The following is a 48,524-nucleotide window of genomic DNA, read 5'->3' on the forward strand; positions in this document are numbered from 1 at the left end:
TGTCAGTTAGGCAGTGTTAGCCTGTGAACAGAGTGCTGCCGACAGTTCTGGATGAAGCAGGAAGAAAGCATCAAAGTGTACAACTATTTATAGTGTTGAGTAGCTTTGAGTAGGTCTTTTGTAACGGTATTCCATAGACTGTCAACCTGATAGACGTGTGGCAAAAAGCTCCTGCCTGTTGAAAACCAACCACAGCTCGGTTTCTACCACTGAAGGATTACATCGAGTGCATCCTAATTCCGATCATAGCTGGGCTGAAAAGCTTAAAGGGGAGCTGGGGAGCTGGGGGGCAGAGAAAAAGCTTATCCTCTACACCCCACACCCCATTTCCCACACCACTGATCCTAAAAAAAGAAGCCCTCCCAGATAACTCGGAGGGCTTTAACGTTCTTCACTGCAAGGAATCTTATACTATTAGCTAGAATAACGAGGGGTTGTGACGGTGATTCATCAAAGCGATGACAATAGTGCGATCGCACTCCTAAACTAGCAACTTGGGTTACTTAACATTACCAAATGGATAGTCACTCAACAGAGGAAACTTGGCAGTGCTGGATGGTTAATACCCTAACCGGGGAAGAAAAACTCATCGCCCACGGGTATGAGTCAGAGCCGGAATGCCAGCTAGAAAGCAGTTACATCTTTGCCCAATGGCAGATTAATCCGTATCCCATCAGCGAGGGATGGACTGTAATCTACCGCCAAGATAGTACATGGCTGATGGCTCGATACTGGCGCGATTACTATCAGGAGATGGCTCAATACTGGCACCAGCGATATGAAAAATTGTGCCAGGAGTACAACCCAGCTTACCAGCCCAGTGAGCAACCTAGGCGACAGCCCCCCAGACTCAAAACAGTAAAGCGTAGAAGGCGGGTATTGAGTCGGTACAACCGCAGCCTGAAAAGAGTTCAGAATGTAGGATGGCTTTGTGCAGGTACATTGCTTTTTGCGAGTACGATTGAAGTCCCTATTCGATTAAAACCTCTCAGAGTTTCGCAGTACGCTAAACAACAGGCAACTGATATTCCCCTAGGTGTTCGGGAGTTATTTGACAGCAAACAAGCACCGGGCGCGATCGCTATTGGGGTAGCTGAGGGTAATCTGACTCCCACGGGAAAACCAACCTCTATCTATTCAGGACACACCGATCCGGGCAACTTTGCCACTAACCGAGGGTTTTGCAGTTGGAACCAAGCGCAGGATATATCGATAGAAGAGGCAGATCGGCGTTGTCTCCAGGCGTTACAGTGGCATTCGGTTGCCACCGAAAATCGGATGCTTGACTTGGGACTCAACCCAGAGAATCACAAAAAAGCGATCGTTATGGGTACTGATTTGTGGAATCAATCAAACTCAGCAGGCCCCAACTTTCCCTTCACCTATAAAGCGGCTAAAGACCAAGGGCTGCAGGGACGGGATGCTTATATTTGGGCTAGGGTGGAAGCATTCCGCAACGAACAACAAGAACTCGACGCCAGTGGGTTGTTTGGTATTTGCAAGCGAGAGCCTTATTATCGACAACAACTGACAGGACTGCCAGAGGATTCAGAATCTTGGCGCTGGAATTGCATCAAACTTGACCAAATGCGACGAGTTCGAGAAATAGAACAAGTGTTGACCTTTAAGAGTACTTCCTCTTAAAGGACTCCTTTTGAACTAGGAATCATCCCAGAGCGGCGCGGATCGAGTTCCACCGCCATCCGAACTGCCCGCGCAAATGCCTTAAAGGTTGCTTCAATAATATGATGAGAATTAATCCCATCCAATTGGCGGATATGCAGCGTCATCTGACTGTGGTTGACTAATGCCACAAAGAATTCCCGTACTAGTTGCGTGTCGTAAGTACCAACCCGCTGGGTAGGAATCTCTAAACCGTAGCTTAAGTGAGGACGCCCGGAAAAGTCGAGGGCAACTTGAATCAACGCCTCATCAAGAGGGGCAAGAAAATGACCAAAGCGGACAATTCCTTTGCGATCACCCAGAGCTTTTCCTAATGCTTGTCCTAGAGTGATGCCTACATCTTCATTCGTATGGTGGTCATCAATTTCTAGATCTCCTGTTGCCCGTACCTCCAAATCCATTAGCCCATGGGAAGATAGCTGGTGCAACATATGGTCTAAAAAGGGGATACCCGTAGCGGTTGTGCAATTACCCGTGCCGTCTAAATTCAGGGTTACTTGTACATCGGTTTCCCCTGTAGTACGCCTAACGGTTGCCATCCGTGCCGAAAACGGCTGCGGGTGAGCTGGGGTATTGATAACCGGGCGATCCGCAGAAATCCCTTTAGGGTTCTCGCTGGTTTGCATAGCCGCTACTGACAAAAAACACAATTTATCATTATCTCACAGCGTTAGTGAAAAATAAGGATTTAGGCAGAGGAAATTTCCAACTGAAGCGTGCTACAGTGTCCCTGTTGGCAGTAATGCCGATTTAATGAGAAGGAGAACACGACCATGCCAGAAACTCAGGGTTTACTACAAGCTTTTGGCGAAGTCCGCGACAATCCCATCTTACTGGAGCATAACGTTACTGCACCCGTTTGCGAGGGATTCAATATTGCGTTGGCAAGTTTTCAAGCCCTCTACTTACAATACCAAAAACATCACTTTGTTGTAGAAGGAGCTGAATTCTATTCCCTGCACGAATTTTTTCAGGGAAGTTACGGAGAAGTACAAGGACACGTCCACGATATCGGAGAGCGCTTAAATGGACTAGGAGGCGTCCCGGTTGCTAGCTTCAGCACCTTGGCACAATTATGTTGCTTCGAGCCGGAAGCCGATGGTGTTTTTTCGGCACGCCAAATGATTGAACATGACTTAGTTGCTGAACAAGCTCTCATTCAGCTAATTCGCCGTCAAGCAGTACAAGCAGAAAGCTTAGGCGATCGCGCAACTCGCTACTTATACGAACAAATTCTCTTAAAGACGGAAGAACGGGCTTATCACCTGAACCACTTCCTCGCACCTGACAGCTTAACGCTGGGATTTGTGCAGAGAGCTAGCAACTAAATTAGCTTCGATGAAGGGGAAGTAGGGAGTAGGGAGTAGGGAGTTAAGGGAAATAAAGGGATTTGCGAGATGTTACTCTTCTCCCCATCTCCCCACTCCCTTTCACCAAGTTACGGCTTAGAAGGCAACTTGGTATTAACTACTGTGATCGACTCTCAAATTCATCGATTTCTGTATTCGGTGGTAGTGTCGTCGAGGTTGAAACCTTCTCAAACACGGTAGGATTGTTAAAGGTTGTGGGTCGCGGTTGTCCTGGACTTGTTCCTGCAACTTGTACGCGAATTTGACCTTCAGAGGTGACATCGAAAATCGTCATTACAGTAGCACCCTGCATCAGGTCTATGTTCAAACTCATCGGCTTAGTGTTGTTATCAACCTGGTAGCGCATTTCTAACGCTCTCTGCGGTTCATTTGGAGGGGGTGTGGCAGTCATGTAGAGTTTACCATCTGGGGTAAAAATCCAGGTGATATCCTGACCCGGCGTTAGTTCCCCTTGCCATTCACCAACCAAATCTTCAGCAGCAATATTTTTGGTTGATGCGGTTTGAATCTCGGCGAGGGCGGGTGAGAGAAACAAATGGGAACGAACTGTGACTCCTAGAGTACCCAGTAACCCCAGACACAGACCCGATGCCAATAAGCGATGGCGTGAAGCCAGAAAGGGACGGGCGGTGAAAAAAGAATAACCCATAAAATAGAAGTTCGGAAACTAGCGAGATCCTAGCATTACGTTACGGAAGCTGTAACTGAGCTTGAGCATTAAAAAATTGCTGCGTTAGTCCCTGCGTCACCAACAAGGTCGTTGTTAGGTTCGTAAATGCCAGCATAAACATAATCAATATTTGATAAGATGCTGCATTCAAAGGGTCAATCCCACTCAACAGTTGACCTGTGATAATTCCCGGTAAAGTCACAACCCCTACCACCATCATTTGGTTCAGCGTAGGAATCAGTCCAGCACGGATGGCATCGTTGCGATATCCTGCTACTGCCTGTTGCGGCGTGGCACCCAAACTCAGGTAGGTTTCGATTTCTAGGCGGCTACTAGTAATTGTACTCACCAAACGTTCTCCAGCGATCGCTGCCCCATTCATCGCATTACCCAAGACAATCCCCCCCAAGGGAATCAGGTACTGTGGCTCATACCAGGTTTCGGGCTGAATAATCAGAACAGTCGTATAAAGCAACGTCAGGGAGCTACAAAATAAAATTGAACTGAACACCACAGGCAAAAGCCGGGGAATTTTTTTGCCAATCCGATTGCGAGCAGTAATGGCAGCAATCGTTAGCATAACCAGCAAAACCCCCAAAACCGCCAGGGGATTTTTCAAGGCAAACACCACCCCCAGCAAAAACCCAACCACTATTAACTGCGCGACTGTTCGCCCGGTTGCGATCGCTAGAGGAATTTCTAATCCCAACCCCTGCCAACTGGATAAACCAATAGCGATCGCCATCATCCCCAATCCCCAAACTAAATCGATGGGGTCAAGTTGAATCAATGCATCCATGTGAAACAATTTGAGAATTCTACCATTCTGAAGTAAATAAGCATTACCAGCAATCCCGATTCCCTTTTGACGCAAAATTTGATTTATTTAAGTAAAAATTCTAGGTGTAAGCGAGTGAATCAGATTCCCCCTATTGACCTGAAACGGCAGTACAAGACGATTGACCAGCAAGTGAGTGCTGCTGTACAGGATGTTTTGACCTCCGGGCGTTACATTGGCGGTCCCCTGGTTGAAAGCTTTGAGCAACAATTTGCAGCTTATATCGGTGTCTCTGATTGTGTAGCGTGTAACTCCGGCACTGACTCCCTTTATCTGGCACTGCGAGCCTTGGGAATCGGCTGTGGGGATGAAGTCATTACAACGCCCTTCACCTTCATTGCTACGGCTGAGGTAATTACGGCTGTTGGTGCCACACCCGTTTTTGTGGATATTCACCCTCAAAGCTTCAATTTAGATGTCAATCAGATTGCTGCTGCTATCACAAACAAAACCAAAGCAATCCTGCCAGTTCATTTGTTCGGTCAGCCAGTGGATATGACTGCCCTCATGGACATTGCCCAGTCTAGGGGTTTAGCGGTAATTGAAGACTGCGCTCAGGCAACAGGCGCTGAATGGAACCACCGAAAAATCGGTAGCATCGGACATATCGGCTGTTTCAGTTTCTTTCCCACTAAAAATTTAGGCGCTTGTGGCGATGGTGGGGCGGTAACGACCAACGACAACCGCCTTGCCGCTACCATTCGGATATTGAAAGAACATGGCATGACTACTCGCTACCATCACGAAGCTACGGGTATCAACAGCCGTTTGGACACCCTACAAGCTGCCATCCTTCAAATTAAGCTGCGTTACCTGGATCAATGGAACGATGCTCGTCGTCAGGTTGCTGCTGCTTATCAGAAGTTGTTAAAGCCAATACCAGGCATCGAACTCCCCCAAGAACTCCCTGGAGGGCGTGCTGTCTGGAATCAATACACCATTCGCTTGATCAAAGAAGGTAGCAGTAGCCACTACCGGGATGAAGTCCGTCACAAGCTCCAGCAGTTGGGAATCAGTTCTATGATTTATTACCCTCTGCCTTTACACTTGCAGCCAGTTTACAAGAACTTAAGCTACCCACTGGGTGAGCTACCAAATGTAGAGCAAGTCTGTCACCAAGTCTTGTCTTTGCCAATGTTCCCAGAACTGTCCTTTGAGGAGCAGCAACAAGTCGTCTACGGATTGAAGGATTGCATGAGTTAGTAGAGGTAATCCCATCGGGTAAGTGATTGTCACCTATCAAATGCGGTAATTAGAAATGGGTTGGTAGGGGCGGGTTTAACCTGTGATATTGGCTTTCCCACCTAGATATCGGTAAACCCGCCCTTACGAAAAGTGACTTAAACCCTAACCCGTCGAGGGCTAACCGTTGCCAACGCTTCCACTAAACTACGGACAGCGGCAACCATCGCTACTTCGTTGTCTAACTGATTGACGGCAGACCCGACGCCAACACCCGCAGCACCCGCCGCAATTGCCATCGGTACTGTCACGCTGGACAAACCAGAGGCACACAGCACAGGCACTGACACGGCACGGGAAATCTCGGAGGCGGCTGCTAGGGTTGGAGCCGCTTTTTCAATCAAACCCAAAGTCCCGGCAGAGCGGGGAGTGCTGCTAGTACCGCCTTCAGTTTGGATGATGTCGGCACCCGCTTGGACCAATTCTTCTGCCAACTGCACTTGTCGGTCGAGAGTTAGGATGTGAGGAACGGTGACAGATAAGGTAATATCCGGCAGGAGCGATCGCGTTTCTTGGGTCAGTGCCAAAACTTCTTCTGCTTCAAACCGTCGTCCTTGAGCGTAAAAGCTATCAAAGTTTCCGATTTCAATCAAATCGGCACCTGCTTGGACGGCACTGACAAACGCTTGGGGTTCCACAGCAGACACACAAATTGGCAAGTTTGTCAAGCCTCGGACAAGACGAACCAAATCAGGTTCGGCAGCGATATCTACAAAGGTTGCACCGCCTCGATCAGCCGCCTTAACGGTCGCGGCTACCTTGCTGGCGTCCAGGTTATTCAAGCCGCTAATTACTTTAAGAACTCGGCTTTGATCAAATGCTTGTTTTAGTCTAGGATGCATAGTTATTATTGCAGTTCACCTTTAAATTATTATCGATACTGTTGCTTCTTTTTTCACCATCGGGGATTGCTGATACATTCTTTTGTTAACATAAAATTTACATTGTGCCACTTAGTGAGGCGAATGTAAATTTGGTCAAAGGCACGATCTTTGCCTAAACTAAAATCATGCTGGAGAGCGTGTGTAATTTCTTCGTCCTCAAACCGTCATGAATTTTGCACTAGGAAACCTGTCTTCCTTCCACTCGGAAGTTTTGCAGCAAACTCAGTTAGGTCAGCTATGTAGTCAAAATGAATTGTTTCAGGATCGCTACGAAATAATGCGAATGCTGGGTCGAGGCGGTTTTGGGGTGACATTTTTGGCAAAAGACGTGAGTTTGCCAGGTCAGCCCTTGTGCGTGATCAAGCAGCTATGCCCTAAAGTTAGCGATCCGAATGCCTTAGCGAACGCCCGTAACCGTTTTGAGCGGGAGGCAAAAATTCTGGGCAAACTGGGCAGCCACTCTCAGATTCCCATGCTGTTGAATTATTTCTCGATCAACGAGGAATTTTACCTAGTGCAAGAATATGTACGCGGTGCTACCTTGGCAAGGCTAGTCAGGCGCTGCGGTTGCTTGTCGGAAACAGGGGTCAGGCAGTTTCTGTGCGAAATACTACCCCTGTTAGAATACATCCATCGGCATCAGGTTATTCATCGGGACATTAAGCCTCAAAACATTATTCGCTGTCAAGACGATGGCAGGCTGGTTCTCATCGACTTTGGGGCGGTGAAAGAGCAACTGGCTCAAGCAAGCGATAGCAGCATGAAAATGCCTTCTACCCATTTCATCGGTACGGTAGGATTCGCCCCACCAGAGCAGTTTTCTCTGCGACCGGTGTTTGGCAGCGATATCTATGCCTTGGGTATCACTTGCTTTTTCTTACTGACAGGGAAAGCACCTCTAGATTTTGATAGCGATCGCCAAACGGGTGATATTTACTGGGAAAATCTCGTTCATTTGAGCAAACCATTTGCTCAAGTTTTGCGGAAGATGACGGAAGTTTCCCTATCGAAGCGCTATCAATCAGCCAGTCCGATTCTACAAGACCTCGGTTACACCTCACCTCGAGATAATTTAGGACAGTATCTGGTTGCTCGGCAGCAACAATCTCACAGTATTACGGTCAATGAGAGTGAGAGCAGTCGGAGTGGCTATCGTTCTCCCACCGCCAAAGCCGCGATCGCAATTCGAGGATGGAGACAGCGGATTGAACAAAAACAGCAGCGCCGTTACACCCCACCTAGTCAACGTCTTATCAGTTCATCGAACAATTCGGTTTAAAAATGGGGAATAGGGAATAGGGAATAGGGAATGGGGAATGGGGAATGGGGAATGGGGAATGAGGATAATTATTCTTTTATCTACGAGCGCACCGTTCGTTTTCAAGATACTGATGCCGCTGGCGTCGTCTATTTTGCCAACGTCTTGTCAATGTGCCACGAAGCCTACGAAGCGTCTCTAGCGGCATCGGGCATTGACCTGAAGTTATTTTTCAACAATCGGGCAGTTGCTATTCCTATCGTTCATACCAGCGTAGACTTTTTTTACCCACTATTTTGCGGCGATCGGGTGCTGATTCTCTTAACGCCCCAGCATCTTAGTGAAAGTAAGTTTGAGATTGTTTATAAACTGACTGCTGCTTCCCAGTCACATCAACAGCTAGCTAAGGCAGTAACTCGACACGTTTGCATTGAGCCAATGACTAGAACCAAAACTCAGTTACCTGAGTCTGTCATGAAATGGCTGGGATGTTGGCGTGGCGATCGCTAGTGCATAGAGGACATTGAGACAATCTTTATTGATTAGTTTTTCAAGCAAAACTAAAGACTATCTAAAATTCGATTTTGTCTCGGGATTGTGTAGTCTACACTACTAGTTAAGATTTTAATAAAAATAAATATTTTATTCTAGCAGAAAACTTCGAAATGAGCCTGCCACCCACCAATAAAAACGCAATGGACATCCTGGCTTACGGAGGAGTGCTACATCGCATTACCACTCGCATCCGTCAGTCACTAGAGTTACAGGAAATTTTATCAGCAACGGTTGCAGAAATTCGTTCGCTGTTGAAAACTGATCGGGTCAAAATTTACCGCTTTCACCCAGATGGCAACGGACAAGTTATTGCAGAATCCCTTGCCAAAAACCGCCTACCGTCTCTACTCGGATTCAACTTTCCCGCTGAAGACATTCCCCTTGAGACGCGACAGATGTATATTAAAGCCCATCAACGCTCGATTGTTGACGTGGCGGCACAGCAAATCACCCTCAGTCGTATCGAGCATCCCTTCACAACCGGGGATCTGACTTTGGAAGATATTCACCAACAGCCCATTAGCGATATTCTCCAGCGTCCGGTAGACCCCTGCCACGTAAACTATCTAACGGGTATGGGGGTAATGTCATCTTTAGTGGTGCCGATTATTTACCAGCAGCAGCTTTGGGGTTTGCTAGTATCCCATCACGCCGAATCAGGAGGCTTTCAGGAAGAAGACTTGCAGCTTATCCAACTCGTAGCCGATCAATTATCGATCGCGATCGCTCAATCTGAACTGCTCAGTCAAACCCGCTCGCAAGTGCGGCAAGAAACTCTCATCAATCAGATTACCCCCCTGCTGCACTCGCCGCGCCCTATGCCGGAAATCTTGCAACTTGTTTTAGAACGAATCGTCAGAGCAGTTCAAGGTTCAGGTGGCAGACTTTACCTAGTGGCAACTCCCCAACGGTTGTCGAGTCTTCATACCTGTGGGATTCAGCCCATATCGTCAGAGTCAGGGAAACCGGACTGGTTGGAAGAGTATTCCTTATGGCGGGAACTGATGCAAACTCCAGCTTCACCGTCCCAATCAGAGGATATCTTCAGCTTACGAGCGATCGCAGACCTTTATCAAGACCCGCAACTAGCGCCTCTGACGGACGCTTTCCAAACCACTCCCATTCGGGGAATGCTAGTCATGCCCCTTGAGTACAGGCAGGAATCCTTAGGGTATCTAACCATTTTCCGGAACGCTATTGATACTGAAACCCTCTGGGCTGGTTATTGGAATCGGGATCAGCGCCTGGAACGCCCCCGCGCCTCCTTCGAGGTTTGGCGAGAGCAAAAAAAGAATCAAGCCCCGGAATGGACGAGCGAAGAACTCGATTTGATTCAGTCGCTGGGAATTCACCTCGCTATGGCGATCGTACAAAATCAACTCTACCAATTAGAACTCTACAATCACGAACTTTCCATCGCCCGTGTTGTCGCAGAGGAAGCCAGCCGCCTGAAATCTCACTTTTTAGCATCAACTAGCCACGAACTGCGAACTCCCCTTGCTTCAACTCTCAACTGCCTGCAAATTCTTGGAAAAGGCTTCTATAAAAGCGAGAACGATTTAAAAAAATACCTACAACTCGCCGAGCAATCTACAAAAAATCTCGTTAGCATCATCAATGATGTTTTAGACATTGCTAAAATTGAGTCAGGTCGCATGACAGTCGAGTTAGAACCAGTTAGTCTCAAGCCCCTCCTCGAAGAACAACAAACTCTTTTTAGCGTTGAAATCGAGCAAAAAGGAATTTCCTTGATTAGTGAGTGTGAAGTTGATCGGGTTTGTGCCGATAAAGGAAAACTCAGACAGGTTCTAACGAACTTACTCTCTAATGCCTTGAAATTTACTGAAAGTGGTGAAGTGCGCATTCGGGCAAACAAACCTGCGGAGCGATCCGCCGTTGAAATTGTGGTGACAGACACGGGTATCGGTATTGAAATGATGAAGTCAGAACAGTTGCTAGAACCATTTGTGCAGGCAGACGGTTCGATCAAGCGGCGTTACGGTGGCACCGGACTCGGTTTGGCAATCTGTAAGCGATTGGTAGAACTGATGGGGGGGCAAATTCGGTTATACAGCGCTGGAAAAAATCAGGGTACAACCGTAACCGTTACGTTGCCTTACCCCATCAACCAAGCTGAAGGCGAAGTTTGTTGCTATATTTCTGAGAGTTAATACGACTGGAAGTAATGCCATTTTTTGACTATTTAAATTATAATTTAAATCCCTTTACGAAGGGAGGTGTAACTTGAAAATTCTTCTTGTGGAAGACGATTATTTACTTGCAGAGACTACGGCTACACTGATTCAATGTCTCGGCGAACATCAAGTTTATATTACCGATGAACCAACAGAAATTTTCCAGCACTGTCAATCGGGAAATATAGATGTGGTGATGATGGACGTTAACTTGCCAGGAGCGCAATGGGACGGTCAATTGGTTAGTGGTGCCGACTTGTCGAGACTGCTGAAAACTCAACCCCAAACGGCTAATATTCCCATTGTTTTAGTAACAGCCTACGCCCTGGTTAATGAAAAGCAATCTCTGCTAGAAACATCAAAAGCTGATGATTTTTATTCTAAACCGATTTTAGACTTTGAGTCTCTTTTAAAAGGGTTAGATCAACTGGTCAAAAAATAGCCCCCTAGGGGAGATGGGGAGCTAGGGAGATGGGGAACGTCGGGAGAGGAGTGCTTTCGTAGATGACTCACCCGCTTGCCGCAGTTGTCGCGTTAGTTGTAAATTTAGGAGTGCCACGGCTAGGGATTGACCAATTAGTGCCACTAATACGGAAGTTCCAGCCGCGTATTCGACACTAGCCCAAGGAAACGCTGAAAATAACCAAACAGCAGGCTCTCTCGAAGGTGAAATTGACAAAAAGCCGAAAGCAATGGGTGGCAAAATAATCAAACCACTGATAGTAACAGCCGCCCAAATTGCCCGTTTTGGCGTTTTCATCAACAGCATGAGCTGAGTAATTGTCGCGTAGAGAGCAATGAGACTGAAACTTAGCAGCAGTCCTACCAGTGCCAGAATTGTGTATTCCCTAGGAGACGACAGCATGATCCACAATAGCAAGAAGATGGAAGCGATCGCTAAATTCAAAACCACTGCCACAGGTGCTGGGCTGGTTCTGCCCCAAATCAAATCGGGTATTACCTTTCTTAGACGAGACGAGCGGTTTTGGTGGCGGTAACGCGCCCAATCTTGTATGGCTTGGCGATGGGGACTTAACGCGGCAATCAAACCTAAAAACAGCAGTAGGTTGAACACCAGCATCGCTGCAAAATTTTCAAACAAACCTTTTGGATCACTTCTCCAGTCTGTCACTGTCGGATTGACGGCAAAGCCCAGTAGCACCCCTTCAAAACAAGCTGTTAGCCTGTAACTTTGTGATTTGCTCAGTAGAGTCGCGTTGGGATTGTGGAAGCAACGGTTTAGTCCTTGCCAAATCCAGTATGTCCATAAACCATAGTTGACGATTGTAAACCCAGCAATCGTTCCTATTCTGGCACCAATCGGTAGATAAAACCAGAGCAACTCAACGAAGCTAGCACCATGGGAATAAGAGGAATTGGCAGGATCTAAAGAATGGGAGTCAATCAGGTACGGCAATAAACTTCCCGGATTAAACAGCATCAACCAATCGCTGGGAGAATTAAAATTGCCACTGTATTTGAGTTGATCTGTTGTCGCAAACAGGAAAATTAACACCGCACCACTACCCAACCAAGCTTGGAAACCAGCCAACCAGTTACCGACTAAGCCAAACAGCAGGGCTGCACTGTAGAAAAACAGGCAGCTTGCACCGAGAACGCCGTAAAAGCCCAAAATTTGACTCAGGGGGATATTACCCGAAAGATCCGACAACAAGTGTAAGGGCAGGGCGAGGGCGGCAACAAGATAGAGCAAAATGGGTACTCCTAAGAGTTTGCCACCCAAGATGCTGGGAGTTGATCCGGGAGTCAGACGCAGAAAATTTAATGTGCCGCGATGTTCTTCTTTAGAGAAGTCTGCGATGAGCATATAAGTGCCGACTACCAACAGGGCAAAAATGCCAATGAGACTCAGCCAAACGAACACGTCTTGCCACCAAAGTTGCCAGTTAATTTCAAACCCCCCCAACTTATCAGCAATGCAACCGGGACGGGAATACTCTTGGCTGAAACCTGTGCAGTAACGGTTGTGAAGAGGATGCGGATTTTCAGTCACTGGCAGGCGACTGGCAAACGCCATCAGCAAGAATAGCTGCCCTAGGAAGGAAATTGCGACTGAAACCAGAATATTGCGAGGTTTAAGACGCCCTTTCAGTTCCCGAAATAACTGGGGATTCCACTCACCTAATTGGTTGATTAAATTCAGTGTCATATTATTCACTCTCCCTATAGAGAAGCTTTTAGCGCTTGAAGGTACGGTTAGCCTATCCTTTCTCTGGCAGTTTGTCAGACAATTTCAAAAATTGAAACAGCCGTTAATTTTCTCAGGGTCAATTACCCGCTATGATAAGAGACTGCCTGCTAGGTTCAGCAATTCAGGCATCCACCTCTGAAATTGTCCACGGAATTCCAATCAAGATGACACAACAGCACTACCGCATTACTCTTTTGCCAGGGGATGGCATCGGACCGGAAATTATGGCAGTTGCGGTAGATGTTTTAAAGGTGATTGGGGAGCAGCAAGCACTCAGTTTTGAATTCACCGAAGCTTTAATGGGGGGTGCGGCTATTGATGCAACCGGCGAACCTCTACCCCCTGATACCTTAGAGGTGTGTCGCAAGAGCGATGCCGTATTGCTCGCAGCAATCGGCGGTTATAAGTGGGATAACCTGCCGCGCCACCAACGTCCGGAGACGGGATTGCTGGGATTGCGAGCAGGATTGGGTTTATTTGCCAATTTGCGCCCGGCGACGATAGTTCCTCAACTGATTGATGCCTCAAGTCTGAAACGGGAAATCGTTGAGGGGGTGGATATTATGGTGGTGCGAGAGCTGACAGGGGGTGTTTATTTCGGTCAACCGAAGGGCATCTTTACTTCGGAAACGGGTGAGAAGCGGGGTGTCAATACCATGGCTTATACAGAAGCCGAAATTGACCGAATTGGTAGGGTAGGGTTTGAAACGGCTCGCAAGCGTCGGGGAAAACTCTGCTCAGTAGATAAGGCAAACGTGCTGGAAGTGTCGCAGTTGTGGCGCGATCGCATAACCGCGCTAGCATCTGAGTATCCGGATGTAGAGCTGTCTCATCTGTATGTAGATAATGCTGCCATGCAGTTAGTGAGAGCGCCCAAGCAGTTTGACACCATTGTGACGGGCAATCTTTTTGGAGACATTCTTTCAGATGCTGCGGCTATGCTAACCGGGAGCATCGGGATGTTACCGTCTGCCAGTTTGGGAGAAAGTAACCCAGGCGTTTTTGAACCCGTTCACGGTTCGGCTCCCGATATTGCCGGTCAAAATAAAGCAAATCCCTTGGCTCAGGTATTAAGTGCCGCAATGATGCTACGCTATGGCTTGAATCAACCCACTGCGGCTGAGTGTATTGAGCAAGCTGTTTTTAAAGTTTTGGATAAAGGCGATCGCACAGGAGATATCATGTCAGCAGGAATGAATCAAGTCGGTTGCCGCGAGATGGGAGATGCTCTTATTGAGGCATTGAGGCTTCCGTAAGAGTTAGAGGGGTACACGAGCGTTCTCAGCTTTCGTAACCTCTGCCGTAATGATGTTGGTTAATTAAAGTCGAGCTTAAACAATAGGGTTAGGCGGGTGGTATATACATCACAGCAATGGCAAGAAGAGTATTTAGATCGGACAGAGCTGCCGATGCTGTTAGATCCCAGTCTCCTGAGAGCGGCTCGACAGATATATCGCACGTACTACGAAGTCCATCCCAATCTCACCGAGCGTCCTTCTGGGGTAGCGATCGACCGATTTACCTATCGAGGGAAGTTAATTTTTCGGAGCAAACCTATTCTTTTGCCCCAGGAATGTTTTGTCCCCTTCAGTCAACTAGAAGCAGAAATTTATTAATCATTAGTCATTAGTCAGTGGCAAATGAGAATCGATAACTTATCCGTTACATCCGTTACTCACATCCGTTGCCACTCTCTGACAAAGGACAAAGGACAAATAACATGGAAGCCTTATTTGTCAGCCTAACTTCATTGATAGTATTTGCTCTGGGGGCATCCATTGGTAGCTTCCTGAACGTGGTAATTTATCGATTACCCGCTAATTTGTCGATTCTTTTTCCCCCATCTCGCTGCCCCCATTGCTTGCACAAACTCGGCAAACGGGAGAATATTCCTATCTTCGGCTGGTTGTGGCTAAGAGGGCGCTGTCGCCACTGTCACAGCCAGATTTCGGTGCGCTATCCCTTGGTGGAGGCGGTAACGGGTATTTTATTTTTGCTGGTGTTCTGGCAGTATGGTTTTGGCATAGAAACGCTAGGGTACTGGACGTTTTTGAGCTGGTTATTGGCTCTATCGTTAATTGATCTAGATACCATGACTCTGCCGAATTCGCTCACTCAGTCGGGATTGATAGCGGGTTTGGTGTTTCAGAGCGTTGCAGGTTTTTTACTGGTATCTCAACTGTCTGGGGTAGCGAGTCAATTAATGGCGGGTGTTGTGGGTGCTGTAGTGGGTATTTGGTTATTTGACAGTATTGCTGTAGTCGGTTCAGCAGTCTTTCGGCAGGCAGCGATGGGTGCAGGAGATGCCAAGCTCGCAGCGATGATGGGTGCTTGGTTGGGATGGAAGTATCTGTTGTTAGCTGGGTTTTTGGGTTGTGCGGTGGGAGCATTTGCCGGGGGAGGTGCAATAGCTCTCGGTTGGCTGAATCGACGACAGCCAATGCCCTTTGGTCCCTTTTTGGCGATAGGAGCGGGATTGACAGTATTTTGGGGTGATGCCATTCTGTCGGCTTACCTGCGGCTATTTTTTCCCGATGTGGCTTGGCTTTTTAATCTTTTGGTGTCGTGACTTCCGGCTTCTTTGTGGGCGGGTTTATCAAATGGATTGGCAAGAAAGCAGATATCTCGGTGAAACCCGCCCCTACACTGTTGACCCTTGAACCTTAAAATCTTATAGAGATGGTTAATTGCTAAGAGAAATTTTTTTTATGACCACTACTGTAAATACAACTCCCAGATTAGCGTCCCGAATGGTTAATGGCTTGCTCTCGATTAAACCTCTGGCAAATCTAGCCAAGCACCAAGCCCGTACTATGATGATTAAACGGGCAGAAAAGATTGGAGTACCTTGGACGAAACGGGTAGAGGAGTTGCGTTCCCTAGATTGGGATGCTCGACTTGCTGAAGTACAAGACTTGCAGTTGACGTATCCAGACTATTATTTGCGATCGTTCCACGCTTACGAAAATGGGAATCTGAACTGGGAGGCTGCTTGGGAGGTAGAATCTGCTGCTTATGCCGTTCATGCCAAGATTTGGTCGGATGGGGATGTGCAGGGAGATCCCCGACTACGCCAGAGTTATCATAACCTTGTTAAAGAACACGTTTCTATTGATCCGCAAGATATTTTAGACTTGGGTTGCAGTGTGGGGATGAGTACGTTTGCCCTGCAAGAGGTTTATCCCCAGGCAAAAATTACAGGTGTAGATTTATCGCCTTACTTTCTTGCTGTAGCGCACTATAATTCCCAAAAACGCAACATCGATATTAACTGGAAACACGCGGCGGCTGAGGCGACAGGTTTACCCGATGCTTCCTTCGATCTAGTATCTGCCTTCTTAATGTTCCACGAACTCCCCCAAAAGGCAGCGAAGGAAATCTTCCGCGAGGCACGGCGCTTGTTACGCCCTGGTGGTTATCTGACACTCATGGATATGAATCCTCGCTCTGAGATTTATAAAAAGATGCCGCCCTATATCTTGACATTACTGAAGAGTACCGAGCCTTACTTAGATGAATATTTTGCCCTGGATATCGAGCAAGCCATAGTAGAAGCGGGTTTCGAGTCACCGACGATTACACCAAATACTCCCCGACACCGCACGATTGTGGCACGAGTTAATTAGTTTTGAGAGTCGGGGAAAGGGGAAAACTGCTAGAGTAACGTTACTTTCCCGATTCCCGATTCCCGATTTACAGGCAGTTTACTGGAATTTCAATCACAAATTGTGTTCCTTGCCCTGGAGAAGAAACACAATAAATTTGACCTTTGTGTTTTTCTACTACAATTTGATAGCTTATCGATAATCCTAATCCCGTGCCTTTCCCTACAGGCTTGGTAGTAAAAAACGGTTCAAACATTTTAGTCCGTACTTTTTCGCACATCCCAGAGCCATTGTCGGCAATCCGAATGGTAACAGTAGAAGTAGGGGAAGAAGACGCGGAGAGTTCTACACTTTTCCTATTCCCAATAGAAGTGTGGATGGCAATCACCTGGGGTGAAGGTTGATTGTCTAGAGCATCGATCGCATTATTGAGAAGATTCACAAATACCTGATTCAATTGACTGGCATAACAGGTAATTTTTGGAAGTGGGCTGTAGTCTTTAATGACTTCAATTTCTGGGCGATCGCCTTCTGCTCTGAGTCGGTGCTGCAAAATAAGAAGGCTGTTATCAATGCCCTCATGGATATCGACAGGTTTTAGATTTTGTTCATCCAGTCGGGAGAAGTTTTTTAGGGATAAAACAATCTGCTGAATGCGTTCAGCTCCTACCTGCATTGAATTAATCAGTTTTTGCCAATCTAGTAGCAGAAAATCTAACTCGATATCAGACGCTATCTCCTGAATTTCGGCTGTGGGATGAGGGTAAGTCTCTTGATAGAGTTTAACCAGGTTTACTAAGTCTTGGAAGTAGCGACGGGCAGGAATCAGATTGCCGGAGATAAAGCTGACAGGATTATTGATTTCATGTGCCACACCCGCAACCATTCGCCCTAAACTCGACATTTTTTCGGTTTGAATTAGTTGGGATTGGGTGTGTTTTAATTGGTTTAGAGCTAGTTCTAGAGCTGTTGCTTTTTCTCGTTCTCGCGTTTCACTTTGTCGTAGTGCTTCCTCGGTTTGTTTGCGCTCATTCAGTTCGCTTTCTAATCGGTGATACAGTTCGGATTGCTGGATAGCGATCGCAACTTGGGTTGCGAGTTGCTCAAGTAGATTAACCTCCCACTCCTGCCAATGCCGTATCTGGTGACATTGATGGATAACTAGCAGTCCCCAGAGGGTATCTTGCTGGAGAATGGGGACTACTAATCGGGACTTTACCTCCAACTCTTGCAGATATTCCCGCAGGCAGGATGCAGTTTCATCAACATCAATGTCAGAGATAACTCTCGCTTTACCTTGACAGTAGTTTTGATAGGTATCCGGCGGGAATTCTTCATTTTCAAATTTCAGTCCGATGGTTGTAGTCCTCTCGGTAGCGACAGACTCATGGGTGACTACACCCGTTTTATCAGGATAGAGACGGAAAATCAGAGCCCGGTCGGCTTGGAGAAGTTGTCGCACTTCACTGACAGTAGAGTTGAGAATATCATCAAGATGCAAAGATTTGCGAATGTGTTGGGCAACTCCTGCGAGTAACCGTTCCCGTTCCATTTGCTGTAGCAGTGCAGTTTCTACTCGTTTGCGATCAGTGATATCCAGTACCGTTCCAAATAGTTGAATCACCTGCCCTTGCTCATTAAAAATAGGTTCTCCCTTACAATTGAGATGCCGGACATGACCATCGGGTCGCACAATCCGAAAGTCAAATTCGTAGGGTGTTCCATCTGTTAGCGCACGACCTATATTTTGTTGAAACAGCGCTTGGTCATCGGCATAAATCAGCTCGATTAATTCAGCAAAGGTTGGTTCGGGTTGTGTTGGGTCAAGACCAAAAATGCGGAATTTTTCTTGTGAATAGGTAATCTTTCTAGTGAGTACATCAAATTCCCAGCTTCCGACGTGGGCAACTCGTTGGGCTTCTGCCAGAGAAACTTCACTCTTTTTGAGGGAGGCGATTAACTGACTTCGTTCTTTTTCCGCTTGTTTTTTGTCGCTAATATCCTGTACAACCACCCACGTCATTTCCGGATATCCAGACTCGTTTTTCTGGCAGTAGGCTGTTATCTCTACTGGAAATACCGTACCATCCTTCCTGATATATTCCTTTTCGTAGGTATCTGAATATTCCCTTTCAATGACTTGTTTATTAATAATTTCGGCTTCCCAAGAGTGCCACCTTTCAGGTGTTATTTCCCAGATTCTCTTTTGCTTGAGTTTTTCTAGGGAATACCCCAACATCTTTTGGTAACTGGCATTGCAATCAATAATTCTGCCTTCAATATCCACCATTACAATGCCATCAACACTGCCCTCAAACAGGTGGCGATAACGCTTCTCACTCTCCTTGAGCTTCTCTTGAGCAGTCTGGCGATCTTCAACTTCCTGAACTAACCGTGCATTTTGCACTAAAAGTTGCTTAGAGAGCCGTTGAATGCGCAATTGATTCTCAATGCGAGCCAAAACTTCTTCTGCCTGAAATGGCTTGGTGATGTAGTCCACCCCGCCAACTTCAAAGGCTTTTACTTTATCGAATACTTCATTCAATGCACTGACAAAGATAACGGGAATGTCCTTGGTTCGGGGAGATGCTTTCAACCGAGAGCAGACTTCATAGCCATGCATATCGGGCATCATGATGTCTAGCAAAATCAAGTCAGGTAGGGTTGACTTGACAGCCATTAATGCTAGTTTGCCGCTCGGTACAGATCGCACTTTGTACCCCTGCTCAGATAACATCTTAATTAAAAAGTTCAAATTTGCAGAGGTACTGTCAACAACTAAAATATTTCCTGGTGATGGAGTATTATACTTGTTATGCACAGGAGTGTTCTGGTGTAGCAGGTTGCTCGAAACCGCTGGGAAGATTTCCTCCCTTGCTTCCCCCGCCTCAAAAGCTACCCCTACCGTCTTGGGAGTAGATGATATTTCTGAGTGCGACATAGTAGAATTCCTTTTTAAACGGCTCTCGATTGAGTAGTCGATTTATCCTAAAGATATCGCACTCCCAGATGTTTGTTCATCACTTCAAGAATATCTATTTCTGGGAAGGGCTTGCGGATAAAATTATCACAACCTGGCGACAGAGCAACAGCTTGCTCTTTAAACGCGAGTGTTACAATACACTTTCCAACGCCCGTTTCAATGCTGCCGCACTCTTAAAATAAATCTGGGGACAATCCATCAGTGCCAAATCAATCACCTCCGCCAGTCGCCTGGGAATGGAGGCATCTCGTTGGCGAATCGGCACAGGTTTAGTTTGCAATACTACTAAAAACGGGTCTTGACCAACAAAATCACGGGGTAATTGACCCGTTAGCATAAAGTACAGGCAAGCTGCCACTGCCCAAACATCGATTTCTGGTTTAGTATCCTTAAAATCAATCACCTGCTGTCGCGGCATGAAAGCAGGGGTGCGTGCTTGAGTACCACTCATGGATAATCCCCTCAAACCCGCCAAATCGAAGGCTTTGACTATCCCATACTTAGCAACTTTGCCGATGCGACCTAAACCTACATCAGTCAGGAAGATGTTCGTCGGGTTGAGGTCGCCATGTACCAACCCGTGTACTATGCACCGACTGTCATCTGCCCGTTTAACCGTGGGAATGTTGACCCTATGGGCATACTCTAAACCATCCAGAACTTGTAAGGTAATGGACATCGCTTCATTAACTGACAATCGCCCATCTCGTTGCCGCATTAAATCTGCAACACTACCTCCATTGCAATAGTCCATGGTGAAGAAGAAGTTGCCCTGACTGTAGCCGAATGCTTTAAGCTGAATAATATTGGGATGCAGTAAGAGTTTAGTCTTCTTCATCTCCCGCAAGAACCGAGAGATAGCTCCGGTGTTAGCAGAAACTTGCGATCGCATCACTTTCAGTGCCACCAACTCTTTAGATTGGTCGTGGTGTGCTAAATAAACGTTTCCCAATTCCCCCTTACCCAACCATTTCAGAAGGGTGTAACCTTTAATATCGGGGAAATACGAGTCTGGTATTTGAGCGACAACTACTGTGGAACTGCATTGCAACTCACCTGTACTCGTTACAGAGAGTTGCTGTTTTGTTGGCATTACCTGCAAAACTCCTGGGGTAACTTTAAGCGGCTTCGCCCCTTCAATACTGATGCGGAACACCGTATTGCGCAGCTTAATCTCATCCCCTTCCTTCAAGTCATATTCTGGAAACTCCATCAGCGCTCCTTCTGCTGGCGTTTGCTGCCGTTGGCGCTTGCCGATGATTTTGCCATTAACGTAGGTGCCGTGGAGACTGCCAAAGTCGCGGATGCGAATTGCTGGTGGGTTGATATCGAGCAGGCAGTGATAGCGAGAGATGGTTTGGTTGTACTTATCGTTCGGAAATCGGGGGTTGCAATCTTTGGCACGACCAATAATGCAAGTAGTGCGATCGCTAAATTCAAATCTCTGACCTTTGAGATTTCCGGTGATGGCTATCAGGATCACTTTAGCAGACATCTGGGATTTAGTGAGGATTGAAGGGTCGTTGCAGAACAAATGGGTGAGGTAGATATTTTTCGCTTGCTAATTTATTTTTCCTTATTTGTCGTTACGAAGGAAATAGCTTTTTATTATAGTTTGTTGAATTTATTTTTCGTTATGTATCGTTAGTGCTGTTATCTTTCTCTTTTTTCTCAGCTTTTTATCCCTGCTTAGGTCGCTAAAACCATGTAGAGACGTGCCATGGCACGTCTCTACGTCAGGGATCTCTAATAAGAAGCAACGGCGTATTGAACCAACTGCGCCAATTTCTGACGCAAGGTTTCCAATCCCAAACGCTCGCTAGCAGAAACGAACACCCCTTGAGGAAATTCCTCTTTCGCCAGTGCTAGGGTTTCGCTGTCTACCTGGTCAATCTTATTAAACGCTAATAAAATTGGTCCCGGTGTCACAGGCATATCTCCCAAAATCGACATGACCGAACGAATGTGACTTTGCCATGCTGGATGGGATAAATCCACCAAATGCAATAAGGCATCCGCTTCTGTCACTTCCTCCAACGTGGCGCGAAACGAATCAACCAGGGGTGGCGGCAGTTCGTGAATGAATCCCACCGTATCCGTCAGCAAAATAGAGACAGATTCCTCCGTCTTAGCGTCCGTAATTGGCAACCGTCGGGTTGTCGGGTCGAGGGTGGCAAATAGCTGATCCGCCGTATAAACCTCAGCATTCGTTAGAGTATTCAACAGCGTAGATTTCCCCGCATTGGTATAACCCACAACTGCCACCGTTGGCACGTCCTGCTTCTGCCGTCGCTGCCGCATCCGCGACCGATGTGCCTGCAATTGGTTCACTTCCTGTTGCAATCGAGCAATGCGGCGCTGAATGGTACGGCGTTCGGTTTCCAGCTTGGTTTCCCCAGGTCCGCGAGTCCCGATACCACCCCCTAATCGTGACATTGTCCGACCGCGCCCTGTCAGGCGGGGTAGCATATATTCCAACTGCGCCAGTTCCACCTGCAATTTCCCGGCACGGGATTGGGCGCGTTGGGCGAAAATATCTAGAATCACCTCTGTTCTATCTACTACCCGCACTCCAGTTTGAGCTTCTAGATTGCGGATTTGCGCTGGTGAAAGATCCCGGTCAAACACGACCAGATTAGCCCCCAGCGTCTGCACTGTCAGGGCAATTTCCTCGACTTTACCCGCACCCACCACCGTTTGAGGATGGGTTCTTGATCGCTTTTGCCGTAGAGTTTGTAATACTTCCCCACCTGCCGTTTCCACTAAGCGGGCAATTTCTGCCAAACCGTCTTCAAACCGTTCTGGGGTAACATCTGCTGTCATTAACCCTACAACCAATACGCGATCGTGGTCAGTATCGACTTGTTGGGCTACAAATTCCCGGCGGAACTCAGTTTCGAGCCCCTCAACCAAATCCAGAAAATCTTGTTTGGTCAGAACGTCCAAGCTTACCGGAGGTGAGATGTTCCAGTTTGGCTGACCGTCAAGGGTTTGTTCGGATGGATTAGTAACGGGAATCAGGTGAGCCAAATAGGTTTCTTTGATATATCCTGTCGCACCACCACCCCGCCGTTCAAATCCTGATTCGCTAATTGTCACTACCACCAAGGCATCCAATCGCTGGATTGCCATCGCTGTTAAGTCAGCTTTTCTAGGTGTTTCCGATTTGAGTTGGGTGGAAAGACAGCGAATTCCGCTCAATCGTTCAGCACCGTAGCGCGGCAATTCCAAAGGCGGAATCTTGGTTTGAGTAGGCGTGCCAACTCCTACGCGAATGACTTGTCCCCGCCGGTTGATGTAGGTACACAGAGGCTGTTTCAGTTCCGCGCTAATCGCTGCCAACCGCTGGGCAAATTCCGGCGTGGTTAAGCGATCGCCTGGTAAGCGTTGGTTGTACAGCCGTTGTAGCTGTTTGAGTTGGCTGGACTTTAAACCTTTAAGATTTCCGTAGATAGTCTCGATAGGCTAACAACCAGTTAACTGGTTCCCGACTCTGCTGATATCCATTGTAGTAGAGATGTTACAGGTAAGGTCTTTACTCGGTCAGGATTTACGCATAGACGCTACATCTGGTAGGGACAGGATATATTGTGTCCCTACCATTAGCGGTTTACAGGCTTTCTTTGCGTAAGTCCTGTCGGTATTAAAAGCGATCGCTAGGGCGAGACTGAAAATCTTTAAAGTCCCCCTTCTTGATGCTTCCTGACTCGAAGGAAACTTTTAAGGGGGGGACTAAAGGGCTTATTCCGATAAAGTCTTCAGTAAGAACGGGGCAATTTTGTCAATGGAAAGTGTCTGTTGCACAGCACCCAGAGCCCTCGCTTCTTTGACCATACCAAATGCCCCTCCTTTCTCCTCTTGACCGACGGTGATGCCTCCGGCTTGAGCAATTGCCTGCAAGCCTTCTGCACCGTCACTACCAATTCCAGTAAGTAACACCCCAGCCGTTGCCCTGCCATGAAATCGGGCGATTGATTTGAACATGGCTGAGATAGAGGGACAATGCTTATCTGTTTCTGGACAGTTGGTATAAATGAACTTGCCGTGAGTGTTTAATTCTAGATTGCTTTTCTCTGGGGCAAAATAAACGATTCCTGGTAAGGGAGACTCGCCAACTTCGGCAATTTTGACCTGCAACGGACACTCAGAAGATAGCCAATTTATCAAGCCTGACAAAACACCTGTACTGAGGTGTACCGTGCAAATAATCGGCAATGGAAAATTCGGAGGCAGTTGGCAAACAATCTTCTCAATGGCTTGCAGTCCGCCTGTGGAAGCTCCAATTGCGATCGCCTTGACGCGAGAGCTGACATTCATCATTTGCATTTGATTGCCTGAGAATGCCCCGGATGTCATCGGTTTGGCAGAACTACTCAGCGACTGTCCGGGTCGTTTGGCAGTCACTTTCATATTAGAAAGGACTTTGATTTTGGTAATCAGCGCTGCTTTAAGTTTCTCGTAATCCGTGGGGGAATCGGTGGTAGGTTTGGGGAAAACATCGGAGGCTCCCGCTTGCAGCAGACGAAAGACATTATCAACGTCTGCCTTGTTTACAAAATTGCTGATCACCAAAATCGGTCGGGGATCTTTCTCCATGACGCGCTTAGTCAATTCCAGACCATCCATATTTTCCATGAGTAGGTCTGTACAAATCACATCTGGGCGCATCCGATTAATTACCTCCAGACCTTCAACACCATCGCGTGCTGTGCCGACCACATCAACATCGGGTGAAGAATTGAGCAATCGTTGCAGGATTTCCAAAGCAACGGGAGAATCTTCAACCAGAACCACTCTGTTAGCTGTCATTTAAATCAAACTCCTTAATGTATCTAACAAAACACCTTGCTCAAAATCACCCTTGGTAATGTAGGCATTTGCCCCCGCTTGGTGCCCCTGGTCTTTGTCCTTCTGGGAAGCAAGAGTTGTTACCAGAATTACGGGCAAATCTTTGTACTCCTGGAATTGGCGAATTTTGACGGTGAGTTCTAACCCATCCAGGTTCGGCATTTGCACATCCGAAACCACCGCCACAAAGCTATCCACCCTGAGTTTTTTGAAGCCATCTTCACCGTCCACAGCCGCTGTAACCTCGTACCCGGCACTTTCCAGAATCCGCTTCATCTGGGTACGAATTGGAATGGAGTCTTCAACCAGGAGAATTTTTTGTTTAACTTGGGCTTGTTCGGTTAATTCCTTAACCGTGACAGAGGCAATAGCCTTCCTCGCCGACTTAAATAAATCGGGAGGATTGAGCACCATGCACACTTCGCCAGTTCCCAAGATGGTTGCCCCCGAAATATTGCGAACCCGTTTGAGCAAAAGACTTTGAGGCTTCAATACAATGTCCTGTTGCTCCAAGATCGTATCGACCAGCACTGCCAAACGTTCCGAGCCAATCCGCAGAATAATGCAGGGGATGGTTTTTGAGGCGGCACACAGTGCTTTGGTTGATGCAGGCGGTTTGACGGGCAAGCCTAATAAATCAGCTAACCAAGTCACAGTAACAGACTCACCCTGAAACGGAAGTGTCTGGCTGCCTCCAGAGGCAAACACTTCTTGGGGAGACACTAGCTGCATCGCTTCCACGAATCCCACAGGGATAGCATAGGAATGCTCACTGACTTGTATAATCAAGGCATCCGTGGTGGAAAGAGAACTACTGAGGGTGATCCGGAACAAACATCCTTTGCTCGGTGTAAATTCCACCTGAATGTTGCCCTTGAGTCGTTCAACGTTGGCTCGCACTACGTCCAACCCAACGCCCCGACCGGAAATCTCAGTAACAGCCGTGCGGGTGGAGAATCCAGGGGCAAAGATTAAGGCTTGAATTTCAGCCGTTGACATTTCGGCAAGTTCTTGTTTAGTACGAATGCCCCGCCGTCCCGCCGCCCCTTTAATCGCTTCGACATCCAATCCACGTCCATCATCCATGACTTCAATGCTGACAGTGCTGCCAACCTGATAACCCCTCAGACGAATTGTGGCGGTGGGAGACTTGCCCAAACTCTGACGCTCAGTAGGCGTTTCGATGCCATGATCGATCGCATTTCGCAGCAGGTGCAGCAGGGGGTCTTTCATTTCTTCCAGAATCCGCTTGTCTACACTAGTGTCAGACCCTTCCAAAATAAGATTGACTTCTTTGCCTTGCTGTTTGGCGATATCCCGCACGGTACGGGGAAACAGGTTAAAAATCGTAGAAAATGGTAGCAGTCGCAGGGAGTGAATTCCCGACTCCAGTTCATTGGCTACGGTTTCCAGTTTGGTGTTATCTTCATAACTTGTGCTTCGGAGCCGATTCAGCAAAGCTTCCAATTGCTCCAAGCGGGTTTCCACTAGGTTGTAGAAATTTTGCAAGGGTTGCAGTTCAGGAGTTTGCAAGCGCCGTTCTACCTCGTCATAGGTCAGACGGCTGGCAAACGCTTCTCGATTCCACTCTTCGCACAGGGCGATGATTCGGTCAATTTCAGCAACTCGATCTTCAATGTGACCTTTAGTAACAACCAGTTCGCTCGCTTGCGTCAATAACTTATCTAGCTTTTGGGATTCAACGCGAATCGTGTCAATCTGGTAATTATTGACCTGTGTAAGAGCATCTGCGGCTGGCGGTGCATCATTGCCAGCTAAAGGCTGCTCTACAGTTGCTTGGGCAGAGACTGCACCATTAGATTGAGCAATTGTTTCTTGAACCTCTGGCAGTGCCTCCCCTGAATCAGCCCCCATCAGTTGAGCTAAGACATGGAAAACACTGATTCCTGCCGATTGCCCAGTAACGGCTTCGTGGGCAATTTTGCGAAGAGCATCCAGCCCCTGATAGAGGCAGTTCATAACTGGGGGGGTTAGAACTCGCTCACCCCGCTTAACCGCCCCGAGAATGTCTTCTAATTGGTGGGTCAGGGTTTCGGCATCTTTAACCCCCAACATCCGGGAATCGCCTTTGAGAGAGTGCGTTTCTCTGAGTAAGTGCTCCAGTTGGGCTTGATCTTGAGGGTTCTTTTCTAGATGGAGCAATCCGGATTCTATTTTCTGGATATGGTCGGCACTGGCTTCTTTGTAAAGACTGCGTAGTTCTTCATCTTCTATGATCATGGCTTTCAGACTGTTTTCGACGGCTTGCTCCTATGGGGTGGGGAACAGGAGTTTGATTTCATTTGGATTTGAACTTGCTAGATTTCAAATTCTGAAACTAGGGATTGGACAGGTTGCTCAAATCCAAAATCGATTGACTCCTGCTTTGTGCTTCTTTAAACCACAGCCTCAAGATTCTCAGCAGCTTTGTTGAGTTCTTTGGTCGCGTCTTTCACTTGGATAATACCGGCGGCTGTTTCTTTTGCTCCTAAGTTGATGGCATTCATAGCAGCTACAACCTGCTGCACGGTAACAGCCTGGTGTTTAGAAGTCTGGGCAATCTGTTGGGTACTGAGGAACACCTGATTAATGGAGTTCGCAATATTTGCGAACACATCACCCGTTTCTTCAGTCAGTTCAATACCCATCGTTGCTTTCTTGGTGCCTTCATCAGTCACCATAACCGTTGAGTTAATCGCCGCTTGGACTTCGTTAACCAGGGAGTTAATTTGATCGGCTGACTTCTTACTTTGGTCGGCAAGTTTGCGAATTTCACCCGCAACCACCGCAAAGCCTTTGCCATGTTCGCCGGCTCGTGCGGCTTCTACCCCTGCGTTTAGAGCTAGCATGTTAGTCTGGTTTGCCAAATCCGCCACTAGTTCAGACACTGTAGAGATTTGACCCGTTTGTTCGGAAAGGCGGATAATTTGGTTGGCGATCGTGGTTACTTGGTCTCTCAAACCCGAAATACCTTCGATCGTGCGACCGACTGTTAGAGTTCCTCCCTCGGCGAGGAGTAAGGCTTGTTTGGCACCGCCAGCAGCAATGTCTGCTTGTTCAGCCGATTGCAGCGTAAAAACTCCCAGTTCCTCAATGGTACTAGTCGTTTCATGCACTGAGGACGTTTGATCCAAGACGCTGCGTTCCTGATTATCTACAGTCTCAGCAATCCCTGCTGAAGAAGACGTTACTGACTTGGCGGCGTCAGTAATGGGTCCAATGATCAGACGGGCAATGTAGTTCGCAACGTAATAGGAGACGAACACCCCAGAGCCTATACCAACAATCAATCCACCCCAAGAAATAATGGATGACACCTGCTGAACTTGAGCGGATGCTTTTTGTCTTTGTTGTACAATCTTGTCTTGTTCCTGACTCATTTCCAGAAGCTTGACCCTGATGTCATCCATAATCTCCTTACCCTTGTTGGAAAGTACCAGGTTAAGCACTTCTTTGTCTTTCCCAGCTTTTTTGAGATTAATGGTTTCTTCCAATTCAGCGAATTTCTGCTGAATCAAGGGTTCTATCTTGTCAACCCTCGTGCGCTGGTTGGGGTCGATGATTAATGTTTTCAAGCCCGTCAGATGCTCTTGTAAAAATTTTCGCCCACTCTCATAGGGTTCCAGATAGGTATCCACACCCGTGATAATATATCCACGCTGTCCAGTCTCTGCATCGACTATATCCTTTTCTACCAGTCCCAGTAGTTCCTTTACTTTAAATCCTTGTTCTGCCGTTGCCTGAGCTTGTTTCAAGTTAGCCTTAGAAACTTCAGTAATCGTTGTAGCAATACCAGCTACTGCAATCACGATACCAAAACCTATTGGTACGATTTGACTGACTGATAGGCGGCGTTGCTTTTTCTGATGCCTCGGCATCTCTTGCTGTTGTACGATTGGCAGTACCTGTGTCATTTTTTTTCTCCAAAGTGACTCAAAGATTTTGAAATTCTCTCCCCGTTCCCTCGTTTACAGGGCTTCGGGCGTTCATTGTTGTACTTTTCAGGTTTTCTTTTGAATGCATCAAGCTTCTTCATTCACAGCCAACCTTCCTTGGGTAAAAATCTTGGGTATGTCCAAAACTTTCAGAATTTTTTCCTGAAAGAAAGCAGTTCCTCGAACATACTGCTCACTAATATCAGAAACATTTCCGGATAAAGGTGTCATGTCAGCCGAGTTTAGATACACCATTTCCAACACTTGCTCGACAGGTAACCCGGCAACAATGTCATCAAGCTGAACCACCACTGCCTCAGAACCAATCTTGACTGGGTGAGTAGGGAGATTCAAAACATTCCGAATATCAACTAAAGTAACAATTTCTCCTCGCAAATTCATGTTGCCGATTATATGGTTCGGGCAGCAAGGGATGGGGGTCAAATTGCTAATTTCAGTGAAGCCTCGCACTAGTTCTAAGTCTACTCCAAAGTATTCACTACCAAAACCAATCACCGCCAGGGGCATTAGCTCGGTTGTAAGTTTTAAACTTTCATCGGACTGCCTAAGATTATCAGCTCGCTGCCGAAATATTGCCCTGGCTTCGGGTATGGTATTAGGGCAGTACAAGTCGTAAAAGTCGGAGATAATTTTGGAGGTTTGGAGTTCGTCGTCCTGGTGGGATACTTCCTGTTTTAGCTGCTGATCCGCATTACTGCTTGGAGATGCTCCCATTAAATCTACCTGAGCTTGTGCGTCCCAAATTAAAGGAAGTACCGACTCTATTTGGGGAATTAACTCCTTAGGTTCAAGCAGAATAATGTTGCCTATCTCTAGTGTAGCAACTCCACTAATTAATGCGCTATCAATCTTATCGATAGCTTCATCAAAGGAGTTACTATTAATGAGTTCAGCGTTCAATTCTATCACTTCGTTGACCTGCTGGACGATCATGCCAAATTGTAAGTCTTCCCATTGCAGAATAATCACATAATCACTAAGCTGAAAACTTTTTACTGAATGCTCTTGAAGTAAATCAAGATGCATCATTGGTACAATTTGTCCTCGTAAATTAACAAGTCCGATCATATCGCCGGAGGCTTCAGCGATCGGGGTGATTTCGGGAATCTGGAAAATTTCCTGAACCAGTGCTGTATCAATTCCGTATTGCAGATCATGCAAGCGAAATTTTAGGTATTGCTTAGTTTCGATGACAGTCATTTTGAATCCTGTGGGAATAAGAGTGAAAACTATCGTAGAAGTAGCTGGTCAATAGGGTGCTCAATTGTTTAATTAAAAATTAAAGGACTGGACTGAATTAAAATGTAGATGTACTGATTTTTTATTCAAGCATAAAAGAAGATTAGAGCTTATTTTTCTCCGTACACTTATCCACGATTTCGAGTAATTTACTGGGTTCAACTGGCTTGGTTAAATAGTGAGTTGCACCAGCAAATTGACCTCGAAGTTTGTCAGAGAAGTTATCTCGTGCCGTGAGCATAATAATGGGTAAATTATTAAATTTTGAAATACTACGTACCGTGCGGCAGAATTCTAAGCCATCAATTTCTGGCATTGTGACATCCAACAATAGCAGCGAAATTGGATTGGTATTGATCACCTTTAGGGCATCTACAGCATTACTGGTCAACAACACCTGATAGTGATCGCCTAAAGCTCGCTTGATTGTGGTTTGTACGATCAGAGAGTCATCGACACTCAGAACAATTGGAGATTGCTGTTGGGTTCCAGGAACTCCTTGGGTTGCAGGAGCATTTCCCCCAAAGCTGACCCAGCCCGATACTGCCCATGCCATATAAGACCGCGCCAGTTCCAGAGGGTCTTCGCCTAATTGCTCGGCAATATCAATGAGCGATCGCACCCCGTCCACCCACTTCTGTAGATGCTGCTGCGCCTTAGTGTCTGTAACAGCTTGCGAACTTCGCGGTGAAAGGTCGGGAACAGCATCCATTGAGGGAATAACAGGAGCAAGTGTCGCCCATTCCTGTTGGCGCGTCGTCACATCTCCCATGACTCTAGACCAGTCCAGACCATGACTGTCTTCACCAAAACTAAGGTCAAACTCCACGGTGGAATCTAACCGTAACTGTCCGGGATGATGCAATGTTTGCTCTAGCACTCGTACAACTTGAGCGTGGACAACTGTTTCAATCTCCTCCCACTTGAATACTCGTATCCGAACAATTTTTTCCAAAAGCTCTCGAAAGGATGATGGATTTTTTAACTTTTGCGCTACATATTTGATGGCAGTATCAGCCAATCTATGCTTGCACTGAATTCCGATGGCTTCGGCAAATTCTTTATTATTGTCTGGAATTCTTAAGCCACCATAAACAATTTCACCGTTATTCAATAGGAGAAGGCGAAACCTTTGCGTTTGCTCAGAATTTATAGTTGTATTTATATAAGCAGTACAACTGGCATTCCCACCTTGTAAATCCAAAAGCAAATTCTGTAATTGCCCAGCTTGATACTGTATTGTTTCTAGCATTTTTAGTAGTGTATGAATAATTCTGCTATAGATCCACCTTTTTTTATTTTTTATTTGCCGTGACTTGAAGTATTAGTTACTACACTTATTCAAGCGTATTTTAAGATGTTAAGATCGTCAATTAATGCAACAAATCTTTATTCCTTGTTTATTGTTTGTGGGTATATAAATACTATTTTTTAGTAATACATTTTCGACATCTGTAATACCATTTTTCCCATTAATTGATTAATGTAATACATCTATTTTGTTAGTAATACTAATTACTTTAACGAGAAAATATAGAGAGTAGACTTGAATATATTTCTCTCTCTCTGCCCAAAAAACCTTGAAATTCCCAAAGGAGATGGGGAGATATAGCAGTGGACACATATCTTAGGACAAACTCTGGTAGAGACGTTCCGGCGGAACGTCTCTACTAAATTCATATATGTCCTAACCGTCTTGGCATTTGCTATAAAGGAATACAGACAAATGGCACTGAAATAAGTCAGTTCATAGTTGGCACAAAGCGTGCCTCAAGCGCTTTAGTGCTGACTACGAACACTTAACCAGAATCTCCTGTAGCGTCGTTGGGTTAACCCTCACCCTTGAACGAGGCAATAGCTATCTGCCCAATTGGTTGGAATTGGGTAAAAACGGCTTTAGCTAGACGCTAGCCGTTGTTTAAGACTTTTTGTTTAACTGGCAATTGTGACTCTTCTCCAGAAGGACGCTTCTCGCAAACAGCATCAACAAAGGCTCTATAGCGGTTCTCATGAAGCGTGAACTACAGCCCTTGTCTCCCTATATCCAACCCCAGTTCTAAGGCAACTCTACCGAAGTTGGTTTGGCAATGTGGGGCAAACCCCAACCCAACTTTTCTCGCAACAGTCGGAAAAATTCTGGGGGTTGCAGGCGGATAAATCGAGCTGAATAATGCGATCGCTCAATCTTCACGCAATCCTCTGGCAACACGTAGCACCCGGCATTCCCATCTACCACCATTACCAACTGATTAGGATTTGCCGGATAAATCGTTACCTGTTCGCTATCGGCAAATACCAGCGCCCTAGACGCTAGTGAATGAGGACAAATCGGCATTAACTGCAACACTGGCACCCCAGGCGTTACCACCGTTCCCCCAGCACTGAGAGAATAAGCTGTCGAACCCGTTGGCGTTGAGACAATCACCCCATCAGCGGCAATATCTACGGGTGAGTGATGCCCGATTTGCACTTCAAAATGACACATACAAGTTAAAGGTTCCCGGTGCAGCACCATTTCATTCAAACACAGGGCTTCCCACCACAGGCGTTCATCTCGAAGCACCTGCACCCGCAGCATCGTTCGCTCTTCAATTTCATACTCTCCATCCATTATCTGTGCCAAAGCCTGGGGAAGCTGATTGACATAGGTTTCGGTTAGGAATCCCATGTGACCTGTATTCACCGCCAGTAAGGGGATGCCATAAGGAGCTAATTGCCGGAAAGCGGCGAGAACCGTTCCATCTCCTCCCAAAACCAGCGCAAACGCCATCTGCTCGTCAAAACCGGGCGGAGCCAGTTTTTCCATGGGTGTATGACAAACGGGAGAATCTGGGCGGGAATAGCCCAAAATTCCCCCCACACCCGTTGCTATATAAACCTCCCAACCTGAGGATGTCAGCTTGTCTTGTAACTCCGTAGCTATTCGACAAGCTACGGGTTTGAGGTCGTTGTAGATTATCCCTGCTTTGCGCACACTCACCAATCTGGGTCGTAATTATATTAGTTGTAGCAGTTACCCCGATATTCTATCTACAGACTCAGCCTTTTTAAGATTTTGATTTGAACGGAGTCTTTTTCTTCTTCTTGGCTTTTTGTTTCTCGTAATCGATTTCTTTGAGTTTTTTCATGATCCGGCTGAAATACTCTTGCAGGTAAGCTTCTAAGGTTGTGCTTTCCTTCGGATCTAAACCAAAAACCTCGTAGATTTCCGCCATTGGCGCATCCATAGGTTTACCCGTTGCCAGCACTTCAGTAAATGCCAGTCGGTCGGAAATATTCCAACCCCACTGAAAAAATCGCACAATCTGGCGCATTGCCCGCAAAAAATTAAGTGGTAATCGAGCAATTCTAGCTTCTTTTCCAGACAAGCGTTCGCACAGGCTGATAATTTCCTCAGCACTCCAAGCACGAGTGCCTACCACGGGATAGGTTTTGTTAGTGGTTTCGGGAACTGTAAGGGCGCGAACGGCAAATTTAGCGATATCTTGAGTATCCATATAAGCCGTGGGACCCGTTTCGCCACTAATCCACACCGCCTGACCTTCTAAAATCGGTACAGCATACTGCATGATTAACCCTTGCATAAAGCCTGCTGGCTGCAAGATGGTGTAGTTTAATCCCGATTTGGCTAAGAACAGTTCCGTACACCGCTTGATTTCCATCAGGGGGACGTTCGGAAACTTTTCAGCGTTGAGAATGGAGAAGAAAACAAACCGTTCCACACCTGCTGCAACCGCCGCTTGAATGAGGGCAACTTTCCCATCCCAGTCTACCTGTTTGATAGTCAGAGAGCCTGTCGGTCTAGAGGTTGCCGCGTCAATGACAGCCGTAATACCTTCTAAGGCAGATGGTAAGGTTTCCGGTTGGCAGAGGTCGCCTTGGACTATTTCGGCTCCCCATTCTTTCAAAAACGTGGCTTTTTTGGGGCTGCGGACGAAACAGCGCACCTGATGACCCTCGTCCAAAGCCCGACGAACCACCTGTCTTCCTAAGGTGCCAGTGGCACCCACAACCAACAAGTTCATTAAGAAATTTTAGCTGTTAGCTTAACGTTTCTATAAGAGTCTATCAGAAATCAGGACGAGTGCTGAGTGCTCAGGAGTAAGCTATGGATAAGAGAACTCCAAAAAATAAATTATCCCGTAGGACGGTAGGACAGCCATCTTGCCTGTCGATGGCAGCCCCTGGCAGGCATACGCCTACCCTAGGAAAATACTTGGAGAGTCCTTAGTACTCAGCACTTAATCGTCCTACAGGGACTCTTCTTCGCCTCCTTGGATTTTGAGTAGTAAAAAGCCCAAGCCCAAGCCCACGAGAACTAAGGTAAAGGACAGTACGGCTGCATTAAAAATCTCAGCGCTCATGGTTTCTCATCTCCTAGTGCGATCGCTAAATAATTTGTAACTTTAACCATTATCGCCATTTGGGGGACATCGAAAAATGAAGACTCGGAAAACTTTGTTTACAGAACCATTCAGCCGGCGGCAAGGGCGTCCCCGCTTGGCTGTTACCCTGGGCGATCCGGCGGGAATAGGACCGGAGGTGGTACTCAAGGCGTTGGCAGATCCAGAAATCACTCAAGATGCTGATATAACGGTAATTGGCAGTCAGTGGCTCTTAGACGCTACTTACAGCCACCTGCGCCAAACCGTTGATGCTGAGGTTCTTGCCAAACCTGATCGCTTATCGGTTCTCGATGTTGAGTTAGAGGCATCGGAGCGGGGGCAAATTACCCCTGGTGCTGGCAGTGCGGTAAGTGGTGGGGCGAGTTTTGCTTACCTAGAACGTGCGATCGCTCAGACTCTAGCTGGTGAGTTTGATGGTATCGTTACAGCCCCCATTGCCAAGTCCTTGTGGAAAGCTGCTGGATATGATTATCCCGGTCAAACGGAAGTGCTGGCAAAGTATGCGGGGGTGGAGCGATTTGGGATGTTATTCGTCGCGCGATCGCCTCATACGGATTGGTTGTTGCGCACTCTCTTAGCAACCACACATATTCCTCTACGTCAAGTCCCCGATACCCTGACTCCTGAATTGATGACAGCCAAACTGGACTTGTTAGTAGAATGCTTGCGGCTGGATTTTGGAATCGAAACGCCTCGAATTGCCATTTCTGGGTTAAATCCCCATAGTGGCGAACAAGGGCAACTAGGAGTTGAAGAACAAAATTGGTTAATTCCCTGGCTGGAGCAGGAACGTCAGCACCGTTCTGGGTTGCAACTGGATGGAGTTGTGCCACCGGATACTCTTTGGGTGAAACCGGGTCAAGCTTGGTACGGTATTGATTCATCCCAGGCTCATGATGGTTATTTGGCTCTGTACCACGACCAAGGTTTAATTCCTGTCAAACTTATGGCGTTTGACCGAGCGGTTAATACGACGATTGGTTTGCCGTTTGTGCGTACTTCCCCCGACCATGGTACAGCGTTTGATATTGCAGGTCAGGGGGTGGCAAATGCTACGAGTATGAAAGCCGCGATTCAGCTAGGGGCTGAACTGGTGAATCAAAGGTTAAGCTGTCAGTCATGAGACGTTTTGCAAATATAGCGATCGCCAAGTGATAGAAACTCATGGCTTCAGACTTTGCTATAGCGAGAGTGACAAAAGAGCAATAGATACAATAAAATTAGCTTTCTTTCCTGTTATATAAAAATTATGCTCCTTACTCAACGTCGCGCTAACCGAGTTGTATTGCACAATATTAGTTGGCAACAATTTGAAAATTTATTAGTTGATTTGGGCGAAAGTCGTGCTGCTAGAGTTGCCTATGATGATGGAACGTTAGAAATCATGACTCCTTTACCCGAACATGAGTATTACAAAGAAACTATAAGCATTGTCATTCAAGATATTGCAGAAGTTTTAGACCGAGACTACGAAAGTTTAGGATCAACAACTTGGAAGCGGGAAATCAAGAAAGCTGGGGTAGAACCGGATAACTGTTTTTATTTTCAAAATGAGCCAAAAATTAGGGGCAAGTTAGACTACGATCTTAATCAAGACCCTCCTCCAGACTTAGTATTAGAAATTGATGTAACGAGCAAGTCTCTAAGTCGCTTTTCGATTTACGCTCGTTTAGGGGTACCTGAAATCTGGTGTTATGACTCGGGTGAACTGAAAGTTTACCAGTTACAGAATGAGGGATATATAGAAGTAGACACTAGTTTGGTATTTCCTTCGCTTCCCGTTCAAGAACTCCCCGCACTCATCGAACAATACCGTCCTCAAGGGAGACGAGCTATCCGCCGAGCAGTGAGAGAGTGGGCGAGGAGATAGGGGGACAAGGGGGACAGGAGAAGGGAGATTTTTCTTAATTTTTATGCTTTTAATAGTGAGAGTTAAGCTGCTACTTTTTCATCGAGTTGCAATTCACACTGTCGGAAAATATAGTTAACAGCGGCAAATAGTTTATCGAGTTCCTGAATGCTATAAAGGGTAATATTTCTGGTAAAGGTATCAGTTTCTAGCTTGCCTAATTGCCAGCGATCGCCATTAGAAACAATGCCAAAAACAATCATTTGCGGGTTTTTATTCAGTCGCTGGGCGGCTATCATTTCTGCTAAACACTGACCCCACCCTTCTTCAAATTTATCTTGTTTGGCTTCGACTAAAAGTAAATAGGGCTTATCAAAGACAACTTTTCCCAAAGGAGATCGTTTCGCCAAGATATATTCGGGAAACCCTGAAAGATTTTCATCATAGGTGAGTGATTCGTGACTCCACAACAGGAAATTGCTGCGATAGCACTTCCAGACTTCTTTCAAGACGGGATAAATTAAATTTTCGCAAATAGCAAATTCTGAGTTATCAACGACTCCTTCCCGCATGACGGTTTGTAAGTCTTCTCGGAAGTAGTCGGGGATGTTAAATTCTATTTCACCGATGAAATTTGCTTCGGTGTATTTCGTCTGAAATTCTTTGACAACTACACCGATGCTCTTATAACTACTGAAAGCCATATTAACCTCGCAATTAAGCGTTTAACACTTGTTCAACTGTTCGACAGTTAGGGTCGGTTCTGGGAAGGTTTGGGAGATAAAGTGATTGCTTCTCATTGGAATTTATTGGGGGAAGCTTTGTAAAGTTCTTCAAGGTGATCCTTCTTCACTATCTACTGGACTTTGACCACTGTAGTAATTTTCTCGAAGAATTTTAGGTTCTGGTAGATCAAATATCTCAGATGGGCTACCTTGTAGAGCAAGATTTCCTGCGTCAATAAGCATGGGATCATTTTGATTGACAGAAAATTCTTGCACAGCACTTGGCTCAAACTGTCCCAATATCAAAAGATAGTTCTTCTTCAATCTACTTGGTGGTGAAGGCTCAGAGCGAAGAGCTTTTTTAACAGCTTCAATATGACGATTTTGTTTAAAGTCGTTGTACTTATGTCCCAAATATAACCAAGTTTCAGTTGCCATAAGTCTTTCAGTTATACTAACTGAGCTATCTGAGATGGTCGCAAATCCAACAATTAGCTCCCACTCTTGAGCATCGACATTAGGAAGGAACCGCATCGCTCTAATTGTGATAGCTTTGAGATATTCAGCAGACTGATCAAGATTTTGATAGTGTTTTAATAAGGCTCTAATTTCGGTATGATAGCCTTGGCGCGCTAAATTCTCCAATACATTTATGGGATCGCGGATGATCCAAAAAGCTTTACGCAAAATTTCCATTAGGGCTTGAAGTATATCCTCAAGTCCTAAAACAGAAAGTCTGTAGAGGGCAAAGCGGATATCTCTTTGCAGCTTGCGTACTTCACTTGGCTTGCTACCGTTTGATTCTTGTAGCTCTCGCCAACTATTTTGGAATAGCTCAACTAGTTCTTTTCGTAAGTCATTTCTATTTTCGTTCCAGATGTTATTTGAGCTAATAAAGGACACAGCCCATTGGTCAATTGCATCAGATCTATCGCTGTTTGGTGGTTGTGTAGATTTTAATTCTCCCTCTAGTCCCAAAACTTCTTTTTGTTTTGCCAAGTCTCTATCACGACTTTTTAAGCTGAATAGATACTTATATATTCTGCGACTGAGTTCCGTTTTATGTGTATAAATTTTTATTGCCATTAAGCAATTTTGATAACGTTCAATGTTATGCCACCAGAGTTTGTCATTATGGTAAGAACTTGCAAAAATAGCACGGTGTTCTGAGTTCAGAATCCAAAGTTGATTTACAACACTGTCAAAGCGATCGCTTAATCTCTCCAGATATTCATCCTCATCAGATTGCTCTAAAAATAAAGATACCTCATAAATTTTTTCTGTTTTTTTCTCATTGATGTTTAGACCTAGCTTTTATAATTCATTTCTTAAAATATTTTCTATCTCATCCATATCGTCAGAATTTGGAATGATTAGAATCATGTCATCTACATAGCGATGAAGCTCAACTCCCCACTCGTTACCACTTCCAAATTTTGCATCTATTGAAGTTAAATATATATTTGCATAGAAGCCTGAGCCAATGCCTCCCTGTGTTATGCCCTGACCCAAATCATGTTCATCAATATCTTTAGAAAGTAATAGTCGAATTAGCCAGCGTATACGTTGACTAACTGTTAATTCTTTAGAAAGACCTTCATAGAGCTGATCCTGAACAATTTTTGTATAGAATGATTCAATATCTACTTTCAATATTGTACCGTTAGGGTAGTTGCTAGCACTATGCCGTGCCTTCTTCATGTAATAGCAATAGGCTTTAAACCAATACTCATAAAGATATTCTGTATCTCTATGTCCATATTTTCTAGAAATTCTATATGCATAGCTACTACCTCTCAACTGAGAAGCCTTATCACCCAATCTCTGAATAATTGCCACTGACAAAATCTCTTCTTCAAGACGTGAAAGTCCTTTAGGGCGAGAAACCGTTAAGTTCTTAGGTACTTTATACGAAAGTCTTTCATCTGTTAAGGCAACATCTTTAGCATAAGCACACAGTTGTTCCCGTAATCCTTCAAGCCTTGCATCACGATTTAGCTCAAACAGACGCATTTCAGTCTCATCGAATAATGCCTCTCTTAAAAGGTTGTTGCGTGCTCTTGCCCAAGCCAAACTAAGATTATCGAGACTAATAACGCTATTCCAATCCTGATCCTCTGCTAAATCAGCACTCCATACTGTCTGAAAATCAGCATAAAATTTTATGGGATCACCAGTTTTATTCCTATTTTTATCTTTCCAATAACTGCTATTCGGATTTTTAAAAAATATTTCATGATTGCCATCATTTATTTGTTCAATTATATGGCGCTTTTCTATTACATTTTTTAGAGTATTAGCCATTTCCCTGACTCGTTGCTCCAGAGTTATTTGACTATTAGTATTAATTTGAACATATTTTTCTATATTTTTAGTTGCAATAGTCAAGATATGCATTGTATCAACTGGCACATCTTCAATTATCTGTTTATAAGCATGAGCCTCGGCATTACCAAATTCCTCAGGAACCTCCGTAAGAAAATCACATATTTCAGGATCGATTTTCATCAGTTCATTATATTCTTCTTCTTGATTTCTAAAACCTTGACTAAATGGAGAAATGACATTTAATTGAATTGTCAAAATATTTGAAAGACAAGGAATATGAAAAGTATTAAGTTCTTTTTTGAGGTTTTGAACAATTCCAAGTGTGGCTTCTGGAAAACCACTCTTTACACATACGAATTCTAACCCTATTTTATCTACGACAGAAGTTTTCAATTTCGTCATGAGTTGCTTGTAAAGAAGAATTGAGAATTTATTGGGATCTACACCAATAGCAAAAATATTAATGTCATTTGAAATTTTTCCCTTTTCTTTCAAGATAAGTGCTGCCTCTATTACAGCAGCAGTACCAGCTCCTGCACCACATCCAATATCTAAAATGCAAATTCTTTGCTTATGCCTAAGCCAGCTTATTAAGCTATCTTCCCTAACAACATTTTCTAAAATGTGTGCAGCTTTAAAGTAGTGTGCAGGGAAAAGATGGTAGTACTGAAAAGCTACACTCTTTAGATCTTCACCTTGCAGTATCTTTTGCCACTTTTTTCGAGGATCTATTGATTTATAGCCTTTGGCTATATCAACACTATCAAGCCAATGGTGTACAGCAGTATAGGCATCTGCGACAAGAGGATGAAAACAGCGATATATGGGTGGCGTATCTTCATTCACTGATATATTCCTTAGGTATTTCGTTAATAAATTTACCGGGAGATTTTGAGTAACCCCGGAAATCTCTTGAATAAGCTGAAATAAATAACCTTTGCTTTGCCCTCGTCATTGCGACATAAAACAACCGCCTTTCCTCCTCTAGCTTATTGTCACGAACACTGAAAAAACTAGGAAACTCATCTTCCGTAGCACCCGCGATAAAAACTGCGTCAAATTCCAAACCCTTGGACTGATGAATAGTAATAATCGGAACCTGGTTGTCATCTAGAGAGACTTGATCCAAGTTTTTGGGCTGTACTCGGAAAGATGAGTATCTTGAACCTCATCAACTTGGACAAAATCGAACTTTTTCGCCCAACGTTGGCTAATCTCCGGTTCTTGATGCAACATTGCCCGAACATAAAAAAGTAAATCCCCAAAGTCTAGAACATGGCGTTTTTGCAGAATGGCTTGATAGTGAGCAGCACGTCTAGCCCAATCTGTATCTAGTGTTGTATACAGTTCTGCGAGGGAATTACTAAGAGATAACTGAAAATTACTAGCTTTAGTTTTGCAGTTAGCCAGCTCAAAGAATAACTGCCCAGCCTCTTTATCAGTCGAAAAACTAAAGACTTCTTTGATTAGTTCAATGCAATCAGCATCATCATAAATCACAAAATCTGCTGGTAAACCAAGCTGACTAGCCTCTGTCCGCAGCATCGAGGCACATAAACCGTGGAATGTTTTAATAGTGAGATAGGACAACTGCTCTCGACAGTACTGAGATAAGCGATCGCTCATCTCCTGAGAAGCTCGGTTCGTAAATGTTAGGCAAAGAATTCTTTGAGGAGAAATACCTCTCTTCATGGCACGAAGAACTCGCTCGGCTAAAACGCGAGTCTTACCCGTACCAACTGGAGCAAGGACTAAAATTGCACCTTGGGTATCCCTCGCGATCGCACTCTGTTGAGAGTTAAGTTCGTTTTCCATGTTGAGCAAAACTCTAAAGTTATCCCGTAAGCGTTGATGAATGCGATCGCACTCTCAGCAAGCTTCAACATATTCACATTCCTTCTTCAAGTTAGCGCTCTTTCGTCAAACTGGGAGGCGATTCACTCCCTTATTTCCTATTTCCCTTTCCTTCCCCAAGGGTTAGATGCGCCGCTCAAAACTCAATGGTATGTTGCCGATAAGAGTTCTGATGGAGAGACTGTTTGCTCAGAAGGTATCGTGTCAACCATCCAGAAAATTATAGTGTTTCCTAGTCTTGTGAGGTACGTCCTTGAGCTTCAAGTCCCCCTTTATAAGGGGGATTTAGGGGGTAATATTACACCTCACATGACAGAGAACCGCTATATATTCTGCAAAACCCAGATGAGGTGAAGCAGTTCTTGCAAGGTAATAAAAATATGCCCCCAGATGGCTATTCGCTGGATCTGGGGGCATGACTCCTACTGAATTTACTGAATCACCAGTTTCAGTACCGGGAATTACACCGAAGATATCGACTAAATAAAGTCGAGTTCGGGATTGAGAGCCATAAGCTCAGAGAGTTCTTCGCTTTCCGATACCGCCTGGTCAAACACCTCTTGGAGGAAACGAAAATAGGCTGTATATACGCGGCTCGAACCATCATCGTTCTCGACAATAAAAAACGGTGCGGCATCTACTGCGTGCTTCAACGCCAAAGCCAACCCATCGCTAAATGGCTCACGCTCGTCAGCAGCAACAACTCGGTCTATGTGCTCAATCAATCCCGATTTCTCAAGCTTGCCGAGTACGTTTGCAGACTTGCAGCACGGGTTGCCATCGGCTTTGATCTTCTTGACCATTGTAATTTTCATCGGTGTGCAACGAGTGAGTGATTGTTTGCAACGTTGATGGAGTGGAAGCCGCACTCTTTATCCGCCGCTTCTTCCCACCACCAGCGACCTTCTCGTTCGTGCTGATTGGGCAGAACGGGTCTGGTACAGGGTTCACAGCCAATGCTAGTGAAGCCTTTTTCGTGCAGAGTATTGTAGGGAACACCGTTGGCGCGGATGTAATGCCACACCTGAGCAGAACTCCAGTTTGCGAGGGGGTTGAATTTGATCAGCCTGTGGTTTTGGGTCGAGAATGCCGAATCGATTTGGATAACGGGAATAGTGGCGCGAGTATTGGGACTTTGATCTTTGCGCTGACCAGTAATCCACGCATCAATGGTGGCAAGTTTGCGACGAAGAGGACGCACTTTACGAATGCCACAGCACTCTTTATGACCATCTTTATAGAAACTAAAGAGTCCTTTTTCTTTAATGAGGGTTTCAACCTCTGAAGCGTCTGGAAAAATGACTTCCAGTTTGATTCCATAGTGGTCTCTAACTTCGTCCATTAGTCGGTAGGTTTCAGGATGCAAGCGACCTGTGTCGATCGAGAAAACATTAAAATCTCTTTTAAGTTTAGATGCCATATCGATTAAAACGATATCCTCTGCACCACTAAAAGAAATCGTAATGTTGTCAAATTTGTCTAGAGCAAAATTGAGAATTTTTTGGGGGCTTTTGTCGGCATACTCTAATGCCAATTTTGCTACTTCAATTTCCATCATAAACCTATTATTCCTGATTAATGATTGGTTGTGCTGTTTGAGTTAATCTTGCAGGGAATACCGAGTTGACTGACCCAATCAAAACGCTTCATAAAAAGACATCTCTCTTAAATTTATGTCAGTCAACTAACGGTAAACCTTTAATCAAGCTATCTGCTTGTGATTGACATTATTTTTCCACCTACTCAAGACTTCAACGCGGTCTTGAGATAGTCGCGCTTTCAGCATATTGAGATAGGTAGACCGGAACTTTCTTAACTGATAATCTTGGGGAGCCTCTGCCTCCAGCTCCATCCAGGCTTTTTGTTTGTTCAGCTCACTTTGTTCTTGGGCTTGTTCGATTACCTCTGGCGTTATTTGCGCTTTGGCTGGCGTCATTTTTTCATAGCCGTAGTAGTCCATGTACTCTCCGGCAATTGTTTCGATAATTTCGATTTCCTCCATGCTCATGCACTTTTTGAACTTATCGATATATGCTGGAATAGGAGGACAGGAGTTTGTTTGCCATAAAGCTGACATCACAGAAATGCTTTGTGCCTCTTTGGATGCTGAGACATCCAGCATGGAGTCTAAAAACTCTATGCCAAAGAACTGGCAAACTTTACGCAAAGTAGCTTCTTGGTTAACCAAGAAATCCTCGTATCGGATAGTTAAAACCTGCTCAGGATACTTTTGGGCTAACGTCTTAGCGGCATTTTGAGCATTTACCCAATGCAGGGTATTGAGACGTGTATCAAAATCATGAATGATGGCACGATTAATGCTGTTCACTTGAGCACGGGGATCACGAACCACATGCAAGAACAACATATCGTCAAATAAGGAAATTAGCTCCTCAGCATAATAGACGTTATCGAGGGACTTATCCATTACGACTTTGGCATTATGCTTTTGTCCCGCCTGAAATAGCATTTCCCAGGCAATAGCATGGACACTACGGGGACGGTTTTTAATCGCCTCGAAGACAGAAACTGGGTCTAATGCTACATTATCCCACTTGACCATCGTTGCATTTTGCAGTCCGATAAGGTCAATAACTAACTGGAAGTAGGTGTAGTCATTGGAAAGGTCTCCATACAGTTCCACTAGGGGCATGAAGTCAACGATATGCAAGGGATATGGAGAGTAAAAATCTGGGCTAAAGTTTAACCGCAGGCGGAGGGCATGGCTGCCACAACGTCGGATTGGAATCATCAAAATGGGTCTTGGGCGCTGAGATACTTGGTTCGAGTTCTGATTAGTAAGCATGAAAAATCTCCTAAGTGTCACAAGGACTGACGGCTGTATTCACCCAAAATAACGGTGACATGAGTGGATAAAAGACTGGCATCAGGAGAACGGCAGCCTCTTTGGTTTTTAGATTGCAAGTTCTTCATGAATGAATGTCCTTTTACTATTGAATTGGTGCGAAATTTCCTTAAGCTGTAGTTAGCTGATAGGTGTTAACTAATACAGTGCCAGACCAACAAGACCAGCAAGGGGTATAATCAAGGCAACTTCTACCCGGAAACGAATGATTGCGACAAGTGCCGCTGTAAAAATAATGGCTGAAGCCCAATAGGGCGGTATTGTTTGACTAACTACAAATGCAGCGGCGATAAGCATACCAACAACAGCGGGTCTTACGCCTTCTAGTGCCGCTTTAATACCAGTAGAATTTTTCAGGCTATCTAGGAAATAAGTACCGACCAGCATCAGTAAAGCAGGGGGCAGAAACATTCCCACCGTTGCTGATAATGCACCCAGAAATCCAGCCGCTTTGTAGCCGATAAAAGCCGAAGTAATTAGAATCGGACCCGGTGTAATTTGACTAATTGCCAGACCGTCAATAAATTCCTTATTCGTGACCCAACTATGACTATTGACCACTAAATCTTGAATGATTGGAATAAAGACATAGCCGCTACCGAACAAGGTGAGACTCAGAGTAGCAAAGGTGGTAAACAGTTTCAGGACTAGCGCGGGTTGAACAGTCAGCAGCCCCATTATCGGTAACATTGATACTGACAGAAATCTAGTGGAAGATTGACGCTCAGGCGGAGACTGAACAGTTAGTTGTGGTTTTGGAGGTTTTCGGGGTATGATTCTCCGATCACGGAATAGCAACCATCCGACTAAACCCGATCCTAAAACAATGCCGATGGTGCTGTAAAAACCGCCAATTCCTACTAAAACTGCACAAGCCGCAACGCTGATAATAAGTTGTGGCACTCCGGCAATAGCTTTACGCCCCATACTCCAGGCGGCAGAGACGACAATTGCAACCATCGCTGGGGTAAAGCCCATGAAAAGTCTGTCTATAACTGGAATTTGCCCCCACCGGAAGTAGGCAATACTCAGCCCTAAAACCAACATAAATGTTGGCAGTAAAGCTCCCAGCCCACAGACTAAGGCACCTTTAATACCCCGCAAACGGTAGCCTACGCCTACCACTACATTGAATGCCATAGGTCCTGGTAGCACAGAAGCTAAGAATATGGCATCAAGTATTTCTTGTTCCTTGAGTAGATTATTTTTCTTGACGTAATTCTGAATCACTGCAATGAGCGGCATAAAGCCTCCCCATGCAGTACTACCTATTTTCAAGAACATCCAGAACAGAGTTCTCAAAGAGGGTGTACAACACCTCTGATTTGATTTCATGGGGTAGATGCCCTGGCTTCTCAGGTTAACAAATGGAATAGATTATTTGCAATCTTCTATCCACCCTTATAGGGATAGTTCCATCTTGATTTTTAGCTATAGTTGCAGATGTTTAGCTACAAATCTGCTCTCAGGGAACTTTTGGAAGATATCTATTTCCTTTCGTAACGGTGAAGCCGTGGGATGTTTTGCACCAAGAAGGAGTCGTTCGTGAGAATTTAGGGCAACTCTGAAGTAAGCTCATGTCTAGATGCCTTTGCTGATTTGACTTAGGTAACTACTTAGCTAGTTGAAACAAGTTTTTGATACCTTGTTTGTCTGAAAACTCTTTCAACTGCCACTCATTAGTCTCCTTCAACGAAAAATCAAGTAGTAACGTTTTACAGTCATCTAAAGAAAGAATAACTTAAAAAATCTTAGAGTGTAAACCCTCAAATTATAAAGATAGTTTTAAATTGTAAAGTTTTCATGAAGATGTAGTTATTGGTACATTTACATCTTGCTATTTATTTGGAAGGATGCTAGAGAAGACAACCCATTCTATCAGTAAATCACAGGCTATATGGCTGGTGTTGTAGGGTGATTTAGGTTAAAAATAGTTTTTTTAAACGCGGACTGATTCAATAAAATTAGTATACAAATTTGTAACAGGTTTGTACACGAGCTGATCGCTCTTTTAAGAAAAATAAGTTTAGTCGCCTAGCTGTCAGTGTATGAGGGAGTAGGGAGTGGGGAAAGGGTAGTAGGAATTACCTTTTTCCCATTTTAAAAGCCTGAATTTTTTAACTTGCTTACCCAATGGCTTCATCGGGCTGTTGCTGCACAAACTCCTGCAATTTGTCACGAGTCTCCCGTGCATCTTGGTTATTGGGGTTAATGCCCAGGGCTTCATCAAAAGATGCGATCGCTTCGGCATAGTTTCCTTGATCCAACAGCGAACTTCCCTGGTTCAACTCTCGCAGAACTGGGAGCTTATGCACAAATTTCTCGCTTAACTCAGATCTTGCACCAGTCTCACTAACCGCCAGTGGTTTAAACCACTGTCTCATAGCTAAAGTCCTCGCTATGAGGACTAAATACTGACTCTACAAGACTTTCAGTCCATTTCAATGGACTTGAGCTATTAGCCCTGAGTTAAAACTCCGGGCTGATTTTCGGGTTTACTGACAATGGTGCAAGATGTGAGTTAACTCATGATGCCAGGGATCTCGTCTTTAACTTTTTCCTTCTGTTAACGCCTCCAACTCTTCCCGCAGCGATAAAGGCGCATACCCCAATCCAAACGCCATCGAACTATCCAAGGAAACATCCGAAGGTCTAGGTGCAGCCATGGGTACATCCGCTTGTCGGCAACCTTTCAGCCCAATTTCCGGTAATTGCAATACCTCCACTAAAAGACGACCAAAATCATAACGCGATACCCGCTCTTTTCCACCCAAATGAATGCGTCCCTGTACCTTTTCTAATGCCAATAACAACCCTTTAGCGGCTGTATTCCCACTAACAGGAGTGCGGAACTCATCGGTAAACAACCTTAATTCCTTTCCCTCTCTCAGGATTTTGATGAAGGGTTGGATAAAACTACTCGCTGTGGGTGTTGCCCTGCCAAACATTAAGGGCATTCTGCAAACTGCAGTCTGGGAATAACGCGCCAACATTCCTTCCTCCGCCCTGACTTTTTGATCCCCGTAATAACTAACAGGACAAACCGCATCCGTTTCTCCATAGGGAGGGTTTAAGCCATCGAAAACTAAGTCAGTTGATGTAAAAGCACAAGGGATATTGTAATCAGCACAAAGTCCGGCAATAGTACAGGATGCTGTTACATTAATCAGGTCGGTTTCATCAGGATGAGTTTGACAGTAATTAGGATTTGACTGAGCTGCTGTATGGATAACGGCTGCTAGCTGAAGTTCGTTAAAGATGCCCTTCACGTCCTGAAAATTCGTCAGATCGACCTTCAGCAGGGTAACATCTGGAATCTCTACAACATGGGAGCAGTAAGTTCCGAAAACCTCCCATTCAGATTTAGCTAACTGGCAGACGTGCCATCCCAAGAAACCGCTAGCACCTGTCACTAATAGTTTTCTCATTCAACGTTCAATGCTTTAGATTGGGTAGTTTCTATTCACAGGTCAACACCTCATTCACTGGAGCAAATCCTTCTGGATCATCATAGCCAACTAGTTCTGAATAGTAGTTCTTATTTTGTAGAAGAATAACTCGTGCTGTATCGAGACTTGTATTGTAAAGTGTTAGTTCTCGTTTTGTTGCCAACGTTATATTTTCAGCTACGTTTGAGGGAAACTGCTCGTAAGTAAATATTGTATTATTCTCTTCTTCGGTAATTGTGATATAAGACCTCATTCCTAGGGGATTAGGTTTACCAGAATCTGGATCGTACTGGCAAGTTCTACTGCTCTTAGACGCCGCACAGCTTAACGGAAAAATGAGTAATAATAAGCTTACCAAAAGGTGTGATGAGTGTATTTTCATGGTTACTTTAACCAGTTAGTTATAGCGTTTCTTAGTCTTGTGAGGTACACCCTGATGAAAGTAGGGAGTAGGCTTTTGCCGTGAGCGTCAGCGTTCGACACTTCGAGAAGCCTCAGTGAACACTGAGCGTCTCCGCTCTGATCCCTATTCCCTATTCCCTTAACTCTTTCATTTCTTCTATAGACTGCCAACCCGCTTGCCATAAAGAACGATCTTTGAGCTGTGTGGCATTCAACCAAAACCGAACATTAGGGTCACAGGAAGCCACCATTTCTGCAAAAATCCACTTCCCTTGGTTTTGGCGATTAACCACTTGAAAATGCCGCCACCCCCAGGTTTTTTGTTTAGCAGTCCACTTAGAACCAACGAGGTAGGGAAATTTCTGCTTTTTCGGCATTCTTTACAATCCTTGTCGCTTGCGCTTTGCCAGGAACCGTGCGGCAAGTACACCACCGATAAAGCCAAATAAATGACCTTGCCAGGATACTCCGGGTGTTGTTGGCAGCACTCCCCAAATTGCACCGCCGTAGAGAAAACCAACGATAAGGGAAAGTAAAATAGAGGAGAAGTTGCGTTCAAAGTAGCCGCGTAGTAGCAGAAAACCTAGGTAGCCGAAAATTAGAATACTAGCACCAATGTGAATAGAGCCAGTTGCGCCAAACACCCAAACACCCAAACCCCCGACTAGCATTGTAATCGCGGTAACGATAAAAAAATCGCTGGTTTCTTGCAACATAACAAACCAGCCTAACGTTAGAAATGGGATAGTATTGGCAATCAGGTGAGGCAAATTGCCGTGAAGAAAAGGGGCAAACAGGATACCCCGCAGCCCAATAATAATATGGGGTCGAATACCGTAGACATCGAGAGCTCCTCTAAAAACAATTAAATCCACTAGTTCTAAAACCCACATGATGGCGACTAAGCCGCCTAAAACCGTAGCTTGGGTTTTTATTTCACGGGCGAGTGCTTTGTTTTCTTGACGGGCGATTGCCTTGGTTTCCCGGTTGCTCATGGCTTTACCTCTGGGATAGCTCTTTCTGAGAGTGTGTTAATTAGTTACTTTCTAGCGTAGCAATTTCAGAGGAGCGGGGGAGCAGAGGAGCGGGGGAGCAGGGGAGCAGGGG

The 48,524-nt window shown here is 45.4% G+C and carries 43 protein-coding genes; 13 read left to right on the forward strand and 30 right to left on the reverse strand.

The genetic code is table 11. The features are described 5' to 3' along the window. Positions 1-516 precede the first annotated feature (516 nt). Complete coding sequence (locus IQ257_RS11930; protein ID WP_193881584.1) at positions 517-1,644, forward strand: hypothetical protein; 1,128 nt, start codon at positions 517-519, stop codon at positions 1,642-1,644. On the opposite strand, the gene hisB is transcribed toward IQ257_RS11930, so the two are convergent. Continuing rightward, entirely contained in the window at positions 1,641-2,309 is a 669-nt protein-coding gene (gene hisB, locus IQ257_RS11935; protein ID WP_193881587.1) for an imidazoleglycerol-phosphate dehydratase HisB, read from the reverse strand. The genes IQ257_RS11930 and hisB overlap by 4 nt on opposite strands. A gap of 147 nt (positions 2,310-2,456) precedes the next feature. On the opposite strand from hisB, the gene IQ257_RS11940 reads away from it, so the two are divergent. Continuing rightward, the gene (locus IQ257_RS11940) at positions 2,457-3,011 is read left to right on the forward strand and encodes a Dps family protein (RefSeq protein WP_193881590.1); all 555 of its coding nucleotides are present in this window, start codon (positions 2,457-2,459) and stop codon (positions 3,009-3,011) included. A 139-nt stretch (positions 3,012-3,150) separates the two neighbouring features. On the opposite strand, the gene IQ257_RS11945 is transcribed toward IQ257_RS11940, so the two are convergent. Continuing rightward, entirely contained in the window at positions 3,151-3,702 is a 552-nt protein-coding gene (locus tag IQ257_RS11945) for a hypothetical protein (RefSeq protein WP_193881593.1), read from the reverse strand. 40 nt (positions 3,703-3,742) lie between these two features. Beyond that, a complete protein-coding gene (locus IQ257_RS11950) occupies positions 3,743-4,522 on the reverse strand; it encodes an ABC transporter permease (RefSeq protein ID WP_193881602.1) in 780 nt (259 codons plus the stop codon). 114 nt (positions 4,523-4,636) lie between these two features. Between IQ257_RS11950 and IQ257_RS11955 the strand changes: the two genes are divergently transcribed. Next, a complete protein-coding gene (locus IQ257_RS11955) occupies positions 4,637-5,764 on the forward strand; it encodes a DegT/DnrJ/EryC1/StrS family aminotransferase (protein WP_193881596.1) in 1,128 nt (375 codons plus the stop codon). 137 nt (positions 5,765-5,901) lie between these two features. On the opposite strand, the gene IQ257_RS11960 is transcribed toward IQ257_RS11955, so the two are convergent. Beyond that, the gene (locus tag IQ257_RS11960; protein WP_193881598.1) at positions 5,902-6,645 is read right to left on the reverse strand and encodes a DUF561 domain-containing protein; all 744 of its coding nucleotides are present in this window, start codon (positions 6,643-6,645) and stop codon (positions 5,902-5,904) included. Positions 6,646-6,853: 208 nt separating this feature from the next. Between IQ257_RS11960 and IQ257_RS11965 the strand changes: the two genes are divergently transcribed. The 4 genes from IQ257_RS11965 (at position 6,854) to IQ257_RS11980 (ending at position 11,137) form a co-directional block, all read left to right on the forward strand. Beyond that, positions 6,854-7,966: a serine/threonine-protein kinase gene (locus IQ257_RS11965; RefSeq protein ID WP_193881600.1), complete on the forward strand. Its 1,113-nt coding sequence runs from the start codon at positions 6,854-6,856 to the stop codon at positions 7,964-7,966. 51 nt (positions 7,967-8,017) lie between these two features. After that, positions 8,018-8,455, forward strand: a complete 438-nt coding sequence (locus IQ257_RS11970; RefSeq protein ID WP_193933048.1) for an acyl-CoA thioesterase — start codon at positions 8,018-8,020, stop codon at positions 8,453-8,455. A 155-nt stretch (positions 8,456-8,610) separates the two neighbouring features. After that, the gene (locus tag IQ257_RS11975) at positions 8,611-10,671 is read left to right on the forward strand and encodes a GAF domain-containing protein (protein WP_193873900.1); all 2,061 of its coding nucleotides are present in this window, start codon (positions 8,611-8,613) and stop codon (positions 10,669-10,671) included. A gap of 73 nt (positions 10,672-10,744) precedes the next feature. Continuing rightward, positions 10,745-11,137, forward strand: a complete 393-nt coding sequence (locus tag IQ257_RS11980; protein WP_193873901.1) for a response regulator — start codon at positions 10,745-10,747, stop codon at positions 11,135-11,137. A 21-nt stretch (positions 11,138-11,158) separates the two neighbouring features. On the opposite strand, the gene IQ257_RS11985 is transcribed toward IQ257_RS11980, so the two are convergent. Then, complete coding sequence (locus tag IQ257_RS11985; protein WP_193873902.1) at positions 11,159-12,865, reverse strand: ABC transporter permease; 1,707 nt, start codon at positions 12,863-12,865, stop codon at positions 11,159-11,161. 206 nt (positions 12,866-13,071) lie between these two features. On the opposite strand from IQ257_RS11985, the gene leuB reads away from it, so the two are divergent. The 4 genes from leuB (at position 13,072) to IQ257_RS12005 (ending at position 16,533) form a co-directional block, all read left to right on the forward strand. Then, positions 13,072-14,163: a 3-isopropylmalate dehydrogenase gene (leuB, locus tag IQ257_RS11990; protein WP_193873930.1), complete on the forward strand. Its 1,092-nt coding sequence runs from the start codon at positions 13,072-13,074 to the stop codon at positions 14,161-14,163. A gap of 96 nt (positions 14,164-14,259) precedes the next feature. Next, complete coding sequence (locus IQ257_RS11995; protein WP_193873903.1) at positions 14,260-14,523, forward strand: hypothetical protein; 264 nt, start codon at positions 14,260-14,262, stop codon at positions 14,521-14,523. 104 nt (positions 14,524-14,627) lie between these two features. Next, entirely contained in the window at positions 14,628-15,476 is an 849-nt protein-coding gene (locus IQ257_RS12000; protein WP_193873904.1) for a prepilin peptidase, read from the forward strand. A 139-nt stretch (positions 15,477-15,615) separates the two neighbouring features. Next, positions 15,616-16,533 (forward strand): class I SAM-dependent methyltransferase, encoded by a 918-nt coding sequence (locus IQ257_RS12005; RefSeq protein WP_193873905.1) that lies wholly within the window; start codon positions 15,616-15,618, stop codon positions 16,531-16,533. A gap of 67 nt (positions 16,534-16,600) precedes the next feature. Here IQ257_RS12005 and IQ257_RS12010 read toward each other — a convergent pair whose 3' ends face one another. From IQ257_RS12010 to IQ257_RS12060, 11 genes are all read right to left on the reverse strand, one after another. Continuing rightward, positions 16,601-19,453 (reverse strand): PAS domain S-box protein, encoded by a 2,853-nt coding sequence (locus tag IQ257_RS12010; RefSeq protein ID WP_193873906.1) that lies wholly within the window; start codon positions 19,451-19,453, stop codon positions 16,601-16,603. Between the two features lie 172 nt (positions 19,454-19,625). Further along, positions 19,626-20,990 (reverse strand): protein kinase domain-containing protein, encoded by a 1,365-nt coding sequence (locus IQ257_RS12015; protein ID WP_193873907.1) that lies wholly within the window; start codon positions 20,988-20,990, stop codon positions 19,626-19,628. 251 nt (positions 20,991-21,241) lie between these two features. After that, a complete protein-coding gene (hflX, locus tag IQ257_RS12020) occupies positions 21,242-22,957 on the reverse strand; it encodes a GTPase HflX (protein ID WP_193873931.1) in 1,716 nt (571 codons plus the stop codon). Positions 22,958-23,236: 279 nt separating this feature from the next. Then, positions 23,237-24,304, reverse strand: a complete 1,068-nt coding sequence (locus IQ257_RS12025; protein WP_193873908.1) for a chemotaxis protein CheB — start codon at positions 24,302-24,304, stop codon at positions 23,237-23,239. After that, positions 24,305-26,584 carry a hybrid sensor histidine kinase/response regulator gene (locus tag IQ257_RS12030; protein WP_193873909.1) on the reverse strand — a complete coding sequence of 760 codons (2,280 nt, stop codon included), beginning with the start codon at positions 26,582-26,584 and terminating at the stop codon, positions 24,305-24,307. Positions 26,585-26,739: 155 nt separating this feature from the next. Further along, positions 26,740-28,257 (reverse strand): methyl-accepting chemotaxis protein, encoded by a 1,518-nt coding sequence (locus tag IQ257_RS12035; protein ID WP_193873910.1) that lies wholly within the window; start codon positions 28,255-28,257, stop codon positions 26,740-26,742. Positions 28,258-28,365: 108 nt separating this feature from the next. Next, on the reverse strand, positions 28,366-29,499 hold the full coding sequence (locus IQ257_RS12040; protein WP_228060646.1) for a chemotaxis protein CheW: 1,134 nt from the start codon (positions 29,497-29,499) through the stop codon (positions 28,366-28,368). A 142-nt stretch (positions 29,500-29,641) separates the two neighbouring features. Further along, on the reverse strand, positions 29,642-30,790 hold the full coding sequence (locus tag IQ257_RS31185) for a response regulator (RefSeq protein ID WP_193873911.1): 1,149 nt from the start codon (positions 30,788-30,790) through the stop codon (positions 29,642-29,644). An 804-nt stretch (positions 30,791-31,594) separates the two neighbouring features. Next, positions 31,595-32,512 (reverse strand): NAD(+) kinase, encoded by a 918-nt coding sequence (locus IQ257_RS12050; RefSeq protein WP_193873933.1) that lies wholly within the window; start codon positions 32,510-32,512, stop codon positions 31,595-31,597. Between the two features lie 73 nt (positions 32,513-32,585). Further along, entirely contained in the window at positions 32,586-33,563 is a 978-nt protein-coding gene (locus IQ257_RS12055; RefSeq protein WP_193873912.1) for an SDR family oxidoreductase, read from the reverse strand. A gap of 225 nt (positions 33,564-33,788) precedes the next feature. Then, entirely contained in the window at positions 33,789-33,902 is a 114-nt protein-coding gene (locus IQ257_RS12060; protein WP_193873913.1) for a PetM family cytochrome b6-f complex subunit 7, read from the reverse strand. A 76-nt stretch (positions 33,903-33,978) separates the two neighbouring features. Here IQ257_RS12060 and pdxA point away from each other — a divergent pair, with 76 nt between their 5' ends. Further along, a complete protein-coding gene (pdxA, locus tag IQ257_RS12065; protein WP_193873914.1) occupies positions 33,979-35,067 on the forward strand; it encodes a 4-hydroxythreonine-4-phosphate dehydrogenase PdxA in 1,089 nt (362 codons plus the stop codon). A gap of 126 nt (positions 35,068-35,193) precedes the next feature. Then, the gene (locus IQ257_RS12070; RefSeq protein ID WP_193873915.1) at positions 35,194-35,814 is read left to right on the forward strand and encodes a Uma2 family endonuclease; all 621 of its coding nucleotides are present in this window, start codon (positions 35,194-35,196) and stop codon (positions 35,812-35,814) included. A 62-nt stretch (positions 35,815-35,876) separates the two neighbouring features. Here the strand turns inward: IQ257_RS12070 and IQ257_RS12075 are convergent, their stop codons facing one another. The 14 genes from IQ257_RS12075 to IQ257_RS12140 form a co-directional block, all read right to left on the reverse strand. Then, positions 35,877-36,497: a hypothetical protein gene (locus IQ257_RS12075; RefSeq protein WP_193873916.1), complete on the reverse strand. Its 621-nt coding sequence runs from the start codon at positions 36,495-36,497 to the stop codon at positions 35,877-35,879. Between the two features lie 129 nt (positions 36,498-36,626). Next, on the reverse strand, positions 36,627-37,604 hold the full coding sequence (locus tag IQ257_RS12080) for a hypothetical protein (protein ID WP_193873917.1): 978 nt from the start codon (positions 37,602-37,604) through the stop codon (positions 36,627-36,629). 228 nt (positions 37,605-37,832) lie between these two features. After that, positions 37,833-39,692 (reverse strand): reverse transcriptase domain-containing protein, encoded by a 1,860-nt coding sequence (locus tag IQ257_RS31190; protein ID WP_193873918.1) that lies wholly within the window; start codon positions 39,690-39,692, stop codon positions 37,833-37,835. Next, entirely contained in the window at positions 39,685-39,975 is a 291-nt protein-coding gene (locus IQ257_RS12090) for a 3'-5' exonuclease (RefSeq protein WP_193873919.1), read from the reverse strand. The genes IQ257_RS31190 and IQ257_RS12090 overlap by 8 nt, the downstream gene beginning before the upstream one ends. Beyond that, positions 39,957-40,661 (reverse strand): UvrD-helicase domain-containing protein, encoded by a 705-nt coding sequence (locus IQ257_RS12095; protein ID WP_193873920.1) that lies wholly within the window; start codon positions 40,659-40,661, stop codon positions 39,957-39,959. Before IQ257_RS12095 ends, IQ257_RS12090 begins: the two co-directional genes overlap by 19 nt. Before the next feature lie 518 nt (positions 40,662-41,179). Continuing rightward, a complete protein-coding gene (locus tag IQ257_RS12100) occupies positions 41,180-41,515 on the reverse strand; it encodes a hypothetical protein (protein WP_193873921.1) in 336 nt (111 codons plus the stop codon). After that, complete coding sequence (locus IQ257_RS12105) at positions 41,512-42,258, reverse strand: phosphoadenylyl-sulfate reductase (protein WP_193873922.1); 747 nt, start codon at positions 42,256-42,258, stop codon at positions 41,512-41,514. The genes IQ257_RS12100 and IQ257_RS12105 overlap by 4 nt, the downstream gene beginning before the upstream one ends. A 144-nt stretch (positions 42,259-42,402) precedes the next feature. Continuing rightward, entirely contained in the window at positions 42,403-43,506 is a 1,104-nt protein-coding gene (locus tag IQ257_RS12110) for a sulfotransferase (RefSeq protein WP_193873923.1), read from the reverse strand. Between the two features lie 198 nt (positions 43,507-43,704). Continuing rightward, positions 43,705-44,901, reverse strand: a complete 1,197-nt coding sequence (gene chrA, locus IQ257_RS12115) for a chromate efflux transporter (RefSeq protein WP_193873924.1) — start codon at positions 44,899-44,901, stop codon at positions 43,705-43,707. Positions 44,902-45,692: 791 nt separating this feature from the next. Further along, entirely contained in the window at positions 45,693-45,950 is a 258-nt protein-coding gene (locus tag IQ257_RS12120) for a tetratricopeptide repeat protein (RefSeq protein WP_193873925.1), read from the reverse strand. A gap of 165 nt (positions 45,951-46,115) precedes the next feature. Continuing rightward, positions 46,116-46,994: an SDR family oxidoreductase gene (locus tag IQ257_RS12125; RefSeq protein ID WP_193873926.1), complete on the reverse strand. Its 879-nt coding sequence runs from the start codon at positions 46,992-46,994 to the stop codon at positions 46,116-46,118. Between the two features lie 31 nt (positions 46,995-47,025). After that, a complete protein-coding gene (locus tag IQ257_RS12130) occupies positions 47,026-47,397 on the reverse strand; it encodes a hypothetical protein (protein WP_193873927.1) in 372 nt (123 codons plus the stop codon). 151 nt (positions 47,398-47,548) lie between these two features. Continuing rightward, on the reverse strand, positions 47,549-47,794 hold the full coding sequence (locus IQ257_RS12135) for a TIGR02450 family Trp-rich protein (protein ID WP_193873928.1): 246 nt from the start codon (positions 47,792-47,794) through the stop codon (positions 47,549-47,551). A 3-nt stretch (positions 47,795-47,797) separates the two neighbouring features. Next, positions 47,798-48,412, reverse strand: coding sequence for a rhomboid family intramembrane serine protease (locus IQ257_RS12140; RefSeq protein ID WP_193873929.1), 615 nt, complete (start codon positions 48,410-48,412; stop codon positions 47,798-47,800). Positions 48,413-48,524 lie beyond the last annotated feature (112 nt).

Origin of the sequence: Coleofasciculus sp. LEGE 07092 (assembly GCF_015207375.1) — a bacterium.
In the GTDB taxonomy this organism is placed as follows: Bacteria; Cyanobacteriota; Cyanobacteriia; order Cyanobacteriales; family Coleofasciculaceae; genus LEGE-07092.

Excerpts from the sequence above, each read along its gene's own strand:
- IQ257_RS11940 (WP_193881590.1), top strand. The coding sequence starts at position 2,457 with ATGCCAGAAACTCAGGGTTTACTACAAGCTTTTGGCGAAGTCCGCGAC.
- IQ257_RS11975 (WP_193873900.1), top strand. The coding sequence starts at position 8,611 with ATGAGCCTGCCACCCACCAATAAAAACGCAATGGACATCCTGGCTTAC.
- IQ257_RS12120 (WP_193873925.1), bottom strand. The coding sequence starts at position 45,950 with ATGAGACAGTGGTTTAAACCACTGGCGGTTAGTGAGACTGGTGCAAGA.
- IQ257_RS11970 (WP_193933048.1), top strand. The coding sequence starts at position 8,018 with ATGGGGAATGAGGATAATTATTCTTTTATCTACGAGCGCACCGTTCGT.
- hisB (WP_193881587.1), bottom strand. The coding sequence starts at position 2,309 with ATGCAAACCAGCGAGAACCCTAAAGGGATTTCTGCGGATCGCCCGGTT.
- IQ257_RS11965 (WP_193881600.1), top strand. The coding sequence starts at position 6,854 with ATGAATTTTGCACTAGGAAACCTGTCTTCCTTCCACTCGGAAGTTTTG.
- IQ257_RS12030 (WP_193873909.1), bottom strand. The coding sequence starts at position 26,584 with ATGATCATAGAAGATGAAGAACTACGCAGTCTTTACAAAGAAGCCAGT.
- IQ257_RS12125 (WP_193873926.1), bottom strand. The coding sequence starts at position 46,994 with ATGAGAAAACTATTAGTGACAGGTGCTAGCGGTTTCTTGGGATGGCAC.
- IQ257_RS12000 (WP_193873904.1), top strand. The coding sequence starts at position 14,628 with ATGGAAGCCTTATTTGTCAGCCTAACTTCATTGATAGTATTTGCTCTG.
- IQ257_RS12135 (WP_193873928.1), bottom strand. The coding sequence starts at position 47,794 with ATGCCGAAAAAGCAGAAATTTCCCTACCTCGTTGGTTCTAAGTGGACT.
- IQ257_RS12140 (WP_193873929.1), bottom strand. The coding sequence starts at position 48,412 with ATGAGCAACCGGGAAACCAAGGCAATCGCCCGTCAAGAAAACAAAGCA.
- chrA (WP_193873924.1), bottom strand. The coding sequence starts at position 44,901 with ATGAAATCAAATCAGAGGTGTTGTACACCCTCTTTGAGAACTCTGTTC.
- IQ257_RS12005 (WP_193873905.1), top strand. The coding sequence starts at position 15,616 with ATGACCACTACTGTAAATACAACTCCCAGATTAGCGTCCCGAATGGTT.
- leuB (WP_193873930.1), top strand. The coding sequence starts at position 13,072 with ATGACACAACAGCACTACCGCATTACTCTTTTGCCAGGGGATGGCATC.
- IQ257_RS12015 (WP_193873907.1), bottom strand. The coding sequence starts at position 20,990 with ATGTCTGCTAAAGTGATCCTGATAGCCATCACCGGAAATCTCAAAGGT.
- IQ257_RS11985 (WP_193873902.1), bottom strand. The coding sequence starts at position 12,865 with ATGACACTGAATTTAATCAACCAATTAGGTGAGTGGAATCCCCAGTTA.
- IQ257_RS12070 (WP_193873915.1), top strand. The coding sequence starts at position 35,194 with ATGCTCCTTACTCAACGTCGCGCTAACCGAGTTGTATTGCACAATATT.
- IQ257_RS12110 (WP_193873923.1), bottom strand. The coding sequence starts at position 43,506 with ATGCTTACTAATCAGAACTCGAACCAAGTATCTCAGCGCCCAAGACCC.
- IQ257_RS12105 (WP_193873922.1), bottom strand. The coding sequence starts at position 42,258 with ATGATGGAAATTGAAGTAGCAAAATTGGCATTAGAGTATGCCGACAAA.
- IQ257_RS11960 (WP_193881598.1), bottom strand. The coding sequence starts at position 6,645 with ATGCATCCTAGACTAAAACAAGCATTTGATCAAAGCCGAGTTCTTAAA.
- IQ257_RS12010 (WP_193873906.1), bottom strand. The coding sequence starts at position 19,453 with ATGTCGCACTCAGAAATATCATCTACTCCCAAGACGGTAGGGGTAGCT.
- IQ257_RS12075 (WP_193873916.1), bottom strand. The coding sequence starts at position 36,497 with ATGGCTTTCAGTAGTTATAAGAGCATCGGTGTAGTTGTCAAAGAATTT.
- pdxA (WP_193873914.1), top strand. The coding sequence starts at position 33,979 with ATGAAGACTCGGAAAACTTTGTTTACAGAACCATTCAGCCGGCGGCAA.
- IQ257_RS12080 (WP_193873917.1), bottom strand. The coding sequence starts at position 37,604 with ATGGCAATAAAAATTTATACACATAAAACGGAACTCAGTCGCAGAATA.
- IQ257_RS12100 (WP_193873921.1), bottom strand. The coding sequence starts at position 41,515 with ATGAAAATTACAATGGTCAAGAAGATCAAAGCCGATGGCAACCCGTGC.
- IQ257_RS11930 (WP_193881584.1), top strand. The coding sequence starts at position 517 with ATGGATAGTCACTCAACAGAGGAAACTTGGCAGTGCTGGATGGTTAAT.
- IQ257_RS12055 (WP_193873912.1), bottom strand. The coding sequence starts at position 33,563 with ATGAACTTGTTGGTTGTGGGTGCCACTGGCACCTTAGGAAGACAGGTG.
- IQ257_RS11950 (WP_193881602.1), bottom strand. The coding sequence starts at position 4,522 with ATGGATGCATTGATTCAACTTGACCCCATCGATTTAGTTTGGGGATTG.
- IQ257_RS12025 (WP_193873908.1), bottom strand. The coding sequence starts at position 24,304 with ATGACAGCTAACAGAGTGGTTCTGGTTGAAGATTCTCCCGTTGCTTTG.
- IQ257_RS11945 (WP_193881593.1), bottom strand. The coding sequence starts at position 3,702 with ATGGGTTATTCTTTTTTCACCGCCCGTCCCTTTCTGGCTTCACGCCAT.
- IQ257_RS12130 (WP_193873927.1), bottom strand. The coding sequence starts at position 47,397 with ATGAAAATACACTCATCACACCTTTTGGTAAGCTTATTATTACTCATT.
- IQ257_RS12035 (WP_193873910.1), bottom strand. The coding sequence starts at position 28,257 with ATGACACAGGTACTGCCAATCGTACAACAGCAAGAGATGCCGAGGCAT.
- IQ257_RS31185 (WP_193873911.1), bottom strand. The coding sequence starts at position 30,790 with ATGCTAGAAACAATACAGTATCAAGCTGGGCAATTACAGAATTTGCTT.
- IQ257_RS12060 (WP_193873913.1), bottom strand. The coding sequence starts at position 33,902 with ATGAGCGCTGAGATTTTTAATGCAGCCGTACTGTCCTTTACCTTAGTT.
- IQ257_RS12040 (WP_228060646.1), bottom strand. The coding sequence starts at position 29,499 with ATGACTGTCATCGAAACTAAGCAATACCTAAAATTTCGCTTGCATGAT.
- IQ257_RS12095 (WP_193873920.1), bottom strand. The coding sequence starts at position 40,661 with ATGGAAAACGAACTTAACTCTCAACAGAGTGCGATCGCGAGGGATACC.